This is a genomic window from Pseudoxanthomonas sp. PXM01 (assembly GCF_014851815.1).
Classification (GTDB): domain Bacteria; phylum Pseudomonadota; class Gammaproteobacteria; order Xanthomonadales; family Xanthomonadaceae; genus Pseudoxanthomonas_A.
This window is the reverse complement of the sequence record NZ_JACVAJ010000003.1, coordinates 114417-170056: the sequence shown is the minus strand read 5'-3', so window position 1 is coordinate 170056 and position 55640 is coordinate 114417. Positions and strand designations below refer to the sequence as shown.

Below are 55640 nucleotides of genomic sequence, written 5' to 3'. Positions count from 1 at the left end.
GTGATGATGGAGATCGCCCGCAGCGAATGGAACGAGTTGCAGCGGGCGCAGGCCCAGAAGACGCTCGAACAGGCCATGGCGCTCGCGCAACAATCGGGCAACCGCGTCGCGCAGGCGGAACTCCACCGGCAGCGCGGCTCGTGGCACGCCCGCCTGCGCCACATCCGCGACGCGGAGAGTGACATGAAGCAGGCCATCGCCCTGGCTGGCGCGAGCGCTCCGCTGGTCGCCAACGAGGCGCGCCATTCGCTGGCTGGCTTGCTGCTGCTGGAGGAACGCGCGACCGAGGCGGTACAGGTGGCGCGTGTGCAGTTGGAAGAGGCGCGCAAGCGGCTCGGTGAAGCGCATCCGCTCGTCGGCCGCGCATGGTGGCGCCTGGCCAATGCGCAGTGCGTCAACGCGCAGCTGGACGCGTGCGCGACCTCCATCGGACGCGCCGACGTGGTCGTGCGCCAGTCGCTAGGCGAGTCGCATCCGGATTATGCGGACGTGCTCCGCATCCGGTCGCAGCTGGCCGCATGGCGGCAGCCCGAGTCCGACGCGGACATTCCGCTGCTGCGGCGCGCGTACGCCATCATGCGGGCGTGGTATCCCCGCGGCAACGAACATACCCAGAAGATGCAGACCGAACTGGGCAGCCGCCTGCTCGCGGTACGTCCCGCGAGTCCGCAGGCACGCACGCGCAACCTCGACGAAGCGCTCGCCCTGCTGGAGGCACCTCTGGCGCGGCAGAGCGCGACGGGGGTGCCGCTGCGGCCGAACCACCGGTCCACGCTGGCGCAGGCGCTGCTGACGCGGGATGCCCCCGGCGATCGCGCGCGCGTGCGCGCCCTGCTCGCGGAAAACCTGCGCGTGATGGCACCTTATCCGCAAGGCTACAGCGCGCGCTTCAGCGACGGGCTGTGCGAGGCGCAGTTGCTGCTCCGCGAAGGCGATGCCGCGGGTGCGGAGGCGCGGGTACTCGCCCTGCTGCCCGGGCTCGCACGCCACCAGGCCGTCACCAGCAACCGCTTCTCCCTGCGCGATGCCTGGCTGCTGCGCGCCGAGATCGCCGCCGGACGCGGCGACCGGAGGCAGGCGCGGGTGTTCCTGGTCGACGCCCTGCGGCACACGAAGGCGTCGTTCGGCCCACGACACCCGGCGGCGCGAAGACTGGAAGACCTGCTGTCCGCATTCGATCGCACCGGTCGCCTGGCGCACTCCCACTCCCTCTCTACCCGACCGGCATGAGCCCGGCATTCGCCCGTGCATTGGCGCTGTTCGACGACTGCGTGGCGATGTCGCCCGCAGAGCGCGCCACCCTGCTGGCCGGACTCCTGGAACGCGACCCGGATACCCACCGTGCGCTGGCAGCGCTGCTGGCGTCGGACAAAGCCCTGGAAGCGGGCGAACACGATTCATTGCCGCGGATCGCCCTGGACGCGCTGTCCCCAGGATCGTCTGCGCTGATGATCAGCGACGCGGCGGACGCTCGGGTCGGCAGCCGGCTGGGGCCGTGGCGGATAGAACGCGTGCTGGCATCCGGCGGCATGGGCACGGTGTACGAGGCCTGGCGCGACGACGGCCAGTACCAGCAGCGCGTCGCGCTGAAGTGCATCCGCGGCGAACTGACATCGCCGCGGCTGGTCGAGAGCTTCCGCCGTGAGCGCGAAGCGCTCGCGGCGTTGGACCATCCCGGCATCGCCACGCTGTTCGACGGCGGCGTCGAGCCCGACGGACAGCCCTGGTTCGCGATGCGCTACGTGCACGGCGCACAGATCGACGCCTGGTGCGACGCCCGCGGCGCCGGGCTGCGCCGGCGCGTGGAACTGCTGGTGCAGGCCTGCGACGCCCTCGCCTACGCCCACGAACGGCTGGTGCTGCACCAGGACATCAAGCCCTCCAACCTGATGGTCAACGACACCGGCCAGGTGCAGATGCTGGATTTCGGCCTGACCGTCTCGCTCGCGAGCCCTGAAGCCGTGCCACGGCTCGCGGCTTCCGATGGCTACACCGCGCCCGAAGCGCTGGCCGGCGCCCTCCCCGCCGTCACCATGGACGTGTGGTCGATGGGGATCCTGATGTACCGCCTGCTAGGCGGCGTATTGCCGCATGCGTCCACGCGCCTGTTGTCGACCGTGTTGATGCAGCACGAGCATCGTCCTTCGCTGATGTCGCATCTCGCGGCGCAGGGAGCCTCATCCACCGCGCTGGCCCGCGGCTTCGACACGTCGGGCGAGCTGGCGCGTGCGCTGTCGGGCGATCTGGATGCCATCGCCGCGCGCTGCATCGCGCGCGACCCCGGGCAGCGTTACCCGTCCATCGCCGCCCTGCGCGACGATCTGGCGGCATGGCTGCAGCAACGCCCCGTGCAGGCGCGCGCCGGAGGCATGGCTTATCGCACGGGGCGGCTTCTGCAGCGCCACCGGCTGACCGCGTCGCTGGTCGCGCTGGCCTTGCTGGTGATGGCGGGCAGCCTGGGCGTGATCGCCTGGCGGGAACGCAGCGCGGCCGACGAGACCCGGTCCAGCCTCGCGCTGTCGCAGGTATTCGAACAGATGCTGGGCCATGCCACCGTGTCGGGCCTCGGCGATACGCCGCTGTCGTCGCGCGCGCTGCTGCAGGACACCGAACGCCGGGTCCGCGCCTTGCCGCTGCAGGAGCATCCGGTCGTGCTGGCGCGCGGGCTGTCGATGCTGGCGCGCAACTACAGCGTGCTCGGCGACTATCCGCGTGCGGTCCGGCTTGCGCAGGAAGCTGCACGGCTGCAGGGCGACGATCCCGCGGCCCGGGCCACGGCACAGGCCACGCTGGCCGCGCTGCTCAACCTGCACGGCAAGCCGCGCGAAGCGCAGGCCGCCGCTCGGGAAGGGCTGGCCGTGCCCGACGGTGCCGACAACGCGACGGCCCACCTGCAACTGCTGACCGAACTGGCGCGCAGCCATTGGGACCTGGCCGAACCGGACGCGGCACGCCGCGCCCTGGACGAGGCGCTGGCACTGGCCGGGCAGCACGGACGGGCGTCCTCGCAGGCGGAACTGCTGATCCTGCGCGGCTACTGGAGCACGCGCCTGGCCCGGTTCGCGGAGGCCGATGCCGACCTGCAGCGCGCGATCGCCCTGGCCGAAAGGGATTTCCCGCTGGTCGCCAACGACGCGCGTCGCATCCGCGCGCAGAACCTGCTGCTGCAGGACCGCGTGGAGGAGGGCCAGACGATCGCCGACGACCTGCTTTCCGATTATCGGCGCCGCCTGGGCGACGCGCACCCGCTGGTGGGCCGCGCCTGGCGCGTGGTGGCGAACCTGCAGTGCGCCGGTGGCCAGCTCGAGACGTGCGCGGCCTCCATCGAACACGCCGAGCGGATCGTCCGGCAGCACTATGGGGAGCAGCATCCGGAGTTCGCCGACGTGCTGCGCGTGCGCTCGCTGCTGGGCATCTTCGGCCGTGCCAACGAGAGCGACGGCGTCGCACTGCTGCGCCGTGCCGAGGCCTTGCTGACCGCCACCTACCCAGAACGGCACGAGACCGTACTGCGCGTCCGCAACATGCTCGCCCGACGCCTGATCCTGTCGAACGACATCGCCTCGCGCGCCGCCACGCTGGACGAAGCCATCGCGCTGATGGAGCGGGTACACGACGCGCATGAACGCAGCCACCTCCCGCTGCAACCCCTGTACCGGATCACGCTGGCCCAGGGTCTCATGCTGCGCGCGGGCGACGGCGACAGGGCACGCGCCCAGCGGTTGCTGGAACTGAACGAGTGCGCGCTCAAAGCCTATCCGCCGGCGTACAGCATGGGGTTCTACAACCACTACCTGCTCGCGCGGGTCGCCTACGACGAGGGAGATCACACGCACGCCGACGCGCTGCTGGCCGACCTCGTCGCGCCGCTGCGCCAGCACCTGACCACCATCAACAACCGGTTCGTGCTGCGCAACGCGCTGATGCTGCGCGCGATGATCGCGCTCCGAGCCGACGACCGCGACCACGCCCGCGCATTGCTGGCAGATGCCCTCGCCCACGTGGAAGCCACCTTCGAACCCGGGCACCAGGCCATCCAGCGCACGCGCGCACAGGTGCAGGCACTCGACCGGACCGGCACCTTCGCGTTGCTGGACTAGGCACGCCGGCACGCGCCGAAGCGCTCAGCGATGCTCGCCGTCGAGGTAGTACCAGCGGCCGTCGATGCGCACGAAGCGGCTCGACTCCTGCATCCGCACCGCGCTGCCGCCGCCGATGCGGTAGCGCGCGACGAACTCGACTTCGGCCGTCTCCGGCCCGGTGGCGCGGTGCGATTTCACTGACAGCCCCAGCCACGTAGTCTTCGCTGCACCCGCCGCATCCAGCCCCAGTTCGGCCGGGCGCGTATCGGGATGCCAGCTGGCGCGCAGGTAGTCCGCATCGCCGAGCACGAAGGCGCTGTAGCGCGAGCGCATCAGTGACTCGGCATCGGGCGCAGGCTCGCCTGCGTGGTAGCGGCCGCAACAGGCGGCGTAGTCGCGGCCGGTACCGCAGGGGCAGAGGGTCATGGCAGGGCTGGCTGTTTGTGGGAGCGACGTAAGTCGCGAAGGGGCCTCCGCGGCGATTCATCGCGACTTACGTCGCTCCCACACCCACCCCTCCACCTGGATCGGACATCGGCACCCGTCAACGGCGGTTGTGACCCGTCTCGATGAACCGCAGGAACTCCGCGCGCGTGCGCGCATCCTCGCGGAACGTGCCCAGCATCTTGCTGGTCACCATGCTGACGCCGCGCTTGTGCACGCCGCGCGTGGTCATGCATTCGTGCGCGCCGTCGACCACGACGGCCACGCCGCGCGGCTGCAGCACGTCCTGGATGCATTGCGCGATCTGCGCGGTCATCTTCTCCTGCACCTGGAAGCGGCGCGCATACACGTCCACCACGCGCGCCAGCTTGCTGATGCCGACCACCTTGCCGTCCGGCAGGTAGCCCACGTGCGCGCGGCCGATGATCGGGGCCATGTGGTGCTCGCAGTGGCTTTCGAACTCGATGTCGCGCAGCACGATCATCTCGTCGTACCCGGCGACTTCCTCGAAGGTGCGCGCCAGGTACTCGCGCGGATCCATCTGGTAGCCGCTGAACCAATCCCGGTACGCCTTGGCGACGCGCTTGGGCGTATCCAGCAGGCCTTCGCGCGTGGGGTCCTCGCCCGCCCACTCCAGCAGCACGCGCACGGCGTCTTCGGCCTGCGCCTGGCTCACCTTGCCGGGTTTGTCGTCGGACTGACTCATCGGATGGATTCCTGCGGGGGGCGTGGAGGATACCGCATCCGTCCTTCCGGCCCTGTCCACCGGTGGCGCCACGGCGTGCGCTTTGCCCATCGCGGCGGATCGACCGGGGCACTCCCCAACCGGCGTGGACTGGCGCACGCTATGCGCCGGTCCACCACCGTGACGGGCGATCCCGTCGTACTTCCCGCTGTCCGTTCCGGAGCCTCTCCATGCTGCGTACGCTGTTGCTCTCCTCCGCCATCGCCGTCGCCCTGTCCGCTTGCGGCGACCGCCCCGCTGCCGAATCCGCCATGCCCGCCACCGCCACCACGCCCGCCGAAAGCGCGAATCCCCTGCTCACCGCCAGCGCGCTGCCGTTCCAGGCGCCGCCGTTCGACAAGATCAAGGACGCCGACTACCAGCCGGCGATCGAGGAAGGCATGCGCCAGCACCTCGCCGAGGTGCGCACCATCGCCGACAACGCCGAGCCAGCCACCTTCGCCAACACCTTCGAGGCGCTGGAGCGCAGCGGCACGCTGCTGACCCGCGCGACCACCGTGTTCTTCGCGATGACCGGCGCCAACACCAATCCCGCGCTGCAGGCCGCCGAAGAAGCGCTGGCGCCGAAGCTGGCCGAACACAGCGACAGCATCCACCTGGATCCGAAGCTCTTCGCCCGCGTGAAGTCGGTCTACGACCAGCGCGACACGCTCGGCCTGACGCCTGAGCAGAAGACCGTGGTCGAGCACACCTACGACGGCTTCGTCCGCGCCGGCGCGCAGCTGTCCGACGCCGACAAGGCCGAACTGCGCACGCTCAACAGCGAGGAGTCCTCGCTGACCACCGCGTTCGGCACCAAGCTGCTGGCGGCCGGCAATGCGGGCGGCGTGTTCGTGACCGACAAGGTGAAGCTCGACGGCATGGACGAAGGCGCCATCGCTGCTGCGGCCGATGCCGCCAAGGCGGCCGGCAAGGACGGCCAGTGGCTGCTGAGCCTGCAGAACACCACGCAGCAGCCGTCGCTCGGGTCGCTGAAGGATCGCGCGCTGCGCGAGCAGCTGATGGCCGCCTCGCTGGGCCGCGCCGAGAAGGGCGACGGCAACGACACCCGTGCAACGATCCAGCGCCTGGCCGAACTGCGTGCGCGCAAGGCGCAGCTGCTCGGCTTTCCGAACTACGCCGCCTACAGCATCGCCGACCAGATGGCCGGCACGCCCGAAGTCGCGCTGAAGCTGCTGACCGACACCGTGCCCGCCGCCACCGCGCGTGCGCGCGCCGAGCTGGCCAAGATCCAGGGCGTGGTCGACGCGCAGAAGGGCGGCTTCACCGCTGGCGCGGCCGACTGGGACTTCTATGCCGAACAGGTGCGCAAGGCCGAGTTCGACCTGGACGAATCGCAGATCAAGCCGTACTTCGAGCTGGACCGCGTGCTGAAGGACGGCGTGTTCTTCGCCGCGCACGAGCTGTACGGGATCACCGCGAAGGAGCGCAAGGACATCCCGGTCTACCACCCGGACGTGCGCGTGTTCGACATCATGGACGCCGACGGCAAGCAGCTGGCGCTGTTCTACCTGGATCCGTTCAAGCGCGAGAGCAAGCAGGGCGGCGCGTGGATGGGCAACTTCGTCGAGCAGAATGGCCTGACCGGCGACATCCCGGTGGTCTACAACGTGGAGAACTTCACCAAGCCTGCCGCCGGCCAGCCCGCGCTGCTGAGCTTCGACGACGTCACCACGCTGTTCCACGAGTTCGGCCATGCGCTGCACGGCTTCTTCTCGAAGACGCAGTACCCGAGCGTGGCCGGCACCAACGTGCCGCGCGACTTCGTCGAGTTCCCGTCGCAGTTCAACGAGCACTGGGCGCTGGACCCGAAGGTGTTCGCCAACTACGCCAAGCACCACCAGACCGGCGAGGCGATGCCGCAGGCGCTGGTCGACAAGATCGTCAAGGCACGCACGTTCAACCAGGGCTACGCGACCACGGAATACCTGTCGGCCGCGCTGCTGGATCTGGCGTGGCATCTGCAGCCGGCCGGCGCCGGCAAGCAGGACGTCGACGCGTTCGAGAAGCAGGCGCTGGCCAAGTACAAGGTGGACATCGCCGCGGTGCCGCCGCGCTACCGCACCAGCTACTTCAGCCACATCTGGGGCGGTGGTTATGCGGCCGGTTACTACGCCTACTTCGGCGCGGAAGTGCTCGACCACGACGCCTTCCAGTGGTTCCGCGAGAACGGCGGCCTGACCCGCCAGAACGGCCAGACGTTCCGCGACAAGGTGCTGTCGATCGGCCACTCGCGCGATCTCGCGACCGCCTACCGCGAGTTCCGCGGCAAGGATCCCAGCGTCGAACCGCTGCTGGAGCACCGCGGCCTGAAGTAAGGCAGCGTGGTGTACGCAACACGGACGAAGGCCCGCACAAGCGGGCCTTCTTCTTTCCGCCGTACATGTGCGCGGATGAAGACCGCTGGTTTGTCCTACACGTATGTACGCCCTAGAGTCGGGTGGCATCGGGCAACAGGGCCCGCCAGAGGATCACGCGCGATGACACACCGCTCTCTCCTGCCACTCGGCGTGCTGGTCATCCTGCTGACGTCCGTCACCGCCTGCGCAGGCGCGCTACTGGAACCGCACTATTCCCGCAACGCCGTGCAGCCGGTCATCGTGCAGGCGGGCGATGACGGCAACGTGCGGATCCGCTTCGTCTCGCCGCCGGAAAGTCTTTACTACGCTGCCGGCGTGTCTTACCGGACGATGGGTGATGCGTTGCAGGTGGTGATTGACCGCTGCCCCATCCGCGGCGACTGCACGACAATGGTGAAGGGCACGCGCCTGGATGATGCGCGTACGGTGGAAGTCAGCCTGCCGTTCCGGAGCAAGCGCCTGGTGATGATCCACGCCGACGGCACGCAGCCACTCCTTCCCTGAGGTCCCGGCCCACCTGCCGCTTCACTGCACGGCGATCCCGCGTGCGTATCCTCCCCGCATGAAGCTGCTGATCATCACGTACGGCACCGAGGGCGACACACGCCCGCTGGCCGCGCTGGGCCATGCGCTGATGCAGGCCGGGCACGAGGTCGAGCTGCTCGGCGACGCCAGCACGCTCGGCATCGCGCAGGCGCTCGGCGTGCCGGCACGGGCGCTGGCCGGCGATATCCGCGCGACCATCGCCGCCGACGGTGCGATGCGCGACATCACCCGCAATCTGTCCCGCCTCACCATCGCACACAGCCGCGACTGGTTGCACCAGGCGATCGAAGCCGGTCGCGGCTGCGATGCCATCATCGTCTCCGGCCTGGCCGCCTTCGTCGGCCTGTCGGCCGCCGAAGCACTGCGCGTGCCGGCGATCGGCGCGATGCTGATCCCGATCTCGCCGACCTCGACCTTCGCGTCGCCGTTCCTGCCATTCACGCCGCCGCGCCTGTTCAACCACACCAGCCACACGCTGTTCGGCCGGTTGAGCTGGCAGGTGTTCCGCAAGGCCACCAACGAAGCGCGTGCGCAAACGGGATTGCCGCCCCGACTCGCGCTGTGGACCGACCACCCGATGCTCTACGGCGTGTCGCCCGCGCTGGTGCCGCGCCCCGACGACTGGCCGGACAACGCGCATGTCTGCGGGCAATGGATACCGCCCCTGGCGTCGGCGTTCATGCCTTCGGTCGATCTGCGCGCGTTCCTCGACGAAGGCGACCCGCCGGTCTACGTCGGCTTCGGCAGCATGGCCGGCTTCGACAATGCGAGGCTCGTGGATGCCGTGGTCGGCGCACTAGGGTCGCGGCGCACGCTGTTCAACGCGGGCTGGAGCGGCATCGACACGACACGGCTGCCGGCGAACTTCCATGCCATCGGCCACGTGCCGCACGACTGGCTGCTGCCACGCTGCGCACTGGCGATCCATCATGGCGGCTCAGGCACCACACACTCCACGTGTCGCGCCGGCATCCCGTCGGTCATCGTGCCGTTCGCCGGCGATCAGTTCTTCTGGAATGCGCGCCTGCGCGATGCCGGGGTGATGGCCCACACACTGAAGGGCGCTTCGATCACGGCCGGCAAACTCCGTGAAGCGGTCGTCTTTGCAGGCAGCGACAGCGCACGCCGCCGAGCCGCGGACCTCGGTAGCCGGATGCGCAGCGAAGACGGCTGCGCTGCAGCCGTCGCATATGTGGAACGTTACGCCCGCCGGTGACGAGGGCGCGTCGGCTCACTCCGCCGCGACCGGCGCGCCCATGTTGCCCTTGCTGTACATGCCGGAGCGGTCGAAGCAGCACGCGCGGCGCTTGCCGGACGCGAGCATGTCGCAGCCGCTGGCGATGCGCTTCACCCGCGTCTCGGCCTTCTTGCCGGAGGTCATCCAGTGGATCCAGTCGCGACGCGCGACCGGCGTGAGGCTGGCCCAGACGGCTTCCGCTTCCGGTGCGGCGGCCAGCGCCTTGCGGATATCGGCGGGCACGGTGGGCTCGGGCTCGTCCTTCACCGGCGCGATCACCAGGTCGACCTTGTCGCCAGCGGCGACACCGGCCGCCTCGCGCAATGCCTTCTCGACCTTCAACCAATGACTGCCTTCGCCATCCGGCTCCAGCGTGGCGTGGAACGGCTGGCCCGCGAACGTGCCCTCCACCGTCGTCATGCTGCGCGCCGGCAGCTTCGCGCTGGCGGCCTGCGGTAGTACCAGGAAGGTCCACGTGGCGCCCTTGGGTTCGGCCGGGCGGTGCAGCGGGGCGGTGAATCGGATGGCGGCGGAGGTGCTCATGCGCCGATGGTAGCGCTGTCGTGGTCGCCGCGTTGTCCACGGTTCCGGCTTGTGAATACCGTGCATCGGCGCTCGTCACGCCATGTTTCGGCCCGCTTGCCTAGAAGGGATGCCTCCCCCGACGAACCGAGGAGCCGGCCATGCCCCAGATCCAACGGTACGACGAACTGCCGCGTCATGTGGTCGATGTGGTCGCGGTCGATCCCGCGCTGCTGAACTTTGGCATCGATGTGTTCCAGGCGGTGATGAACGGCGCGATGCCGGTCGGCGAGTACGACGGCGACGATCTCGCCTGCACCGGCATGAACGTCATCGCGCGCCAGATCGGCGGGCATGGCCTGACGCTGGAAGAGGAAGCCTCGCTGGTGCTGCGCGTGGTCGCGTTCGGCGACCTGATCAGCCAGGCCGAAGGCGACAGCCGCACGGCCAGCCACATCGGCGTGTCCGCGGACGGCTACCAGATCACCCCGGCGTTCCTGCACGCCGCGGCGAGCGCCGACATCGTGCGTCGCCTCGACGGCGGCTTCGGTTACGACCTCGACAGCGTGGCGGCGCGCTTGGTGCACTGACGCGCATGCGGTCTTCACGCGGGGACGGACACCATGTTCCTACCCCCACGTCCGCAGGCCAGGTGTCCTGATGAGTTCGCGCGCACGGATCGCAAGCCGCTTCCTCGCTCTCTCCGCTCTCGCTTCCACCGGCGCCTTCGCCGCCGACCAGTGCGACCGCCGCACCGACCTGCCGCCCACCGTCAACTTCCGCGTCGACAACGACCTGTTCGGCAACCAGGACCAGGGCTACAGCAACGGCGTGCAGCTCACGCTGGTCTCGCCCAACCTGACCGACTACACCGACGACCCCTGCCTGCCGCGGCTGGCGCGCTGGGTGAACGGCTATCTCAACGCGCTGACGCCGGAAGGGTTCGAGCAGCAGAACATGGTGGCGACCTTCGCGCACGCCATCTTCACCCCCACCGACTTCACCCGCAGCGACCTGATCGTCGACGATCGGCCGTATGCGGCGGCACTGCTGGTCGGCTTGGGTTACAACGCGCGCAGCGGCGACCACCTGCGCACCACGCAGCTGCAGTTCGGCATCGTCGGTCCGTCCGCGCGCGGGGAGCAGGTGCAGAACGAAGTGCACAAGATGCTCGGCGACGAACCCTTCCAGGGCTGGGACAACCAGCTGCGCGACGAGCCGGTGTTCCGCATCGTGCACGAGCGCATGCGCCGCTTCTCGCCGGAAGAGAAGGGCACCTGGGGCTGGGACGCGATCACCCACTATGGCGGCAGCCTCGGCAACCTGGCGACCTACGCGAACGCCGGCGCCGAGCTGCGCTTCGGCCGCCATCTTCCCGACGACTTCGGCAGCACACCGCTGCGCCCGGCCGGCGAGAACACCGCGCCCACGCGCAGCCGCTCGCCCGGCGGGCCGGTCGGCTTCCATCTGTTCCTGACCACCGATGCGCGCTGGGTACTGCGCGACATCACCCTGGACGGCAATACATGGAAGGACAGCCACAGCGTGGACAAGAAGGCCTTTGTCGGCGAAGTCGGCGCGGGCCTGGCGATCACCAAGGGCCGCTGGAAGTTCGCGCTGGCGCGCTACTACCGCAGCCGCGAGTTCGAAGGCCAGCAGGAAGCGCCGGTGTTCGGCAGCTTCACGATCAGCCGGGCGCTGTAGGGCGGAACGTCCGTCATGCGGGCGATCCCGGATCAGGCATAGATGTCGAGGTAGAGATGCGCGCCCAACGCGGCGCAGCGCGCCATCAGGTCGGGATCGAGGGCGACATGCGTGTTCGGCGCGCTGACGAAATACCCGACGAACAGCTGCAACCCTCCTCCCGTGGCGCCCAGCTCGTGGAAGAATGCCGCATGAGGCTCCAGGCGCGACACGATCTCTTGCAGGAATGAGGTGAGGTTGTCGTCTCCCTCGCCGAAGCTGTGCAGCCAGTAGGACTGTTCGCGCACCCCCGGGACGACGGTGCCATGCCGGTCGCGCAGTGGCTCCCCCACCGCCCACGCCACCTTGGGCTCCATCGCCAATGCGGCGGTCACGAAAACAGGATGCATCGAGGGATGCTCGATCTTCAGCGAGACTTCGTACCCATACGGCCTGTCGTCTTCCATGGCGCTCGCTCCTGCATCATCTGGCGATGCGCATCATCCGGCAGGCGAGTGCTGGACACCAGTACTGCCACCATCGCGACGTCCCTCGGCTGGACAGGTCTGCATCGACGGTGGCATGGTCGCGCGGTCCGCCTGACGGGAGCCGCCATGAAGACCCTGTCTACCCTGCTGCTGACGGCTCTGTTGCTGCACGCCGTCCCCGTGTTCGCCGCCTCGCCGCTGGTTGGTCGCTGGGCGCTCGATATCGCATCGCTGCCGATGCCGCCGGACGCGCGCCCGAAGAGCGTGACGCTGACGTTCGCGCAACCCGACGCCGGTACGTGGAAGACCGACATCGAGATCATCGCGCCCGACGGCGGCAAGATGGATTCGGCCGCCACGTTGGCGCTGGATGGCACGCCGGGCAGGGTCACCGGTAGTTACTGGGCCGACGTCGGCACCGCAAAGATGCCGGCCTCGAACGTGGTGGTGGTGCAGCTGGCCTACCAGGGCACGCCCTCGTCCACGCGCATCTATTCGGTGAGCGCCGACGGCGCCACGCTGACCGAGACCAAGGCCTTCTTCAGCAAGGATGGCCAGCCGATGTCGCAGACGACGATGTTCAAGCGGCTGCCTTGAAGGACAGTTGGCGACGTCGCGTCATCCCCCATCAATCCGCCACGCAAAGGACTGCACTCATGATGTTTCGTCACGCCACCTCCTTGGCGATCGCCATACTGTTGCTGTTCGTCGCGACGCCGCTGCGGGCCGCCGACGCTATCCTCGATGACGATGGTGTGCTGGAAACCTTCCAGGGACGCCACGACGAACGGCAAGTCGTCAATGTCGACGGCGGCCTGCTGCGGATGGGCGACAGTGTGTTCCCGCGCGTGGACCTGCCGGTACTGGTGCGCAAACCACCTCAAGTGGCGATCATCCTGGGAACGGGCACGATGAGTTCCGGTGAGATCCTTGCACTCGGCTTCAAGGGCCAAAGCAACGTGCGCTTCTTCGGCCAACCCACGCGCGGCCTGACGACGGCGAACCAGACGATCCGGCTGGCGAACGGCGGCATGGTCGGGCTTACCACCGCGTACATCCTTGATCGCAAGGGAGCGGTGCATCATGGCGCCGTGTTGCCTGACGAGGTCACGGACCAGCCACTGCAGGCCGCGCGCGCATGGCTGGTGCGGCAATGCGCGAAGCGCTGACCGAGTAACGTTGGTAGACGGGCCTCGCCTCCATGTTCAGCGCCAGGCCACCCTACTTCCCCGCATCCAGATCCAACTGCGTCAGATACAACCGCAGATCGAACTCCAGCTGGTGGTAGTCCGCTTCCATGTGCGTGCACAGCTGGTAGAAGGCCTTGTTGTGGTCGGCTTCCTTCAGGTGCGCGAGTTCGTGCACGGCGATCATCTTCAGGAACTCGGCCGGGGCGTCGCGGAACACCGTGGCGATGCGGATCTCGCGGCTGGCTTTCAGCCGGCTGCCCTGCACGCGCGACACCGTGGTGTGCGTTCCCAGCGCGTGCTTCATCACCTGCAGCGTGCTGTCGTACACCACCTTGCCCAGCGGCACCGAGCGGCGCAGGTATTGCTCCTTCAGCGCCTGCACGTAGTCGTACAGCTGGCCGTCGCTGCGCACCGTGTGCGGCTGGGCGTACTTCTTCACCAGCATGGGGCCCAGCCGGTCCTCGGCGATCAGCGCGCGCACGCGGGCCTGCAGGTCCTGCGGGTAACCAGCGAGGTACTTCAGCGGATCCATCGGGGCGGGCGTCGACGGCGTGGCGGGCGGGTATGATGCCGCGAAATCACCACGAAGCACGTACGCCATGGCAAAGGGAAATCCGCTTCAGGAGCAGCTGCTGAAGGCCGGACTGGTCAAGAAGTCCAAGCTGGCCGAGGTCGCGCGCGAGCAGAACAAGGCGCGCCACGGCAAGGGACCCGCCGCGCCGAACGAGATCCAGCGCGATGCCGAACGCGCGCGTGCCGAGAAGGCCGAGCGCGACCGCGCGCTGGAGGCCGAGCGCAAGGCGCAGGCGCGCACTGCCGAACTGCGCGCGCAGGCGCGCCAGATCATCAGCGACCGCAAGGTGCCGCGCACCGGCGAGGTGGAGTACCGATTCACCGCCGACGGCGCCATCCGCACCGTGCTGGTCAACGACGAGCTGAAGAAGAAGCTGGTGGCCGGTGCCCTGGTCATCGTCCATCTCAACGACCGCTACGAACTGCTGCCGCGCGTGGCCGCCGACAAGGTGCGCGAACGCGATGCCAGCCTGATCGTGCTCGACCACGGCCAGCCGGCGGATGCCGCGGCCAGCACCTCCGAGGACGACGACTACTACGCACAGTTCAAGGTACCCGACGACCTGATGTGGTGACGCCGGGCGTCCGCGCCGGGCTTGACGAGCCGTGTAGGGTGGAATGAGACCCCTGCGGAGACCGCCATGCAGCAGCACGAACTCGATGCCCTCTTCGACCAGCAGGCCGCCGGCTACGACGCGCGCTGGGTGCGCATGGCGCCGATCCGCGACAGCCTGCTGTTCCTGATGGAGACCGTGTTCGCCGGATTGCCGGAAGACGCGCACGTGCTGTGCGTTGGCGCAGGCACAGGCGCCGAGATCGCGCACTTCGCGCGGCGCTTCCCGCGCTGGACCTTCCTCGCGCTGGACCCGTCGACGAAGATGATCGACGCCTGCCGCGAGCGCGCCGAGCGTGAAGGCTTCGCGGACCGCTGCGCCTTCCACGCCGACCTGGTCGACACGCTGCCGGACGTAGCGACGTTCGACGGTGCCACCTGCCTGCTGGTCTCGCAGTTCCTGCTCGATCCCGCCGTGCGCACCGCGTTCTTCGCGTCCATCGCGCGTCGCCTGCGCGCCGGCGGCACCCTGGCCTGGGCCGATCTCGCCTGGAACACGGAGGCCGCCGACTATCCGGCGATGCTGAAGCTGTGGATGGAAACCATGTCCGGCGCCGGCCTCGACGACGAGGCGCTCGCGCAGATCCGCGCCAACTACGCGCGCGATGTCGCCATCCTGCCGCCCGACCGCGTCGCCGCGCTGGCGGAAGCCGGCGGCTTCCTGCCGCCGCTGCGCTTCCACCAGGCCGGGATGATCCACGGATGGTGCGCACGCACCTCGCGGTAGGCTTGCCCACTGACTGCCCTCGCGGCATCGCTCTCACGGAGATTCCATGCGCCTGACCTGCCTGTCGTTCGCGTTGTACTTCGCCGTGTCGTCCGCGTTCGCGCAGGAAGCCTCAACTGCGGTATCGCCGCCGGTGGAAGACACCGGCACGCTGGCCGGGGCGCCGTACCGCATCGACATCCCGGCCGACTGGAACGGCGAACTGGTGGTGCTGGCGCATGGCTTCGAACCGGTCGGCGTGCCGCGCGAGACGCCCTGGCCGGCCGATCCGGCGACCCCGATGTTCACCTCCGGCGGTTACGCGGTGGCGCAGAGCGGCTATGCCACGCAGGGCTGGGCGGTGCGCGATGGCGTTGCCGACAGCGAGCGCCTGCGCGCGCATTTCGTGCAGCGGCATGGTCAGCCCAAGCGTACCTGGTTCGTCGGCATGTCGATGGGCGGTGGCATCGCCATCGCCACGATCGAGCAGCAGGCTGCGCACTACGACGGCGCGCTGTCGCTGTGCGGCGCCAACCTGCCGGGCGACGTGCTGGCGAACGAGCTGTTCACCTCGCTGGCCGCCTTCGATGCGTTGTTCCCCCCAAGCGACGGTGCCACGACGCATCGCCTGTCGGATCCCGCCTCGCCCACGCTCGGACAGGGCGAGGTGATGGACATCGTCTTCGCGGCGCTGCCGCGCGATGCCGACGCAGCGAAGTCACTCGCCGCCAAGCTGGAAGTCCCCGCCAACGCGTTACCCGGCATCATCGGCCTGCACTACCTGGTATTCCGCGACATGGTGACGCGTGCCGGCGGCATGCCGGTGGACAACCGGGCGGTGCGCTATACCGGCTTCGGCGACGATGCCGCGTTCAACGCCGCCGTGCCGCGCTACGCGGGCGATGCGAAGGCGATGGACTACGCGATCTCGGCGCCCGCACTGACCGGCCGCCTGCAGAAGCCGCTGGTGATGCTGGACAATGCCGACGACCCGACCATCGCCCCGCGCTTCCGCCCGGTCTATGCGCAGCGCGCGCAGGGTGCGGCCGTGCCTCCGCTGACCTTGCCGGCGGCGCCCGGCGGGCACTGCAACTTCTCTGGCGAGCAGGTGCGCGATGCGTTCCGTGTGCTGACCGGGTGGGTGGAGACCGGGAAGCAGCCAAGCCGCTAGCCAGTCAACGACCTACCCGCTATAGGCTGGATGCCGCGAACCGGAATCCCGGCATCTCCACCTCATGCGTGGCAGAGAAAAGGCGGCCGTCCATCGCCAGCGCTCTGCCGGGCCTGTCGACCCCGCCTACGGGCTGCAACTCGCCACGGCCCGCGCGAGCGTGGCGGCCGTCACGCCGTATCCCGCGTAGTGCGCGCAGCCTCCTCCGATGTCGCCGCCGCAGCGGTGCAGCTCGCAAGCCTGCATGACAGCGTCGCGCTGATCCTCCAGGACCTTGTCCGCGCACACGCGGGAAGCCCCTGTGAATGCGTTGAGCTGGCGCGCCAACGCCCTGGCGGTCTGCGCGTTGATCTCCTGGGTGCTCGGCGTGTGGCGCGGGTCCTGGCCAAGCGTCGCCTCCATCGCACCACGGCAGCGCGCCATGTCTTCCATGGCCAGATCGCGTGCCCGCGCCTCCTCCGCCTCCCTCGCTTCCTGGATACCGCGATCGGCAGCGCACTGCGCATCTCCCTCCGCGCAGTACCGGATCGACAGCAGCCTGCTGATGTTTCCGTGTCCGTCGGGACCTGGCGTACTGCCGAACACGGCACTCACCTCGTCGCCCACCGCCACGCGGTCCAGCTGCGCCAGCGCCCCAGGAGCGCCCACGAAGCTTATCGATACCGTCGACGAACGCGTGCGGAGTTCAAGCCTGCGCTCGGAGACTTCGACCAGCCGTCCCACGTACACGCGCTCCTCATCGTCCACGGACGGATCCTCCGCTTCACCGCGCGACACCGAGGGCATGCAGCCGCACAGGGCGGCGAGCAACAGCAGGAGCACGGCCCGTGGAAGCCACCGGGCACGCGACGCCGTCCGAGGATCAGGCGCCACGTTCGGCATCGGCCTCAGCCCGCGCCTGGCGCAGCTTCTGCACATGCCGCTGATGCGCCTTCTCCGTCCTGAAGCTGAAAAAGTAGTAGGCAGCCACGGCGCCCACGATGAGGGCCGGTCCGACATTGCGTCCGAAAGCGTAGCCCAGCTCATAGGGCGGCAGCCCGGCCCCCCACGCCAGGGATACGTTCCAGGCGACAAAGAGGGCTGCCAGCCCCAGGTAGATGCCCGCGCCATTGACGGTCAACCGCCCACGCATCGCGTTGATCGCCTTGGCGATCCCCATGCAGACGAGAAAAACGATGATGAATCCGACAAGTTCCATGCACTCCCCCTCGTGATGTCCTGTGTCCCGATCACCGGAGATGGATCCGGTGTGCGGCACGCCCATCGCATGCCCCCGGTACGTCGTCCCCACGACGCCGTCCGATCTTAGGTTCGGGCGCGACGGCCCACAAGCCGCACCCCCTCCCATCCCGCGGCGGCACCCGGCCGCAGCGGAATCCCGGCAGCCACGGCAGCGGACGACCTTCATGCGCGCTGGCTTCATCAGCCTCGCCGGCGGACCCGCACGGCCGAACGGCCTGTCCTGGAGAATCCTCCACCAGAGGGAGGCCGCCGGCGCGTCATCGACCGTTTTTGTCCAACGCCGGAAGTATTTCGGGGAACGTCGACGCTTAGTGCGAAGAACGGGTGTTTTCAGGCCAACGCTGTCAGTTTTCGTCCGTCGTTGGACCTTTACGTGGGAAGAGCGCGTCCACAGGTCCCGTCCGCGCCATACCGCGGCGCTACTCCGCCACCAGCACCAACGCGACCGGCTTGCCCGCGCGCAGCACGACCAGCGCCACCTTGTCGCCGGGCTTCACCTTGCCCATGTCGCCGAAGAACTTGCGCGCGGAGCTGCCGACCAGCGGTCTGCCGTTGAGCTGCTGCACCACGTCGCCGACCTGCAGGCCCGCCCGCGACGCCGGCGACGCGGGTGCGACCACGGTCACCTCGACGTGCTTGATGTCGGCATCCAGCACCTTGCGGTCGAACTTCGCGTCGACGGTGAAGCCGAGCTTGCCCTGGGCGGCGTGGGCCGAGAGGGACATCAGTCCGAACAGCAGGATGGCAACAATGCGAAAACGGGGCGGCATAAGCGGTCTCGTATGTCCGTCGGCAGGATCGGAAAACTCAGCGCAGGGAATGCGTGGCGGGTGCCGGGTTGCCGGCCGACAGCACCTCGCTCTGAAGGGCGGCCTGGTGGGTTACGGTTGGCTTGAATCACAATGCGGACACCCGAATGAAGAGGCTCGTCTTCGGGTTCCGCACGACAGAACGCCGGTACGGGATCGCGGAAACGGCAGACCTCATGCTTGGCGGCACCCGAATCGATGTCGTTCTCTTTGAGGAACGACACGCGAGATACGTTGCGTACGTCGAACCCGACCGAGATGCTTTGCAGCCTCCAGATGCAGGCGCTGTAGCCGCGCCTGACCACCGTGGGCGCGTAGTGGTCACCGTATGCCGTCGACACGAACGATCCGTCACCCACCCGCTCGACGGCAATCCCGTGCTGCAGCGCTATCTCCGGCTTCGTCCCACCAATGGCCTTGCTGTAATCCACAGGAAGGCATCGGTCGTCCTCCACCAGATAGTGCGCGATGGCCGAGACCTTTCCTTCTGGCGGCAGCCCGGTCGTGAGGATGGTGACGTGTACCGCATCGCTTGGCGCATCGTTGACGACGGGAGGTCGACGCTCACATGCCAGCAGCAGCAGACAAAGCAGTACCACCAGGAACCTTCGCATGTTCAAGCACCATCCTTGAGCCTTCACCCGACAAGGAGACGTTCTGGACGACGCGCAGTCAAGCGCTTGGTGGACCCGTGCCCGTTCGCGGGCTTCACCTCCCGCAACGCCAGCCCCGACGATGATCCTGTCGAGCGGCGACATGGACGCCACGACCCTGGAGTAGACGCATGACGGATCGAAAGGCACGGGTGACGGTACGGCGGGCGACGCGGCAGGATGCAGACCTGCTGTCGATGATCGGTACGGCAGCCTACGCGGCCACGTATGCGGACATCTGGGAGGATGCGGCCGGACTGGTCGACAAGCTGGCGACGTTCCGTGCCGACGCATTTGCGGACTGCCTGCAGTCGGCCAATGCGCATACCTGGATCGCGGCCCTCGACGGCGCACCGGTGGGCTTCCTGACGCTGGTGACGGGCGTGCCCAGTCCGGCATCGAAGCGCGAGGGCGGGGCGGAGATCACGCGCTTCTACCTGCTGGGGCCGGCCAGCGGCCAGGGCATCGGCGGTGCGTTGTTCGAGGCCGCGCTGGCGGAGGCCACGACTGCCGGTACGCGCTATCTGTGGCTCGACCTGATGGCGCACGCGGACTGGGCGGTGAAGGCGTACACCCGACTCGGGTTCCGCGTCACCGGCAGGACCGAGATGACTGCCGCGGTGCGCATGGACAGGCGCGCGAAGCTGGTGATGGAGCGGGAGGTGGGGTGAGCCGCTCGCTAGGTGGGCATTACGTACGGCGCAGGCGCTGGTTCACCCCAGGTCGAGCCAGGTGACGTCCAGCGCCTTGAACGGACCGACTGAATTCTCTGGCTGGGTCTCACGCGGCTCGAACGTGGCTTGCAGTCGATGAACTGGCGCTACGCGCGAGTCGAGGAAGTCTTTAATCCGGTCCTCGATCTCGTCGTAGCGCGCATTCTGTCCGCGATGACCGGGATGCGTCTCTGCCGGAACTTCCCCTGCCCGGAAGCACCGTTCCCACGCGCAAAAGAGCATCCATTGTTCGGCGGCCAACGCCATCATCGGCTCATCCACGGGCCAGAGTTCAAAGACGTCGGTGTGCTCGCCCTCCTCTTCGTCGAAACCACATTCGAAGTAATGCGGCTGTCCTTGATACTGCGCGATGCCGGACCGGACGCCGTCGTAGAAGTCCCACACCATCAGCACCGGTTCCTTCACCTACGCTCTCCATCTCGACACGATGACATTTTCAGTACACCGCATACAGATGACATCAGGACTGGACCAGCGTCTGCGCCGCACCATTGCTGGCGCCGATCTCCCCGATCGTGGTGAGGTCGAGACCGTCGATGCAGGCGAGGTTGTAGCCGTACTCGGTAGGCACGCTGCGGCGCTGGTGATGGGTGTAGATGCCGCACACGCTGCAGAACCAGTGTTTCGCGATCTTCGTGTTCCACTGGTAGAGGCTCAGTTTGTCCTCGCCGCGGGTGATGCGCAGGCGGTCGAGGGTGACGCCGGCCATGATGGCGCCGCGGCGGCTGCACATCGAGCAGTTGCAGCGGCGGATGTTCTGGTGGCCGTCGATCAGGTCGACCTCGAACTCGACGGCCTTGCAGTGGCAGGTGCCCCTTACCGTATGCATGGGGTGTTCCCGGCTGTGTCGGCGAGAGAAAGCGTGTAGCGGCGGCCCATGGGCTCGGCTATTTCTTCAGGCCTGCAACGACTTCGCGCACGCTGAGGCCCAGTTCGAGCTGGAGGCGAACGTACTCGCGCTCCTTGCGCGACAGGGCGCGACCCATCTCGATGCGCACGTCCTCGGCTTCCAGGATGCGCAGGATCCTCGGCATCGCCGAGCCGACGGCGTCCGGCCCGTAGCCCGCCTCGCGGAGGACGGAACTCAACATGGCTTCAATATCCATCGGTGCACCGGGATCTGTTCAAGGCGCTGCATTGTGCACCAGCAGGATGAGGACAGGGGCGGAGCGTCTCGAATGCTCGTCAGTCGCTCGCCGGTGCGCAGCGCGCGAACGCCGGGTGCAGCGTGTTGCGGGCAGTCACCAAGGCGGCTCTCTCCATTGCGGTGCTGCTGGACAAACAGACCTCGCCCTCGTCACCCAGCGCGATGAACCTGAAGCTGCCTCCATCCTCCAGCAGCGCATCCGCGTCCTCCGGTTCCAGCCAGTAGCCCTGCTTTGCGGCGGCGGACGCATTGCCGACGACGAACACGACCTGCAGCGCTTCCGCATCCAGCGTATTGAGGACCGCCATCTGCTTGCGGAACTCCGGAGTCCGGTCGTCGTGCGTGACGATCAGGAAAAGGGTCGGACGCACTCCCGGATAGCGCTGCGCCATCTCGGCCCGGTAATCGTGTGTGGTGTATTCCCGCCCGCCGGCATCGAAGAAGGACATGCCGACATGCCGGTCCTCCGCGCGCGTATCGCAGACCGCCAGCAACGCGATGGCCACGACACCCGTCAATGCGTAGTTCTTCATGCCCATCCCTTGTCGATGCCTGCCGTCGTGCTGCGCTTACTTCGCCTGCGTGCCCGGCGGCGCATCCAGCCGGGACAACGCAGCCGCCGCCTTCCCGTCTCCCAGCGCCTGTGCCTTCTGCAGCCACGTGATCGCCGCCGCGCGGTCGCCCGCCTCGGCGTGCATGAGGCCTGCGTTGTAGGCGCCGATGGCGTTGCCCATGTCGCCCGCCCGCTCGAACGCAGCGAGGGCGCTCGGCTGGCACAGCATGAAGACGTCGTAGCCCAGGCCCGCGCGCACCACGCCGATGGCATTGCCCTCCTCGGCGAAGCGCTCCTCGAACTGGGCCGCCCACCCGGGCACCAACGCCGTCAGCACCTCGGCGCCACGCTCCACGGCATACGGCCCGGTCTTCCAGACCGAGAACGCCTGGTGCGTTGTGCGCAGCTCGCCGGTGGCGCTCATCCACAGGAAACCGTCGCTGCCGTCGACCGGAAAGCCGTCCAGCGCGCTCGACAGGCGCTGCGCTAGCGTCGCGGCGCTACCGTCCGGCATGGCCGCCGTCCACGAACCGGCAAGATAGACCCCGCGATCCGTGTCGGTCCGCTTCGCGCGGATCAGTGCCGCCACCTCGTCCACGGTCAGGATGCGGTCTTCGGCGTCGTACATGCGCCAGGGACTGGTCTGCAGGGAGATGGTGAATACGTCCGCAATGTCGAACGCGGTGCCGGCCTGGTACAGGGCCTCGCCACCCGGGATGCATCCCTTCGTGGAGGTTGCCGGATCGCATTGCGGAATGGACAGCACGCCTTCCAGCCGCGTCGCCTGGTCGCAGGCGATGGCGACGCCCGGCACCATCGCCAGGATCATCGCCAACGCGCGCGCCGTTCTCCACTTACCGCGACAGGATGTCACCGACCGCGCTCGAAACGCATGTTCCATGTGGCCCCCTTTCCCCGTGGCGCACCTTAACGCGATCCACGCGTACGCGAACAGCGGGGGTGGCGCCGCGACGGCACGCGCGAGGCCGGCGGAGGGTCTGCTGCACGTCGGAGAAAGCGGACCCGCGGCGTGGTGTTCCGCAACGCGTGCCATCGATGCCGTGCCGACGAACGGCAGGGCGATCGTGGGTCAGGCGCCGGGTGCCTGTTCGGACACCGCACGGATCAGCGCCGTCTGGCGCTCCAGCATCCAGCGCGTCGCCCAGCCCGTGCCTGCGTCGAGTGAGCGCACCGCCACCTGGTCCTGGCGAACGCCCTTGCCGCTGATCAGGATGCGGGCGATCCACCCTTGCCGTTCCGGGCCGATCTCCACGATGGGGCGGCCGCGACAGACCAGCGTCCTGCGCCGGTCGCCAACGTCCCACGAGAATCCTTCGGGCAACGGTGCTGGAGTACGTGTGCTCACGGCGAAACCCCACGAAGACGGACCTCACCCTCACACACGCGCCGTGCTCGTCGTGTGACGGAGGCTGCGATGTTTCGTGTGTTTTCGCGCGATGTCGCTTATCGCTTAACACGATTCACGCAGATGACCATCACGCGACGAAGACCCGCACACTGCACTCACGCGGCAGGGCGCAGCGTGGCCACACCTCGGCATGTGGTCGAGCTGGAGGAACACCGATGGGCAACGATACGAACCCGCAGAATCAGCAGAATCCGCAGCAGCAGAAGCGCAATCCGCAGCAGGACCAGGATCCGCAGAAGCAGCAGACCCAGACGAAGGATCCCGGCCAGCAGAACGACCAGGATCGTCAGCGCGATCCGCAGCAGGATCAGAACCGCAACCAGGACCAGAAGCACTGATCCGCGTCATCGCCTGAGGAACGAGAGCCCCGCGAGGGGCTCTCTTCGTTTGCAGGATCGTCCGCGCGAAGCATGCCCGCGCGAAGCCGTCGCTCAGCGCCAGTTCGCCTTGCGCGACGGCGGCGGTGGCGCGGGGTTGGCATCGAGGGTGGGCACCAGCAGCGCCAAGCGCGTCTTGGCGTAGTCGCCGCTGCCGTCCACATCCAGCTTGCCCGCGCTGTTGGCATTGATGAGTGCGGTATCCAGGAACACTTCTTCGCCCACCGCCACGCGGTGGCGCGCACTGCACAGCTTCACCGGCACCTGCAGCACGCTGATGCCGTCACGCTGCCACTTGGTCTCCGGCACCAGCCGCCGGACGATGGAGCCGTCCACCCACACGTCCACCGAATCCGATTGCACCGACCGGCACTTGCCGATCCCGACATCAAACGTCATGCGTCCTCCTGGAAGACAGGGAAACCAATGGCACGCCAGGCGCCAGCCTTGCACACGGCACGGCATTCCACGATGGAAGGGAGAGAGCGGAGACTTGCAGCATGGCCACACACACCTCGTCGGCACGCGAGTGATCGCGTCGGTAAGCCGAGAGGGAGGGGATCGGCCGGCGGAAGCGGCGGAGAGGACTGCCAGTCAGCAGTAGCAGGTATACGCCCTTGGCGGCGGGACCGCAAACATGCGGCCCGCATAAGCTCATGCAGACGACGACCGCCCGCTATTCCAGCGTGTTGGTGGGCAGCGGAATGTCGCGCTCGAGGTCCGGCAGCAGCCGGTACAGCAGTTCGGGGCGCGTCCTGAGACCGGCACCGTCGAGGTAGGTCCACGTGCCGCCCCCCTTGGGCCGGATGGCGACCATGTAGCCGATGCTCTTCATCTGCCTGCCCTGCAACGCCATCACCGAGATGCGCGGCACGAAGCAGACTTCCTCTTTACCGGCCGCATAGACCTGCGTCGGCGCTCCGATCTCCTGACTGACGAACGTCAAACCCATCGCACCGAGTTGGACGACGGCATTGCGCGTCATCGCCGCGAACGCCTCGTCTCCACCCACCATCGCCTTGAGCGACGGATGCGTGCGCTGGATCATCGGTTCGGCATCGCCGCGCTCGAAGGCCTCGGTCATCGCCTGGATATCCGAATGCAGCGTATCGATGTCCCGCTGTCCCAGCGTCGTCGCTCCACCGGCGTGGCCCGCCAGGGCGACCAGCATCAACAAGACGAAGCGCATTGCCTGACGGAAGCGGTGATGAAGCTCCGGGGCAATCTTCCGGTCCGCACGAAGGCGGCTCACGGTCCGCCGCCCAAACGCCAGCCCAGCCCCGACCACCGGCTCGCATGCCGCGACAGGGCTTCGCGGATCACCGCGTCGCTGCCGGCGATGTGCAGTTCACGGCGGGCACGGGTGATGCCGGTGTAGACCAGCTCGCGCGCCAGCACGCGGTTGCCGCGCGCGGGCAACAGCAGCCACACGCTGTCGAACTCCGAACCCTGCGCCTTGTGCACCGTCATGGCGAAGGCGGATTCGTGCGCGGGCAGCGCCGCAGGATGGAAGGCACGAGGCTGCGAGGGTTCCTCGCCGGGGAACCAGGCGATCAATGCGCCGCGGTCGTCGCGCAGGCAGATCCCGATGTCGCCGTTGAACAGACGGTGGCGGTAGCTGTTCTCGGTGACGATCAGCAGTTGGCCGTGGAAATGGCCCGGTCCGCCACGCGCGAAGCCGGCACCGGTGTCCATCAGCAGGCGCTCGATGCGCGCGTTGAGCGTGCGCGCGCCCTGCGGGCCCTCGCGCACGGCGGTAAGCAGGCGCAGCCGCGCGGACTGCGCCAGCGCCTCGACCGGCGTGGCGGCGTGGGCGAGCGAGCGCCAGTGGGCGAGCAATGCATCGCGCTGCGTCTCGAGCGGGTCGGTAAGCCCTTCATGGAAGTGCACGTTCGACAGCGTGTCGCGGCGCAGCAGGTCGAGGGCGGTATCGGCGGCGCCTTCACGCACGGCCGCGGCCAGCGGTGCGAGCTGCAGCGCCTCGCTCTGGCGCCATCCGCGCTGCAGGTGGACGCGAACGCCCTGGAATGTCGTGTCGTCGCTTGCGCACGGGCCGGCATCTCCTGCGATACCGGACGGCGTTGGATCCCCACCTTCGCGGAGATGACGGTCCGCGGCGTCGCCCATCAGCGGACGCAACGCTTCAGCCTCTTCCGATGCGAGACCGTCGCCTTCACCCGCAGCCCCGAGGATGGCGGCCAGCACGTCGCCGGCTTCCACCGACGGCAGCTGGTCGGGGTCGCCGAGCAACACCAGACGCGTGCCGTCGGCTACCGCGTCGACCAGCTTCGCCATCAGCGGCAGGTCGATCATCGAGGCCTCGTCGACCACCACCACGTCGACCGGCAGCGGATTGTCATGGTCGTGGCGGAAGCGCGGCGAATCGGGAATCGTGCCAAGCAGGCGATGCAGGGTGGTACCGGTGACCGGGAGTGCGGCCAGCAGGCCGGCGTCGACGCCGACGCCGACGGCGGCAAGCGCCTGCACGGCATGGCGCACGCTTTCCGCCATGCGTTCGGCGGCACGGCCGGTGGGCGCGGCCAGTGCGATGCGCGGCGATGCGCGGCCGGCGAGCTGCGCCTGCGCCGCCAGCAACACCAGCAGGCGTGCGGTCGTGGTGGTCTTGCCGGTACCGGGGCCGCCGGTGACCAGCAGCAGCGCGTGCCGCAGGGCCAGCGCGGCGGCGCGTGCCTGGTGATGGTCGTGCAAGGCCGGCGGGAACAGCGTGGCGAACAGCGGTGCGAGCGATGCGAGGTCGTCCGCCGGCAGCGTGCGGCGTGCGATGCGCTGCAGACCGAGCGCCAGCGCGCGTTCGTACTCGCGGTAGCGGCGCAGGTAAAGCAGGTCGCCTTCCAGCACCAGCGGCGCGTGCGGATCGGCTTCGTCGATGGCGTTGCGCGGCGTGGCGACCCAGCGCGACGCGCCAAGCTGTCCGCGCCAGTCGTCGCCATCGGGCCAAGGAAGAGCGGCGTCCGCATCGAGCAACAGGTGCGGCGACGCCAGCGCCACGCCGGCATGGCCCTTGGCGACGGCCAGCGAGGCGAGGGCGGCGGCGGCGAGCACGCTGTCGGGCGTGTCGCGGTCCAGCCGGCGCAGGCTCTGCGCCAGCGCGTGGTCCAGCGTGCGCAGGTGGCCGCCGCGATAGAGCGCATCGAGCAGGCTCATGCGCTGCCTCCTTCCGCTGCGCCAGCGAACAAGGCGTCGAGCGCATGGACCAGTCCAGGCGCGTAGCGCTGCGCGTGCACGCCGGGCGAGGCCTCGCGCGCCAGGTCCAGGCCGCGGCAGAACAGGTAACGGATGCCGCCGAAGTCGCGTGCGTAGTCGTAGGTATCGCCCAGGCGGAACCGCAACCAGCGATGCAGGGCCAAGGTATAGATCAGCGCCTGCAGGTCGTATTCGCTGTGCGCCATCGCCTGCTGCATGGCGGCGGCGTTGTAAGCGGGCAGCTGGTTGGACTTGTAGTCGAGCACGTACCAGCGTCCGTCGTGCTGGTACGTCAAGTCGATCAGGCCGGTCATCAGGCCCTCCAGCCGCAGCCGCGCACCGAAGGCGGTGCGATGACGCAGCAGGCCGTGGCGGTGCAGCAATGCAAGCAGGGCCGGCACGCCGGTGGGCTGCATGGCGAAGTGGAACTCGATTTCCGCGCGGCGGTGGTCGGCCGGCACATCCGTCAGGCGCACGCCTTCGGGCAGGACCGTACCCAGTGTGTGGCCGACCAGCGGCACCAGCACGTCCAGGCCGTCGACGACGTCGGTTTCCGCGTAACCACCCTCGCGCAGGGCATCGGCGATGACGAGATCCTGTCCGTCGGGTGCACCATCGCCGGGTCGCCAGTCGCGCCACGCGGTGAAGTCGGCGTGTTCCAGCGCGCCGTGCATCACCACGCCGAAGCGGCTGCCGGCGAAGCGCGGATCCACGAGGGCAGGCATGGCAGCGTCGCGCGGTGCTTCATCGATGTCCGACGCCGGCGCTTCATCCCCGCCACCGGGATCGGCCTCGGTGGACGCGGCCAGCGGATCGGCGCCGCCCTCGGCATGCGCCAGCTGGGTGAAGCTGTAGACCCACCAGTCCGATGCGATGCGGCGCGTGGCGATACGCGCGGGTGCGACGACGGCGTCGCGCTCTGGTGGCAGGCGCGGCGGAGGCGGTTCGGCAGGCCCTTCGACGATGAGTACGTCGGCATGCGTGCCGAGCAGGTCGAGATCGGCAATCAGCGGTGCGAGCCGGCTCTTGCCGAGGTCGGCGACGTCGCCGGCGGCGATCCACAGCGCGTGTTCGGCGCGGGTCAGGCCGACATAGAGCAGGCGTGCGTCTTCGGCGATGGCCTCGCGGCGCGCGGCATCGCCGGCAGCCTTCCAGGCGGGATCGTCCTTGTCGAGCTTCCACTGCAGCACGCGTTGCATGCCGTCGTGCACCACGCGATGGCGGCCGCTGTCGGGACGCGACGTGCCCAGGCCGGCGAATGGCAGGTAGACCAGCGGATACTCCAGGCCCTTGCTCTTGTGCAGGGTGACGATCTGCACGCGCAGCGCGTCGGATTCCAGCCGCAACAGCTGCGTCTCGTCGTCCGCGTCGGCCTCTGCCATGCGTGCCTGCAGCCAGTCGAGCAGGCCGTGCAGGCCCAGCGTGCGGGCGGCGGCTTCCTGCAGCTGCTCGCCGAGCTGCAGGTAGTTGGTCAGGCGGCGCTCGCCATCGAGCAGGCCGAGCACGCGTTCGGCCTGTGCGGCGCACAGCTCGGACACCAGCGCGAACGGGCCACCGCGCTGCCAGCGGTCCCGCCAGTGAAGCAGGCGCGCCTGGTGCAGGCTCTGCGCCTCGCCGTGCTCGTCCAGCGCGGCGAGGTCGGCCGCGTCTTCGCCCAGCAGTACGGTGGCGAGCGCGGTACGCAGCCGGCCGCTGTCGGCGGGGTGCAGCAGCGCCAGCAACAGCGTGCGCAGTTCTGCTGCCTCGGTACTGGCGAACAGGCTTTGCTTGCCGGCAGCGACCGCAGGCACGCCGACGCGGGCGAGCGCCTGCTGCACGCGCGTGGCCTCCTTGTGGTTGCGCACCAGCACCGCGATATCGCCGGGCCGCACGGGATAACCATCGATGTGCGCACGGCCAGCGCGCGCGTCGGTGAGTACGCGGTGGATGTCGGCCACGCACGCCGCCGTGGCCGCCTCGCGCGAGCCGTCGGCATCGAGCGGGCCGCCGGCGTCGTTGCGCAGCAGGCGCAGGGTCAGCGCTGGCGCGGCGGTATCGTCGTGGCGATAGTCGTCGTCGCCGCGCTTGCCACCGGGTTCGACCGGTTCGAAGCGGATGTCGGGATGCGCGAAGGCGTCTTGGCCGGCGGCGGACGCCCCTTCGTACAGCGCGCGCACCGCGCGCAGCACGGAAGGTCGCGAGCGGAAGTTGTGCGCCAGCCGCGGGGCCTCATCCGCCACGCCACGCGCGAGCAGATAGGTGGCGACATCGCCGCCGCGGAAACCGTAGATGGCCTGCTTGGGATCGCCGATCAGGAACAGCGCCGGCGTCTCGCCCAGTGTGCCGACTTCATCGGAGTCGCCGAACACGCGCGCGAAGATCCGCCACTGGCGCTCGTCGGTGTCCTGGAACTCGTCCACCAGCGCGACGCGGTACTGCGCACGCAACACGGCGACCAGCGCCTGCCGGCGCGGACCGTCGAGCGCGACCGCGACGCGTTCGATCAGGTCGTCGTAGGTCTGCACGCGGCGCGTGCGCTTGAGATCGTCCAGCCGGCGGCGGGCATCGTCGCGCAGGCGGTGCAGCAGGCCGGCACGCAAGCGCAGCTGCAACTGCTGCCAGGCGTCGTCGGCCTCACACCAGTCGCGCCACGTGTCGAACAGCGGCGACACAGGCACACGGCTGTCGTCCGCATCCTTGCAGAACCCGCGCAGCGCGTCCGGCAGCAGCTTCTGCACATGCGTCTTGTCGGTGCGTGGCCAGTCGGCGAGCGCCGCACCGGCCTTCAGCTCCTCGAATGCCTTGTCGAAGCTGGGACGGCGCACGCGACGGCCATCGAAGACCTTCTGGTCGAACGCGACGGCGATGGCCGCCTGCGCATCGGTCAGGTGCAGTCGGAGCGCATCGATCAGATGCGCGGCGCGGCCCGCGCGCGTGGCCTGCACGGCGACCAGGCGTTCGCCATCGTCGTCGGCTGGAGCGGCAGGCAACAACGGCAAGGGACCGCACAGCGCCGGCAGATCGCCCGCCAATGCCTCGGGTCCGTTCCACAAACCGGTCAATGCGTCGACCGTCGCCGTATCGGCGGCGTACGTGCGCCACAGGTCGGCGGCGAGCTCGGCGTAGAGCGTGCTCGCGTTGCCGAGCAGTTCGCCGGCCTCGAAGCCCTGCCCCGCCTCCAGGGCGTGCTCGCGCAACACGCGTGCGCAGAAGCCATGGATGGTGAAGATGGCGGCGAGATCGGTTTCCTCGGCGGCGTTGCGCAGGCGGCGCGCCAGCTGGGCCGGCGTTTCCTCGCCGAGCGCGAGATGACGGTCGATGACGAACCGCGTCAACATGGCCTCGTGCGGCTCATCGTCCAGCCGCGGCGTGCCGACCAGGTCGGCGGCCAGCGCCAGGCGCTCACGGATGCGCTTGCGCAGTTCCTGCGTCGCCGCCTCGGTATAGGTCACCGCCAGTACGTCGCCCATGCGCAGGCGCCGTTCGACGATCAGGCGCGTGAACAGTGTGGCCAGCGTATAGGTCTTGCCGGTGCCGGCGCTGGCCTCGATCAGCTGCACGCCATCGAGCGCACGCGCCAGGTAGGGCTCGCGGGCGGAATCGAACGCGCTCATGCTGCGTCCTCCCCGCGCGAACCGCGCAATGCGCCGTAGATCCGCAGGCTGGTATCGATGAAGGTCGCGAGGCCGTCGGCATCGGCCAGCGGATCGCGGCCACGGAACGCGAGCTGGATCGCTTCCCCGGTGCTTTCGCCCCAGCGATAGTCGCCCGGATACCACGCATCGCGTGCCGCGGCCTCGCGCAACACCGGCTCGGCGGTGTGGATGGCCCAGCCGGTACCCGGTGCGAAGGGGAGCGGCGCGCGCAGGCCGTCGCGGCGCAGCGCCAGCAAGGTGCGCAAGGCGTCCTGCGCCTCGTCGACCTGACGCGCCGGGGTGACGTAGGCGCGGATGCCTTCGTCGCCCTCGTGGATCTGCACCAGCGGGATAGACAGGCCCGCCGCATTGAGCAGCAGCGCGTCCAGCCCGTGGCGGATGACGGCGGCACCGTTGAGCGCACCGATGTGCACGCGCACCAGACCATGCGGATACACGTCGGCGATGCGGCCATGCACACGCACACCGTCGACCGTGGTTTCGACGCGTGGCGCGCCAAGATCATCGGCCGCGACCAGTCCGCGCCATTCGATCTGCTCGCGCCACTGCGGCTGCAGGCGTGCGTACTGTTCGGCTTCGTGCACCAGCAGCATCAGGCGGCGCAGTTCGGCGTCCGGTCCTGCTGCACGTCCGTCACCGCGTTGCCACGGAAACAGCCGGTGCTCGGCCAGCCGCGTACGCAACGTGGCAGCATCGATGGCTTCGCCCGCCAGCACCGCGGCGAGCACCGCCTGGCCATCCGGCTCGGTCAGCGCGTCGTGTTGCCGATGGCGGCGATCGTGGCTGATCCAGTCGGCGAAAGCCTGTGCGTAAGGCTCCACCTCGGCGAGCACGTGCTCCGCCGCCTGTTCGCCCAACGGGCCGGTCGGCAGCTGGCCGCGCGCGCGCAGCCGGGTGTAGAGCGCGGACGGCGTGCGGGCGTGCTGGGGATGCGCGACGTCGAGCAGCCAGTCGAACACCTCGCGCCGCAAGCGGGCGCGATCGCGGCCGCGCACCGGCGCGACCAGCGGCTCGGTGTCCTCGGCGATGTCGATCGGGTCGGGCAGGCGCAGGCCGAGGCGGTGCGCGAGGAAGGCGCCGGCCGGATCGAGCAGGAAGCGCCGCAGCGTCTCGAGCGGAAGATCATGTTCGTTTTCCGCTGCGGGCAACGGCCCGTCCACCCACGGCGTGAGCACGCCACGTGCGGCATCCACGCGATCGGCGGCCGGGCGCCAGGCGGCGCGATAGCTGAAACGGCGCGGCTCGTCGGCGCTGCCGAACGCCGCCGGCGCGAACGGCTGCAGCGTGTGGCGGACGACGAAGCGTTTCTTCGCCTCGGGGTCGGCGTGGTAGCGGGCGGCCACATCGAGCAGTTCGCTGACCAGCACCGAGGGCTCGCGCACGCTGCCGTCGCGCGGATCGGCACCGAGGTAGCTGACGTAGAACACGTCCTGGGCGGCGACGAACAGTTGCAGGAACAGGAAACGGTCGTCCTCGCGGGTGGAGCGGTCGCCGGGCTTGCGGCGACCGGCATGCAGGTCGCCGGTGAGCTTGTTGAGGCCGGCAGCGGGATCGCGGCGCGGGAAGTCGCCGTCGTTCATGCCGAGCAGACAGATCGCGCGGAACGGCAGCAGGCGCATCGGCACCATGCGGCCTACGCTGATGCCGCCGGTCAGCAGCGGCGCGCGCGTGTCGGCCTGCGAGAGCTGGTCGTTGAAATGCGCGCGCACGACCTCGGGCGGCACGACACCGGCGTAGCCTGCCGTCTCCGCATCGCGCGCGAAGCGGTCGACCAGCGTGCGCAGGCGGTCCAGGGTGCGCTGCGCGCGCGGCGCGGCGGGCTGTTCCGGCAGCAACACGGCAAGCAGGTGCAGCAGGCGTTCGCGCCACTGCGCCGGCGTGGCCGCCTCGCTCAACGCGCGGCGCTGGCGCGCGAGTTCGCGCAGCAGCCGCACCAGCGTGTCGAGTGCGTCGAGCGCGCCGCCTTCCAGGTCCGGCCACGGCGCGACGTCGGCAATCATCTCGTCCGCGCCACTGGCATGGCCCAGCAACAGGCGATCGAGGGCGAACTGCCACGTGTAGGCATCGTCGGCGGGCGCGTCGCTCGCCGCACGGTGGCTGGCATCCAGGCCCCAGCGCGCGCCGGCCTCGCGAAGCCAGCCGTGCAGGCGATCGATGGCGTCGGTGTCGAGCCCCGCCGCTTCGGCCACCGGCGCGCTGGCCAACAGATCCAACACCTCGTCCAAACCAAAGCGGGACAGCGGCAGGTCGAGCAGGCGCAGGAACACCTCGGCCAGTGGCTCGCTCGCCAGCGGGCTGGTGTCGGCCAGCGCCCAGGGCAGGGCGTCGTCGTGACCACCGCCGCCGAACACCGCGTCGAGGTAGGGCACGTACGGATCGATGTCCGGCGCGAGCACCGCGATCTCGCGCGGCTGCAACGGCGGGTCGAAGCGGGGATCGTCCAGCAGCGCACGCAGCTGGTCGTGCAACACCTGCAGTTCGCGCAGACGCGTGTGGCAGGCATGCACCTGCAGGCTGGGATCGGCCAGGTCGAGCGTGCGGCGCACCGGCGGCGATGCGGGCGGACGGCGGTGGAACAGGTCCGATTGCAGCCGGTGCAGCAGCGCGTCCGGGCTCTCGTCGGTGAGCGGATCGGCGTAGACGTCGATCTCGGCGCGCGGATGCACCACTTCGTAATCGCCGAGCAGCGCCATGAAGTCGCGGCCGGCCGCGCCCCAGGCCTGCAGCAGCGGGTTCTCCTGCACGTCGTCGGCGAACAGCTCGACCTGACCCTCGCGGCGGCGCTCGCGTAACGTCTGCAGGTCCCCCCAGTAGCCGCGTGCCGGCGTGGGCAGGTAGAAATGCAGCGTGCCGATGCGCGCCTGCGTGGCGAGCACGCGCAGCACGTCGGGCGAGATGTTGAGCGTGGCGAAGACCAGCAGGCGCGTGGGCAGGCCTTGCGGCAGCGGGCCGTCGTCGCGGCCGAAGCGCGCGAGGTAGGCGTCGATGCGGCGCGCACGGTAATCGCGGCCGGCGGCGACGGCGCGCCACAGCCGCGCCTGCGGATCGTCGCGGTCGGCGCCCGCGTCCCAGCGCAGCAGCCAGTCGCGCCGCCACGCCTGGTACTTCTCGTACACGCCCGCCAGTTCACCGGCCAGCTGCCAAGGCTTGAGCGGATCGCCATCGGCCAGCCAGCCGTCGAGCGTGGCCAGCGCGGGATCGCGGCGCAAGGCGGGTTCATCGAGCGCGGCATACAGACGCCACTGCAGCGAGGCGGCGTCGAGATCGTCCTCGCCGGCCGGCCCGAGGTTGGCGTCGAGCGCGCGAGCGACGAATTCGCCGGGGGTCAGAAATTCCAGGTTCGCGGCGATGCCGTATTCGGCCGCCAGCGTAGCCTGAAGCCAGCGGCGCATGGCGACCTGCGGGATCAGCACGATGTCCGGCGCCAGCAGCGCCTGTCCCGGCACCGGCCGGCGCAGTTCGTCCGCCAGCAGTGCGGCCAGCAACTCGAGCGTGTTGGACGGATACAGGCGGAAGTCGGGCGTGGCGGAGGTCGTCATCGTCGGCCGCATTGTGCCGGATAGCGGTCGCAGTCCCCGAGACGCGGCCGTTTGGGCCACAGCATCCCGCACGAAATCCGCACGCGGATACGACATGGCCGCGACATGGATGCCACAATAATCAAACTGCGCGGTACGGTTTATGTTCAGCCGCTGGCCGCGAAGCTACACCGTTGTTTTTCCGTTAACTCCCTGCTGGTCCGCCGACGACGCCCATGACGCCTGCCGACGCCCCTGCCGTGCACCTGTCCGGCCTCCGCCTCGATCGCGGTGGCCGCACCATCCTGCGCGGCATCGACCTGACCGTGCCCCGTGGCAGCATCGCCGCCGTGCTCGGTCCTTCCGGCAGCGGCAAGTCGACGATGCTGGCCGCACTGACGGGCGAGCTGCCGCCGGCGGCAGGCACGGTGGACGTGTTCGGCCAGCCGGTGCCGCACCGAAGCCGTGCGCTGCTGGAGATGCGCAAGGGCGTGGGCGTGCTGCTGCAGGGCAACGGCCTGCTGACCGACCTGACGGTCGCCGAGAACGTCGCGCTGCCGCTGCGCACGCATACGAAGCTCCCGGACGCGCTGATCCGCCGGCTGGTGGAATTCAAGTTGAATGCGGTCGGCCTGCGTGCCGCCGCCGAGGCCTATCCGCGCGAACTGTCCGGCGGCATGGCGCGCCGCGTCGCGCTGGCCCGCGCGCTGGCGCTGGACCCGCCGCTGATGATCTACGACGAGCCGCTGACCGGGCTGGACCCGATCGCCTCGGGCGTGATCATGAGCCTGATCCAGCGCCTCAACGACACGCTGGGCCTGACCAGCATCATCGTGACCCACCACGTGCACGAGACGCTGCCGATTGCCGACCAGGCGGTGGTCATCGCCAATGGCGGCCTGGTGTTCTCCGGCACGCCGGCGGAACTGGAAGCCTCGTCGGACCCGCTGGTGCAGCAGTTCCTGCGCGGCGAGCCGGATGGCCCGATCGCCTTCGACACGGTCAAGCGCGGGGAGGCCGCCTGATGCCCTTCGTCGCCGCTACCCGCTCGCTGGGCCGTGCCGGGCTGTTCTCGCTGTCGGTGCTGCGCGCCTCGGCGCCGACCCGCGACTTCTTCGCCGAACTGACCCGCGAGATCTACAAGATCGGCGGGCGCTCGCTGCCGATCATCGCCGTCGGCGGTGCGTTCGTGGGCCTGGTGCTGACGCTGCAGGGCTACCGCACGCTGACCACGTTCGGTGCCAGTGATGCGCTGTCGACGCTGCTGGGCCTGTCGCTGTACCGCGAGCTGGGCCCGGTGCTGACCGCGCTGCTGTTCATCGGCCGCGCCGGCAGCTCCATCGCCGCCGAGCTCGGCCTGATGCGCGCCACCGACCAGATCAAGGCGCTGGAACTGATGGCGATCGACCCGGTCGCCAAGGCCGTGGCGCCGCGCTTCTGGGCGGCGGTGCTGACGGTGCCGCTGCTGACCGGCTTCTTCTGCTCGCTGGCGATCAGCGCGAGCTACTTCGAGGCCGTGCACGTGCTCGGCCTCGACAACGGCACGTTCTGGTCGGCGCTGCAGAACAGCGTCGACTTCTGGGACGACTTCGGCGTCGCGCTGCTGAAGTCGGCCGTGTTCGGCGGCACCAGTGCGCTGGTGGCGGCCTATGTGGGCTTCCACGCCGAGCCGACCATCGAGGGCACTTCGGTGGCCACCACCCGCGCGGTGGTGAATGCCTCGCTGCTGGTGCTGATGTTCAATTTCGTCATGTCTGCATTGCTGTTCAGGAGCTGACCCCATGTCCGTCCGTGGACCCCGTCTTGAGTTCGCCGTCGGCGCCTTCCTGCTGCTGGCCCTGGCCTCGCTGCTGGTGCTGGCGCTGGCCTCCACCAACAAGCGCTTCGGCGTGGGCGGCGGCAGCTACGAGCTGACCGCGCGCTTCTCCAACCTCGGCCAGCTGCGCAAGCAGGCGCCGGTGAAGATCGGCGGCGTGGTGATCGGACAGGTGTCCGACATCCGGCTGGACCCGGTGAAGTTCGACTCGCTGGTCACCCTGTCCATCGACAGCCAGTACAAGGACCTGCCGGCCGACACCGCGGCCGGCATCTTCACCAGCGGCCTGCTGGGCGAGAACTACGTCGGGCTGTCGCCGGGCGGCGATCCCGAGGTACTGAAGCCGGGCGAAGAGATCGCCTTCACCCAGCCGGCGGTGGACCTGCTGCAGCTGGCCGGCAAGTACATGTTCAGCGGCGGCGCCAACAATGCCGACGCAGGCTCCGGGGAGACCCCGGCCAGCGGCGAGACCGCCGCTCCCCCCGCTACGGAAGAACCCACGCCATGAAGACGCTCAAGCCCTCCCTCCTCTCCGTCGTGCTGTCGGCCGCCCTGCTGGCCTCTGCGCCGGTCGTCGTGTTCGCGCAGGCCGCGGCGCCGGCGGCCGCCGCCAAGCAGAACACCGCCAGCCAGGTCGTGCTGAGCAGCAGCACGCGCATCCTGACCACGCTCGACCAGCGCCGCGCCGAGTTCAAGTCGAACCCGGCCGCGCTGCGCCAGTTCGTCACCAGCGAGTTCAACACGCTGTTCGACGGCGACTACGCCGCGCGCCTGGTGCTGGGTGTGCACGGCCGCGGCGCCTCCGATGCCGACGTGAAGCTGTTCGGTCAGGCCCTGACCGAGCGCCTGCTGTCCGCCTACGGTGCGCGCCTGGCGGACTTCAACGCGCGCCTGAAGGTGCGGGTGAAGTCCGAGACCCCGCTGCCCGGCGGCCGTGGCGTGAAGGTCGATACCGAGTTCGTGCAGACGGACCAGACCGTCACGCCGATCACCTTCTATGCGCGCAACGTGGGCGGCCAGTGGAAGGTGTTCGATGTGCTGCCGGAAGGCGTGTCCTTCGTGCAGACGTTCAAGACCCAGTTCGACACGCCGCTGCGGCAGAAGTCCATCGCCCAGGTGGCGGCGGACCTGAAGTCCGGCAAGCTGCAGGTCAACGGCAGTGCCGGCAACTGACGCCAGCCTTCGCCGCGACGGCGACGCGCTCGTGTTCACGGGCGCGCTGGACCGCGCGGCCGCGGCCGCACTGTGGCCGCAGGCGTCGGCGCAGCTGGCGGGCGTGAAACGCATCGTGCTGACCAACGTCACTACCGTCGACAGTGCCGGGCTGGCACTGTTGGCGGAGCTGGCCGCGCGCCTGCGCACCCGCGGTACCGCTCCCCGCATCGAAGGACAGCCTGCGGGTCTCGCCGACCTGCAGGCCGCCTACCGTTTGACGCCGGAACTGGATTTTCCGGCGTAACCCCCACCCCCCGCCGTTTCCCAGGAATCAGGATGAATCTGTTCCGCCTCAGCACCGTGCTCCTGCTGGCCGCCCTGGCGACCGCATGCGCCTCGGCGCCCACGCCGTCGGCGAATGCGCCGGCCGAATCGGTGGTGATCGACAGCACCGCCGCCGCCGCTCCGTTGCCTCCCGAACCCCCGATCGACCCGGCGAGCATTGATGCCCCCGCTTCGGCCACGGACGTCGCAACGGCATCGGAAAGCGAGGACGACTTCGCCGCGATCTATGGCCAGGGCGCTTACGACCCGGTCGCCGATCCGACCCTCCCCGCACCGGCGCAGTCGCCCATCGCCTACGACCCCTGGGAGAAGTTCAACCGCAAGGTGCACGCCTTCAACAATGCGGTCGACCGTGCCGTCGCGCGGCCGTTGGCACGTGCCTATGTGGCGGTGGTGCCGCGGCCGGTGCGGCTGGGCGTGGGCAACTTCTTCGACAACCTGCGCCAGCCGCTGACGATGGTGAACCAGCTGTTGCAGGGACGTCCGCGCGATGCGACGCAGACCTTCGGCCGCTTCCTGCTGAATTCGACGGTGGGCATCGGCGGCATCTTCGATCCCGCCAGCGACCTGAAGATGAAGCGCCGCAGCGAGGACTTCGGACAGACGCTGGGCACGTGGGGCTGGAAACGCTCGCGTTACGTGGAGCTGCCGTTCTTCGGCCCGCGCACGGTGCGCGACGTGCTCGGACTGGCCGGCGACATGCCACTCAGTCCGACCCGTTACGTAGAGGACGACAAGGCGCGCATCTTCCTGCAGGGCCTGAACCTGGTGGATACGCGCGCCCAGCTGCTGTCGCTGGACAGCCTGCGCGAAGGCGCGGTGGACGACTACGCGCTGGTCCGTGACTCCTGGCTGCAGCGCCGCAACTACCAGATCGAAAGCCATCGCACGCAGAAGCAGACCGAAGCGGAACTGCCGGAGTACCTGCAGGACGAGAACAACCCGACCGTCCCGGCCGATGCCATGCCGATGCCGGAGATCAGCGGCGGCGGTTGAGCCACCGGAACGCGGGAAAAGAAAAGCCGGCGCATGCGCCGGCTTTTTCTTTGGCTGACGACGGGCGATCAGGCCAGTGCGCGTTCGATCGCCTCGCGCAGGCGCGCATCGTCGGGGGTGACGTCCGGTGCGAAGCGCGCGAGCACCTGGCCATCGCGGCCGACCAGGAACTTCTCGAAGTTCCACAGGATGCCGGGGGCCGGATTCGGCGACAGGCCAAGCCCGGCCAGCTTTTCGCGCAACGGACCCTCACCGGTGGCGGCCGGCTGCGCGTCGATTAGCGCCCGGTAGAGCGGGTGCGTGCTTTCGCCGGTGACGGCGATCTTGGCGAACATCGGGAACGTCACGTCATAGGTCAGCGAGCAGAACTGGCGGATCTCGTCCTCGCTGCCCGGCTCCTGGCCCATGAAATCGTTGGCCGGGAAACCCAGCACCTCCAGCCCGGCGTCGCGCTGTTCGCGATAGAGCTTCTCCAGGCCTTCGTATTGCGGCGTCAGGCCGCACTTGGAGGCCACGTTGACCACCAGCAGTACCTTGCCGGCATGGTCGGCCAGCGATGAAGGCTGGCCTTCGAGGGTGGAAACAGGAATGTCGTGGATGGTCTGGCTCATGCGGCTCTCGTAGCAGGCAAGCGGGCGCCGCGTCGCAGCACCCTGGGAAGGATCAGTCGACGCAGATGGTGCCTTCGGCCACGCCACCATCGATACGCTGGCGGCAGCCGAAGTTCTGGCTCACGTCGCGCTGGCACACGCCGGTGGCTTTTGCACCCGGCACCAGTTCCTCGTCGCCACTGGCCAGACACTGGCCGCTGCAATCCGACTTGCTGCTGCAGGACTTGCCGGCGTCGGCGTAGGCCACCACGCACTGCTCACGCTGCAGACGGCCCAGCGTCTGGACCCGGCCACCGGAGGCGGCGCACTGAGCAGCATCGACGGCAGAGGGATCGGTCGCAGGTGTGGTGGTGCAGCCGGCGAGCACCAGCAACGTCGACAAGATCAGGGTAAGGCGCATACGGGGGTTCCTGGGGGAAGACTGAAGGAAAGATGGTAGGCCACCACCGTGGACACGACACCCCTATTCGGCGTCGGTGTCCGTCTCGTCTTCATCGCCGCCATCCAGCCCGATATCGCCGAGCAGCTGCCGGGTCTGTTCGCCTCCCAGCGACTCCACCCCGCGCAGCCGCCGCTCGATGGTGCGGGTCTTGCGGCTGGCTTCGCCCAGGCTGCGGCCGACGGTGCTGATCTGCTTCTCGGCCTTTTCCAGGATGCCGGCGAACTTGCCGAACTCGCTCTTCACAGCGCCCAGCAACACCCAGACTTCGCTGGAGCGCCGTTCGATCGCCAGGGTGCGGAACCCCATCTGCAGGCTGTTGAGCAGCGCGGTGACCGTGGTTGGACCCGCGACGACCACGCGGTGCTCGCGCTGCAGCAGGTCGACCAGCCCGGGACGACGGATCACCTCGGCATACAGGCCTTCGGTAGGCAGGAACATCACTGCGAAGTCGGTGGTATGCGGCGGCACCACGTACTTGTCGCTGATCGACTTGGCCTGGGTGCGGATCGCGCGCTCCAGCTGCGCGCCCTGCTGGCGCACGCCCTCGGCGTCGCCCTGCTCCTGCGCATCGATCAGGCGTTCGTAGTCCTCGCTGGGGAACTTGGAATCGATCGGCAGCCAGACCGGCACGTCATCGGGACTGCGGCCGGGCAGGCGCACTGCGAAATCCACCATCTCGCCACTGTCCGGGCGCACCTTCACGCTGCGGCCGTACTGCTCCTGGGTCAGGGTCTGCTCGAGGATGCTTTCCAGCTGCACTTCGCCCCAGCCGCCACGGTTCTTGACGTTGGTCAGCACGCGCTTGAGGTCGCCGACGCCGGTGGCGAGCTGCTGCATCTCTCCCAAGCCGCGCTGCACCTGTTCCAACCGCTCGGACACCAGCTTGAACGACGCACCCAGCCGCGCTTCCAGCGTAGTCTGCAACTTCTCGTCCACGGTGGCGCGCATCTGTTCCAGCTTCTGCGCGTTGTCGGCCTGCAGCTCCTTCAGGCGGCCTTCCAGCGTGGTGCGCATCTCGCCGATGCGTTGTTCATTGCGCTGGGTCAGCTCGCTGAGCCGCTGGCCGAGTGTGTCGGCGAAGCGTTGCTGCGATTCGGACGCCTCCAGCCGGCCCTTGCGTGCGTCCTCGCTCAGCGTGTCGCGCAGCACATCCAGGCGCTGGTCGGTGCGCGTGCTCAGGTCGGCGAGATTGCGGGCGAAGCCGTCGATGCGTACTTCCTGCGCGCGCGACAGGCCTTCCAGCTGCTCGCGCAACTCGCTACGGCCCTCGCGCTGTTCGTCGCGCAGCGCGCGTTCCAGCAGGTCGCCGATACGTGCCTCCGGGCGGCGCAGCACCAGCACCGCCAGCAGGACGACGGCCACGGCCACGAGGACCAGCAGGAGGATGAGCAGGGTCTGGGAATCCATGCGGACAGTGTAGCCGTTGCCGTCTCATGGCCTGCGCCGGCGACAGCGCGAACGGCCTCGCAGCGGAAGCGCGCGCGGCGTCACGGATGCGCATATGCGCCTTGACCCTCGGCTTCTGTCCGGCGCACAGTCGCGGCGCACTGACCGCCTGGGGAAGCCGGCTTGCTGCAACGTCTCCGCACGCTGATGGGCGCCGCGCCCGATCCGCTGCCCGCGCTCGCGGCCGCGCGTGCGGCGGCGTTGCGCGATGCGCTGGGCGAACCCTTCCGCGTCGACCACGACGACGACCGTCTCCACCGCGTGGATGTCCATGTCTATGCCCGCACCTTTCCCGGCGACGACAGGCCGGGTTACGTGCTGGCGACCTGCGGCATGAGCGACCGGCTGATGACCTTGCCGCGTGGTTACGACGGCGACGAATCGGCGGCACGAGAACTGTTCTGGTACGTGCGCGAACCGCATCCGGCCTTCATCGAACGGCTGCGCTGGCTGGCGAAGCTGCCCTTCGCCGAGGACAGCTGGCTGGGCTACGGCCATACCGTGCCGATGTCCACGCCACCGCTGGACGCCTCGCCGTTCTCGACCTTCCTGCTGCTGCCGCCGTCGCTTGCCGGCGACCGGCACCTGTTCGACAACCTGCACCTGCAGGGCCATGGGGTGGAAGCGCTGGTGGTGCACCTGCTGTCGGATGCCGAGTACGACCTGGTGCGTTCGGACGAAGGACTGGACGTGTTCCTCGACCTGCTCGACGTGCACCGCTACCCGCCGGTGTTCGACCCCGCGCGACCGTCGTATCTCTGAGCCTCGCGGCCCGCGCGTGGTGCGCCGCCGATTGCCAGCGCCGGCCCGGGCCGCTTAGGCTGCGGGCGGTCGCGGGCGACACGCCGCGGACCTTTTCCCCCATCCCGTTAGCGCTGGCACACCGCCCGCGCGCTGTTCCGTTGACGCACCCCGAGGAGTTTCCATGACCTGGCTACGGCGCAAATCCATCGACCGGATCACCGAGCACGAAGAAGGCCGGCGACTGGTTCCCACGCTGAGCTGGCCACACCTGGTGGCGCTGGGCATCGGCGCCATCGTCGGCACCGGCATCTACACGCTGATCGGCGTGGGCGCCGAGAAGGCCGGGCCCGCGGTGCTGATCTCCTTCGTGGTCGCTGGCGTGGTCTGTGCCTGCGCGGCGCTGGCCTACGCCGAGCTGTCGACGATGATGCCGGCCGCCGGCAGCGCGTATACCTACAGCTACGGCGTACTGGGTGAATCCATTGCCTGGATCGTGGGCTGGAGCCTGATCCTCGAATACTCGCTGGTGGTCAGCACGGTGGCCGTGGGGTGGTCGGGCTACTTCGTCGGCTTCCTCGAATGGGTGCAGCAGAATTTCGGCTGGAACGTGACCCTGCCCGCGGCGCTGTCCGCCGGACCGCATGCGGGCGGCGTCATCAACCTGCCCGCCATCGTCATCACCTTCGCCGTCGCCGGCCTGCTGATCGCCGGCACGCGCGAGAGCGCCACGCTCAACGCGATCCTGGTGGTGTTCAAGCTGATCGCGCTGGCGGTGTTCATCGCGGTCGCGCTGCCGGCGTTCAACCCGGACAACCTGCAGCCGTTCATGCCGTACGGCTTCCCGAAGTCGATCGGGCCGGACGGCGTCGAACGCGGCGTGATGGCGGCGGCGGCGATCATCTTCTTCGCCTTCTATGGCTTCGATGCGATTTCGACCGCCGCCGAAGAGACCAAGAATCCCGGCCGCGACCTGTCCATCGGCATCATCGGTTCGATGGTCGGCTGCACGCTGATCTACCTGGTGGTCGCGGTCGCCGCGGTCGGCGCGCTGAGCTACACCGTCTTCGGCCAGAGCGCCGAGCCGCTGGCGTTGATCATGCGCGAACTCGGCCACGGCACCGCCGCGCTGGTGATCGGCATCGTGGCGATCGTTGCGCTGCCGACGGTGCTGCTGGCGTTCTTCTACGGTCAGAGCCGCATCTTCTTCGTGATGTCGCGCGACGGCCTGCTGCCGCGCGGCCTGTCGAAGGTCAATGCGCGTACCGGCACGCCGGTGGCGATCACCGTGTTCACCGCGGTGCTGGTCGCCGCGCTGGCCGGCGTGGCGCGACTGGACGAGATTGCTGCGCTCGCCAATGCCGGCACGCTGGCGGCGTTCGTCGCCGTCGGCGTCTGCCTGCTGGTGCTGCGCACACGCGAACCCAATCGTCCGCGCGTGTTCCGCACGCCGCTGGCGTGGGTGGTCGGTCCGGTCGCGATCCTCGGCTGCCTGTACCTGTTCTGGAGCCTGCCGCACCGCACCCAGCTGTGGTTCCTGATCTGGAACGTGGTCGGCATCGTCGTCTACCTGGCCTACAGCCGTCGCAACAGCATGCTGGCCAAGGGCGGCGACGCGTAACCGCGTTGCCATCCGCGTATCAAAGAAGCGGGCTTCGGCCCGCTTTTTCTTTGTCCGCGCATCGAGGATCCGCGCTCGCCATACGCAGGCGTGTGCAGCCCTGACGCTTCAATCCCGGCGCCCGCGGCACTAAGATGCCGCGCAGGCACACCATCCCCCGGGTTACGACGTTGATCATCCATCCCAAAGTCCGCGGCTTCATCTGCACCACCACCCATCCGCTCGGCTGCGAGCTCAACGTGCGCGACCAGATCGCGGCGACGCGCGCGCAGGGCATGCGCAACGACGGACCGAAGAAGGTGCTGGTGATCGGTGCGTCCAGCGGTTACGGCTTGGCAGCGCGCATCAGCGCGGCGTTCGGGTTCGGCGCGGACACGTTGGGCGTGTTCTTCGAGAAGCCCGGCAACGAGAAGAAGGCGGGCACCGCCGGCTGGTACAACTCCGCCGCCTTCGACAAGGCCGCGAAGGAAGCGGGCCTGTACAGTCGCTCGATCAACGGGGACGCCTTCTCCGATGAGGCGCGCGCCAAGGTCATCGAGCTGATCAAGGAAGAGATGGGCGGCCAGGTCGACCTGGTGATCTATTCGCTGGCCTCGCCGGTGCGCAAGCTGCCCTCGACCGGCGAAGTGAAGCGCTCCGCGCTGAAGCCGATCGGCGCGCCGTATACGTCCACCGCCGTCGACACCAACAAGGACGTCATCACCCACGCGACGATCGAACCGGCCACCGATCAGGAGATCGAAGACACGGTCACCGTGATGGGCGGACAGGACTGGGAACTGTGGATCGATGCGCTGGCCACCGCCGGCGTGCTGGCCGACGGCGCACGCACGGTGGCCTTCAGCTACATCGGCACCGACATCACCTGGCCGATCTACTGGCACGGCGCGCTCGGCCGCGCCAAGGTCGACCTGGACCAGACCGCGCAGCGCCTGGACAAGCGACTGAGGAAGACCGGCGGCACCGCCAACGTCGCCGTGCTGAAGTCGGTGGTGACGCAGGCCAGCTCGGCGATCCCGGTGATGCCGCTGTACATCAGCATCGTGTTCAAGGTGATGAAGGAGCTCGGCCTGCACGAAGGCACCATCGAGCAGCTCGACCGCCTGTATCGCGACCGCATGTACCGCGCCGACGGCGCACCGGCCGAGACCGACGACGAGAACCGCCTGCGCCTGGACGACTGGGAACTGAAGCCCGAAGTGCAGGACCAGGCCAAGGCGCTGTGGCCCCAGGTCACCAGCGAGAACCTGTTCCAGTTGACCGACTACGCCAACTACAAGCACGAGTTCCTGAAGCTGTTCGGCTTCGAGCGCAGCGATGTGGACTACGACGCCGACGTGAACCCCGACGTGCAGTTCGACTGCATCGAGCTGTCGCCGGAAGGCTAAGCGCCTCGCGTCGTAAGTGAAAAAGGCGGGCCTCGGCCCGCCTTTTTCGTGGGTCTTTCCTGTGGGAGCGACGCAAGTCGCGATGGCAGATCGCTGCACAGGGTCATCGCGACTTACGTCGCTCCCACAGCAGAACCTACGAGCAGTTCGGGTCCAGCGCGCGGATACGCATGTTGCGTACGTGCGCCGCGTTGCCATGGTCCTGCAAGCCGAGATGCCCGCGACGCGCCTTGGCGAACTCCGTCTGCCCGGCGAACTTGCTGGCGGCCACGCGCCGACGCCAGTCATCGCTCTCCGTGTCGTACGCAGCGATGCGGACGCCATTGAGCCAGTGCTCCACGCGCGGGCCGCAGGCGACGATGCGCGCCTGGTTGTACTCGCCGATGGGACGCAGCACATCGCGTGCAGGTGCGATGAGATCGTACACGGCACCGGCACGGTGGCTCGGCACGATACGGTCTTCGGCCTCGCGGTCGTCGAGCAGCTGGTATTCCACCGCACGCGCCCAGATGGGCGAGGCATCGACCGCGCGATACAACAGGCCGCTGTTGCCACCGGCCGGCAGCCGCCATTCCAGTTCCAGCTCGAAATCGCCGTACGTGCCGACGCTGAGGATGTCGCCGCCACCGGCTTCGGTCAGCGCGAGTTCGCCGTCGCGGACTTGCCAGCGCGGATCCAGCGCGACTCCGCCGACACTGCGCCATTGGGATGCGTCGACGAGCGATTGCCAGGGCGTGGCCGGTGTGGATGCACAACCGGCCAGCAGCGCGGCAAGCAGGACCGGAACGATCCGCAGGCCGCGCGCATGCTGCATCGTCAGTCGACCACGCGGCAGAACACCGCCTTCAGGTAGCGCGATTCCTGCACGTGCGCCATGAACGGATGGTCCGGACCGGCACCGGCGACCTTGAGGATCTGGATGGTGCGACCGGAGAAGTAGGCGGCGCGGCGCAGCATGTCGAGGAACTGCTCCTCGCTGACCAGGCCGGTGCACGAGAATGTCGCGAACAGGCCGCCCGGCTTCACCACGCCCAGCGCCAGCTTGTTCATGTCGAGGTACTTCTTCAGCGCGGCGATCACCTGCTCACGGTCGCGCGTCATCTTGGCGGGGTCGAGGATCACCACGTCGTACTGCTCGCCGCGGTTCGCCGCGTCGCGCAGGTACGGGAAGATGTCCGCCTGCACGAACTTCGGTCGCGCATTGTTGAGCTTGGCGTTGCCCTTGGCGATCTGGATGACGTCCTGGTCGATATCCACGCCGATGACCTCGGACGCGCCGCGCGCCGCCGCGTACACCGCAAAGCCGCCGGTGTTGCAGCACAGGTCGAGCACGGTCTTGCCCTCGACCTGCTGGCTGAGCCATTCGCGGTTCTCGCGCTGGTCGGCGAAGAAGCCGGTCTTGTGCGCGCCAGCCGGGTCGGCGCGGAACTTCACGCCGTACTCGGTGATGACCGCCGCTTCAGTGGTGGTGTTGCCGTGGAACTCGAAGCTTTCCTGCTTCTGCACGTGTTCGTCGGCGAAGCTGTGGAAACGGCAGCCGGGGAACTGCTCGCGCAGTGCCTCGTAGATCCATTCGCGGTGGCGGAACATGCCGGCGGCGAAGAACTCGACCACGATCAGGTCGCCGTAGCGGTCCACGACCAGGCCGGACAGGCCGTCACCCTCGGCATGCACCACGCGCCAAGCATCGGTGATCGCGTCCAACTTCAGCACGTCGCGGCGCAGCGACACGGCGTCGGCGATCTTGCGCGAGAACCAGCCGGCGTCGACCGGGATGTCGGGATGCGTCTCCAGGATGCGCACGGCAATGCGCGAATGGCCGTTGTAGAAGCCGCGGCCGATCCACTCCCCGTCCACCCCGACCACCTCGACGAGGCTGCCGGGCTTGGGCTTCTGGGCGGGCTTCTCGACCAGTTTCTGGAAGATCCACGGGTGGCTGGAACGCCAGGCGTTCTTCAGGCGTACGGTCGGGTTGGGCGTGTTCATGAACGCATTTTACCCGCGCGGTTGACCGTGCCGGGCGCCATCCGGACAATTCACCGCAGAAGGGGAGTAGCTCCCAACGTGCCGGCCGTCATTTCGAGCAGCAATGCTCCGGTCCCACGGCAGCCCACCGGGCTGTGAGCGAGACCTTCGCCGCGATGGCGAAGGCATACCCTGGATCCCCGTTTCCCGGTTCCCGAGATGTCCGCGCCCGCGGCCGTCCTCCACTTTTTTCGGGAATCTCATGGAAACGATTGGTAACCCCTGGTTGTGGGCCGGCTTCGGCGGTCTGGTCGTGGTCGCGCTGCTGGTCGACCTGGTGCTGATGCGCCACGGCGGGCCGCACAAGGTCACGTTCAAGGAAGCGATGTGGTGGAGCCTGGGCTGGGTCGCGCTGGCGATGGCCTTCAACGGCGGCCTGTGGTGGTACGTCAATGAAACCGCCGGCCTGGTCGAGGCCAACCGCGTGGGTCTGGAGTTCCTGACCGGCTACCTGGTCGAGAAGGCGCTGGCGGTCGACAACATCTTCGTGTTCCTGATGGTGATGACCTACTTCGCCGTGCCCGATGAGCAGCGCCAGCGCGTGCTGGTGATCGGCATCCTGGGCGCGATCGTCCTGCGCAGCATCCTGATCTTCGCCGGCGCGGCGCTGCTGGCGAAGTTCCACTGGCTGCTCTACCTCTTCGGTGCGTTCCTGCTGTTGACCGGCATCAAGATGTGGTTCGCCGCCGGCAAGGAACCGGACCTGGAGAAGAACCCCGCACTGCGCTGGATGCGCGGCCACCTGAAGCTGACCGATGGCTATCGCGGTGCGGCGCTCAGCGTGCGCGAGAACGGCGTGCGCTGGTTCACCCCGCTGTTCGTGGTGCTGGTGCTGATCGGCGTGACCGACGTGATCTTCGCGGTGGACAGCATCCCGGCGATCTTCGCGATCACCTCGGACCCGTTCATCGTGCTGACCTCGAACGTGTTCGCGGTGCTGGGCCTGCGGGCGATGTTCTTCCTGCTGGCCGGCATGGCTGACCGCTTCCATCTGCTGCCCTATGGCTTGGCGGTGGTGCTGGGCTTCATCGGCACCAAGATGCTGCTGATCGACATCTACAAGATCCCGGTCCCGTGGGCACTGGGTACGGTGGCGGCGATCCTGGCGGTGACCGTGGCGCTGAGCCTGGCGCGGCCGCAGAAGGCCGAACCGACGGCCTGACGCGGCACCGGCAGACCATCCCGCCCGCGGGATGGTCTGTCCATCCTGGCCCGGCCTTGCAATCGCCGGGGCCGCCGCCAGAACTGGACCATGGACCTGCATCCCGACGACCCGGCGTTCGATCCGGAATCCCAGCAGCGCTACGACCGCAAGCGCCTCCTGCGTGCGCTCAACCTGAGCCTGGCCTTCGTACTGGTGCTGGCGATGGTGTACTCGGCGCAGAACAGCTTCGACGTGCGCGCGTTCACCATCCAGCCCCTGTCCGTCGAGGGGCTGCTGGGCATCCTGACCGCACCATTGCTGCACGGATCGCTGGAGCACATCGCCGCGAACGCGTCGGCGCTGTTGATCCTCGGCACGCTGGCGGGTGCGGTCTATCCACGCGCGACCCTGTGGGCGATCCCGCTGGTGTGGCTGGGTTCCGGCCTGGGCCCGTGGCTGTTGGCCGATCCGGGCACGCATACGCTGGGCGCCAGCGGCCTGACCCACGGCCTGATGTTCATGATCTTCATGCTGGGCCTGCTGCGCCGCGACCGCGCGGCGATCGCGGCCGGCATGATCGCGTTCCTGTTCTACGGCGGCATGGTGCTGACCATCCTGCCGCGCGAGGCAGGCGTGTCGTGGCAGGCGCACCTGGGCGGCGCGGTGGCGGGACTGATCGCCGCGTTCCTGTTCCGCCGCCTCGACCCCGAACTGCCACGCAAGAAGTACAGCTGGGAAATCGAGGAAGAGGAAGCCGCCGCGCGAGGCGATGACGAACTCGAACTGCCTGCGCCGCGCGAAGTCCCGTTGCTGTGGGTGCGCCCGGAGCATCCGGAAGAAGAGCAGCGCGGCGTGGTGCTGCACTTCACCCGTCGCCCGCCGGAAGAAGGTCCGCCGCGCAAGACGGAGTGAACGCGCGGCTATAGTGACGGCCCCGCCCGCGTGGCGACGACCGTGGAGTGCCCGTGCCCCGCTTCGCCCTCTGCCTGCTGGCACTGATCGCGCTGTCGCCGTTCGCGAGCCTTGCCGAAACACCGGCGCATCGCCCCATCGTGATCGGCTACGTGATGGACGGTGCGACACTGCCGCCCATCGAGGCGCGCAAGCTGGATGCGATCAATTTCGCGTTTGCGCACGTCAATGACGCCCATGAAATCTTCCTGCGCAGCGACACCGCAACCACCGCGCTCGTCGGCCTCAATGCGCTGAAGACGGACAATCCCGATCTCAAGCTGTTGCTATCGGTAGGTGGCTGGGGATCGGGCAACTTCTCGGAAGCCGCGGCGAGCGATGCCGCACGTACCGCATTCGCCGAAAGCGCCGTGCGGCTGGTCGTGCAGCACCGGCTGGACGGCATCGACATCGACTGGGAGTACCCCACCCTGCCCGGCCCCGGCATCAGCCACAGCCCCGCGGATCGCGACAATTTCACGCGGATGCTGCAGGCCGTGCGCGACCGGCTCGATGCCCTGGGCAAGGCCGATGGCCGCCATTACCTCCTGACCATCGCTGCAGCGGATGGCGAGGCGGCGCGCGGCCTCGACCTGCCGCGCATCGTGCCGCTGCTGGACTGGATCAACCTGATGACCTACGACTTCTTCGGCAGCCTGACGCCGGTCACGGGTCATCACGCGGCGCTCGGGAAATCCGCATCGGCACCGGGGGATGCGCGTACCACGATCAAGGCGGTCGACGAGTTCCTGGGCGGCGGCGTGCCGCCGGCCAAGCTCAACGTCGGCGCGGCGTTCTACGGTCGCAAGTTCGTGCGCGTACAGCGCGCGGACCACGGCCTGTACCAGGCTTACGGCGAGCATGCGGCGTTCCTGTCGTGGCGCGATCTCAAAGCCGACTACATCGATCGCAACGGCTACGTGCGTCATTGGGACAAGGACGCGCAGGCGGCATGGTTGTGGAACCAGACTGACGCAAGCTTCGTCACCTACGAGGACCCGCAGGCGCTGCGCGCCAAAGCGGCCTACGTGCGCGAGCGTGGCCTGGGAGGCGTGATGTACTGGGAACACCGCCAGGACGACGGCACCCTGCTCGATGCGCTGCGCGAGGGCTTGTACGGTCCATGACGAAAAAAGGCGCCACCCGCGAGGATGGCGCCTTTCGTCGTTGCCTGGCTTCCGTGGACGGGAGCCGCTGGATCAGAACTTCGCGCTGAACTCCACGCCCACCGTGCGCGGCTCGTTGAGGAAGCCGGTCAGGTTGTTGAAGTCGATGCCGCCGACGATGCGCGTCTGGTCGGTGATGTTGCGGCCGTACAGCGCCACTTCGTAGTTGCCGTAGTCCCAGCCATAGCCGACGCGCAGGCCGCCTTCCAGCGACGACTTGCCGGTGAACTCCCGCGACTCGTACAGGAAGAAGTTCACTTCGCTGCGGTAGGCCCAGTCGGTGTAGACGTACAGTTCGCTGCCGTCGCCCAGGCCGATGCTGTAGCGCGCGGTCAGGTTGTGCACCCATTCCGGCGCCTGCGGCAGACGGTTGCCGTTGATCAGCGCCTTGCCGCTGGCATCCAGCGGATCGGTCACGGTGCACTGCGCGCACACCGACACGGCCAGGTCGCGGTCCTTGATCTCGGTGTCGTTGTAGCTGCTGCCCAGCGTCAGCAGCAGGTTGTCCAGCACGTACGCCTGGAAGTCCAGCTCGAAACCCTGGCCCGTGCTTTTCTCGGCATTGAGCAGGATGTTGGAGTTGTTGGCGCCGCCGACCGCGGTCAGCTGCTGGTCCTTCACTTCGTAATAGAAGACGTTGGCGCTCAGGCGCGCGCGCTTGTCCCAGAAGTCGGTCTTGATGCCGGCCTCGAACGCAGTGGACGTTTCCGGACCGGCCACGGTCTTGTCGTTGAAGTCGCCAGCGGACTGGATGCTGCTGCCCCGGTAGCCGGTGGCGACGCGCGCGAACAGGTTGGTGTCGTCGTTGAGCTTGTAGACCGCGGACAGGTCCCAGCTCAGCTTCTTGTCTTCCGGCGAGGCCGTCAGGAACGGATCGGCAGCGTCGCCGGCAGCGAAGGCCGCCTGCTGCGCGGCCAACAGGCCGGTCAGGTCGCCCTTGGTGCCGTTGTAGGCTTCGACGCTCAGCTCCTTCTTGTCCACGGTATAGCGAAGGCCGCCACGCAGCTCGAGCTTGTCGGTGGCCTGCCAGGTGGCGGCACCGAACGCGGCCCAGGAATCGTTCGTCTGGCGGACGCGCTGGTAACCGCTCTGCGCGCCGTTGCTGAAGATGGAGTCGTAGCTGAAGCTTTCGACGCGATAGTCCTCGTCGAAGTAGAACAGGCCCGCCTGCCAGTTCCACGGACCCGCGTAGGCCGACTCGATGCGGAACTCCTGCGTCCACTGCGCGTGCTTGGGAATGCCGTCGGCGGTTTCCGACGAGAACGGAATGAAGCCCGGGCCGTACTGGCCATCCGGCGCATACGGCGCACCGAAGCCGCCGTCGATGTCGCCGCGGTTCATGGTCTCGACGCTTTCGTAGCCGGTGATCGAGTACAGCTTGTACTCGCCGATGTCCCAGCTCAGGCGTGCGCTGGCGCCCTGCGATTCCAGCTCGGAATAGTTCAGGCCATCCTGGGTGACCTCGTCGCGGTCGAAGCCCGGTACCAGGTTGTTGGTGCCCGGCTGGATGATGTTGGCGCGGAACAGGCGCGCGGTGCCGTTGAGCTTGCGCGCGTGCGCATTGAGCAGCGCCTCGAAGCCCTCGCCTTCGTACAGGAACTGCACGCGGCCGGCGGACTCGTCGTACCCCTCGTAGCCGTCGCTCGGACCCGGGTAGGTGTTCTTCACCGAATCGTCGCGGCGCTGGAACAGCACCGAGGCGCGTGCCGACCAGTTCGGGCTCAGGGCACCCCCGATGGCGCCTTCGAGGTTCCACATGTCGTCGGTACCGTAGCCGACCTTGCCGTAACCACTGGTTTCCTGCGACGGCCGGACCGAAGCGAACTTCACCACACCGGCGGGGCTGTTGCGCCCGAACAGCGAACCCTGCGGACCACGCAGCACTTCCACCTGCTCCAGGTCGAACAGCGGGAAGCCCTTCAGGATCGGGTTTTCCTGCACCACATCGTCGTACACCAGCGAGACCGGCTGCGAGGTGTTGAGACGGAAGTCGGTGTTGCCGTAGCCGCGGATGTAGAAGCGCGGGAACGCACGACCGAACGAAGACTCGATGTTGAGGCTGGGCACGCGGCCCGACAGGAAGCGGAGGTCGGTGCCGCCGGAGGCCAGCACGCCAAGCTGCTCGGCGTTGACGGTGCTGATGGAGACCGGCACGTCCTGGATGTTCTCGACCTTGCGCTGTGCAGTCACTTCGATGGCGTCGAGGGTCGTCGCACTCTGCGGCGCCGGCGCGGCGGGAGATGCTTCCTGGGCGAACGCGGTGCCGAAGGGCAGCAGCGCGGCGATGGCAAAGGCGAGGCGTTGCGGCCGGAGGGCGGCCGGGCGGACTGGGGACATGGCGGTGGCTTTCCGAGTGGGTGGGGTTCGGGGCGCTCGAGGGCGCTAGCACGCGAATGTTGCATTACAGCAACAAGGGGGGCAATGGCCGGAAGTCCCGCTTCCGACGAAGGTAACGGCGGTTGCCCATCGGGGGTCGGCTCTCCGTACGCAGGCCGCCGCTCGGGTACGTTCAGGCACGTCGGCACGAGCGCCGGCAGGTCCGGGGACCGAGCGCCATCCTGCGGCACCCCGGGCGCAGCACCGTCGTCTGACGCGGACCGGAGGGGACGCTATCCTCCGCCCGGTCGACCCCGGGGGATCCGCATGCCGCCTTCCACACTGCACGCACGCCTGAACGCCCTGCTGCACCCGGCTTTCGTATCGGCCCTGGTGGTGTTGGTCGTCAACGACCACCTGCTCAAGGCGGCATTCCACAACGCGGTGACAGGCAAGCTGTCGGATTTTGCAGGCGTGTTCACCTTCGCCTACTTTCTCGGCGTGCTGGCGGGCCGACGGCTGGTCCTCGTCCATCTGGCCGTCGCGCTGGCATTCGCATGGTGGAAATCACCGGCCTCGCAGCCTTTCATCGACGCATGGAACACCGGCCCCTGGTTCGACATCACGCGTGTGGTGGATCCGACCGATCTGCTGGCACTGCTCGTATTGCCGGCCTCACTGACCCTCCTGCGGCGGGCCTGGCGGATGGGCACCGCAGCCCGTCGAGCCTGGGTGCGATGGACGGTGGCGCTGGTCGCCCTGCTGGCGTTCACCGCCACCAGCCGCGTGTCGCGGCGCGACGTCGACCTGACCTATCTGTCGCCCGTTCCCGCCGACGCTCTGGTCGCCACGGTGCTTGCCCAGGAGGGCGATGCCGATGCCAGCAATGGGGAACTGATGCTCTTCTTCGAGATGGAAAGTTGTGGACAAGCGTGGGCGCGTTTCGAGATCCAGGCAGCCGGAGACCTGACCCTGCTGCGGCTTCGGCGCATCGAGTCCCACCAGTGCGACATCGAGGGCTTCGGTTGGGAGCAGCTCTTCAACGACATGCGGCCGGCGTTGTCCCTGGTGCAGGCGCGGCTGCTCAGGCCGCATCCGATCACCGACACGGCGACGACGGCCACTTGCCCGGAAACCTGATCCGCTGCGCCAGTCCAGCGCCATTTGGGTAAACCTACGTATCCTTCCCGCCTCTCCCCTGCCCTGCCTGCCATGACGCACTCCCTTCCTGCCCGCGTGCTGTCCCTCGCCGCACTGCTCGTGCTGGCCGCATGCGGCGGCGACAACGTCAAGCCGACACCCCCGCCCGTCCCCGTCGCGACGGTACCGCCCGCACCGAAGCCGAAGGTCGGCATCGCGCTGGGTGGCGGTGCGGCCAAGGGCTTCGCGCACATCGGCGTGATCAAGATGCTGGAAGCCAACGGCATCGAACCGCAGATCGTCTCGGGCACCAGCGCCGGCAGCGTGGTCGGCGCGCTGTACGCCAGCGGCATGGACCCGTTCCAGATGCAGAAGCAGGCGTTCGCACTGGACGAGGCGAAGATCCGCGACGTGCGCCTGTTCTCCGGCGGGCTTGTGCAGGGCCAGAAGCTGCAGGACTACGTCAACGATCTGGTCGGCAAGCGCACGATCCAGCAATTGAAGAAGCCGTTCGCCGCCGTGTCCACCCAACTGGAGACCGGCGAGCGCACGGTGTTCGTGCGCGGCAACACCGGCCAGGCCGTGCGCGCGTCCAGCAGCATCCCCGGCGTGTTCGAGCCGGTGGTGATCGGCAAGGCCAGCTACGTGGACGGCGGCGTGGTCAGCCCGGTCCCCGTGGACGCCGCGCGCCAGCTGGGCGCGGACTTCGTCATCGCGGTGGACATCTCCACCAAGGCGCCCGGCACCAAGCCCGGCAGCATGCTGGGCATCGTCAACCAGTCGATCGGCATCATGGGCCAACGCCTGGGCGAGCAGGAACTGGCCCGCGCGGACATCGTCATCCGCCCGAAGGTCAACGACATCGGCCCGGCCGACTTCGAGCAGAAGAACAACGCCATCCTCGAAGGCGAGCGCGCCGCGCTGGCGGCGATGCCGCAGATCAAGGCGAAGCTCGCCGAACTTCAGCGTACCCGCACGGCAGCACACGCTGCGAAGCATGCGCCGCCGAAACCGGACCCGCGTTGCCTGGAAGAACCTTCGCGACTGGGCAAGCTTTTCGGCCGCGACGTGAAGTGCGATGCCACCGGCCAGCCGGTGAAACCGTAAGCGATCAGGAGGTCACGCGACGCAGGTTGTCGCGCGCCCTCGCCTCCAGCGCAGCGTGGAAATGCGGCGTGCTGTAGATCGCCGGACGCTCCATGAAGCCGAGCAGGATCTCCTTGCGCTTCCGCCGGAACAGGAAGCCCGGCACGTAGCTGTATTCCTTGCGGATCTGCTGCTCGTATTCGTCGAAGCGGGTGCGTTCAGCGCCGAGGATCGACAGGTCGATGTCGACCAGCAGTTGTTCGTCCCTGCCCTGCGGCACGGCGGTATGCCGCGTCGCCATCACCAGATCGTGGACATGCTGCGCCGATTCGCTGCCGACGCCGGCCGCGAGTAGCGCATCGCGCGCCCAGTCGGCACTGCGCTGTTCGTTGTCATGGCCTTTGACGTCGTAGATGGCGTCGTGGAACCACAGCGCCATCTCGACCGCATGCGGATGCTCGGCCGACCCTTGCGCTCCATCGAAGGCCGCCAGGCATTCACCGAGGTGCTGGAGCGTGTGGTAATGGCGCTGCGGTTCCGCGTACGCGGTTTTCAGCTGCTCGAACAGCGCACTGCCCTCGCCCGCCGCGCCGATGCCGGTCCATGCGCGCTGCCAGGAGGCGAGGAAGAGATCCATGACGCAGTCTAGGACGAAATCCGCGGGTACGCCGACGTTGATGTGGGAGCGACGTAAGTCGCGATGACGGCACCGCAGCGGTTCATCGCGACTTACGTCGCTCCCACATCAGTGTTCCGTGCGTTTACCGTGAGGACGGCAATCCCTGCCCGCCCACCGGCACCGTTTCGACATGGCTGTCGAAGCCGGCGATCAGTGGGCGCGCCTTCGCGATGGCCTGCTGCACGACGGGCAGCGACAACGAAGCCTTGTGGCTGGCGGCATCGGTCCAGACTTCGGTGATCCAGATCGCGTCCGCATCGGCCGGATCCTGCGCGATGACATAGCTCAGGCAGCCCGGCATGGCCTCGGTGCCCTCCAGCAGGATCGCGAGCACTGCGTCGCGCTGCCCGGGCGTGGCGCGCATCTTGCCGATCAGTCCGTACATGGCGGTTCCTCCGAAAGTGGCGAGCGCGTTGTAGCACGCGACGCGGACAGGCGATGTCCTCGATCAGACCTTCGGCAACGGCAGGCCGGCGTCGGTCTTCACCGCGCGCAGCACGAAGCTGGAGTTCACGTCGGCGACGCCGCTGGCGTTGAGCAGCCCGTCGAGCAGGAAACGCGAGAAGTGCTCCAGGTCCTGCACCACCACGTGCAACAGGTAGTCCATGTCGCCGGTCAACGCATAGCAGGCCACCACTTCGTCCCTCGCCCGTACGCCGTCGCCGAACAACTGGACGCTGGCGGGGTCGTGCCGCTCGAGCTGGACGCGCACGAACGCCTGGAGGCCGAGGCCCACCGCCTTGGGATCGACGCGCGCGCCGTACCCGGCGATCACGCCTGTCACCTCCAGCCGCTGGATGCGACGGAGACACGCCGACGGCGACAGGTTCACCTGAGCGGCGATGTCGGCATTGGTCGCCCGGCCATCCCGCTGAAGCAGGGCCAGCAGGCGCAGGTCGGTCCGGTCGAGG

At 68.4% G+C, this 55640-nt stretch carries 56 protein-coding genes and 1 pseudogene (2 of these 57 cut by a window edge); 28 read left to right on the top strand and 29 right to left on the bottom strand.

Annotation, left to right across the window (positions count from 1 at the left end):
• Together IB230_RS17370 and IB230_RS17365 are read left to right on the top strand one after the other, a co-directional pair.
• On the top strand, positions 1 to 1230 hold the 3' portion of the coding sequence (locus tag IB230_RS17370) for a hypothetical protein (RefSeq protein ID WP_192274127.1). Its footprint begins 243 nt before the window's first position; only the last 1230 of its 1473 coding nucleotides appear in the window; the start codon falls outside the window, past its left edge; the stop codon is at positions 1228 to 1230.
• A complete protein-coding gene (locus IB230_RS17365) occupies positions 1227 to 4100 on the top strand; it encodes a serine/threonine-protein kinase (protein ID WP_192274126.1) in 2874 nt (957 codons plus the stop codon). The genes IB230_RS17370 and IB230_RS17365 overlap by 4 nt, the downstream gene beginning before the upstream one ends.
• 24 nt (positions 4101 to 4124) lie before the next feature.
• Here the strand turns inward: IB230_RS17365 and IB230_RS17360 are convergent, their stop codons facing one another.
• Both IB230_RS17360 and folE read right to left on the bottom strand, forming a co-directional pair.
• Positions 4125 to 4508, bottom strand: coding sequence for a YchJ family metal-binding protein (locus tag IB230_RS17360; RefSeq protein ID WP_192274125.1), 384 nt, complete (start codon positions 4506 to 4508; stop codon positions 4125 to 4127).
• Between the two features lie 118 nt (positions 4509 to 4626).
• Positions 4627 to 5232, bottom strand: coding sequence for a GTP cyclohydrolase I FolE (gene folE / locus IB230_RS17355; RefSeq protein WP_192274124.1), 606 nt, complete (start codon positions 5230 to 5232; stop codon positions 4627 to 4629).
• A 209-nt stretch (positions 5233 to 5441) separates the two neighbouring features.
• Between folE and dcp the strand changes: the two genes are divergently transcribed.
• The 3 genes from dcp (at position 5442) to IB230_RS17340 (ending at position 9393) form a co-directional block, all read left to right on the top strand.
• On the top strand, positions 5442 to 7589 hold the full coding sequence (gene dcp / locus IB230_RS17350) for a peptidyl-dipeptidase Dcp (RefSeq protein WP_192274123.1): 2148 nt from the start codon (positions 5442 to 5444) through the stop codon (positions 7587 to 7589).
• A 162-nt stretch (positions 7590 to 7751) separates the two neighbouring features.
• Positions 7752 to 8135, top strand: coding sequence for a hypothetical protein (locus IB230_RS17345; protein WP_192274122.1), 384 nt, complete (start codon positions 7752 to 7754; stop codon positions 8133 to 8135).
• A 58-nt stretch (positions 8136 to 8193) separates the two neighbouring features.
• Positions 8194 to 9393, top strand: coding sequence for a glycosyltransferase (locus IB230_RS17340; RefSeq protein WP_192274121.1), 1200 nt, complete (start codon positions 8194 to 8196; stop codon positions 9391 to 9393).
• Between the two features lie 15 nt (positions 9394 to 9408).
• Here the strand turns inward: IB230_RS17340 and IB230_RS17335 are convergent, their stop codons facing one another.
• On the bottom strand, positions 9409 to 9957 hold the full coding sequence (locus IB230_RS17335) for a YdeI/OmpD-associated family protein (RefSeq protein ID WP_192274120.1): 549 nt from the start codon (positions 9955 to 9957) through the stop codon (positions 9409 to 9411).
• A gap of 140 nt (positions 9958 to 10097) precedes the next feature.
• Here IB230_RS17335 and IB230_RS17330 point away from each other — a divergent pair, with 140 nt between their 5' ends.
• A complete protein-coding gene (locus tag IB230_RS17330) occupies positions 10098 to 10526 on the top strand; it encodes a hypothetical protein (RefSeq protein WP_192274119.1) in 429 nt (142 codons plus the stop codon).
• Between the two features lie 67 nt (positions 10527 to 10593).
• On the top strand, positions 10594 to 11640 hold the full coding sequence (locus IB230_RS17325; protein WP_192274438.1) for a lipid A deacylase LpxR family protein: 1047 nt from the start codon (positions 10594 to 10596) through the stop codon (positions 11638 to 11640).
• 32 nt (positions 11641 to 11672) lie between these two features.
• Here IB230_RS17325 and IB230_RS17320 read toward each other — a convergent pair whose 3' ends face one another.
• Complete coding sequence (locus IB230_RS17320) at positions 11673 to 12086, bottom strand: DUF4279 domain-containing protein (RefSeq protein WP_192274118.1); 414 nt, start codon at positions 12084 to 12086, stop codon at positions 11673 to 11675.
• 171 nt (positions 12087 to 12257) lie between these two features.
• Between IB230_RS17320 and IB230_RS17315 the strand changes: the two genes are divergently transcribed.
• Both IB230_RS17315 and IB230_RS17310 read left to right on the top strand, forming a co-directional pair.
• Entirely contained in the window at positions 12258 to 12704 is a 447-nt protein-coding gene (locus IB230_RS17315; protein ID WP_192274437.1) for a LuxR family transcriptional regulator, read from the top strand.
• Between the two features lie 59 nt (positions 12705 to 12763).
• On the top strand, positions 12764 to 13276 hold the full coding sequence (locus IB230_RS17310) for a S41 family peptidase (protein WP_192274117.1): 513 nt from the start codon (positions 12764 to 12766) through the stop codon (positions 13274 to 13276).
• Positions 13277 to 13328: 52 nt separating this feature from the next.
• On the opposite strand, the gene IB230_RS17305 is transcribed toward IB230_RS17310, so the two are convergent.
• Positions 13329 to 13829, bottom strand: coding sequence for a M48 family metallopeptidase (locus IB230_RS17305; RefSeq protein ID WP_192274436.1), 501 nt, complete (start codon positions 13827 to 13829; stop codon positions 13329 to 13331).
• Positions 13830 to 13896: 67 nt separating this feature from the next.
• Here IB230_RS17305 and IB230_RS17300 point away from each other — a divergent pair, with 67 nt between their 5' ends.
• The 3 genes from IB230_RS17300 (at position 13897) to IB230_RS17290 (ending at position 16360) form a co-directional block, all read left to right on the top strand.
• Complete coding sequence (locus tag IB230_RS17300; protein ID WP_192274116.1) at positions 13897 to 14445, top strand: DUF2058 domain-containing protein; 549 nt, start codon at positions 13897 to 13899, stop codon at positions 14443 to 14445.
• Positions 14446 to 14511: 66 nt separating this feature from the next.
• Complete coding sequence (locus IB230_RS17295) at positions 14512 to 15210, top strand: class I SAM-dependent methyltransferase (protein WP_192274115.1); 699 nt, start codon at positions 14512 to 14514, stop codon at positions 15208 to 15210.
• 46 nt (positions 15211 to 15256) lie between these two features.
• On the top strand, positions 15257 to 16360 hold the full coding sequence (locus tag IB230_RS17290) for a hypothetical protein (RefSeq protein WP_192274114.1): 1104 nt from the start codon (positions 15257 to 15259) through the stop codon (positions 16358 to 16360).
• Between the two features lie 126 nt (positions 16361 to 16486).
• On the opposite strand, the gene IB230_RS17285 is transcribed toward IB230_RS17290, so the two are convergent.
• The 4 genes from IB230_RS17285 to IB230_RS17270 form a co-directional block, all read right to left on the bottom strand.
• Positions 16487 to 17182, bottom strand: coding sequence for a hypothetical protein (locus IB230_RS17285; RefSeq protein WP_192274113.1), 696 nt, complete (start codon positions 17180 to 17182; stop codon positions 16487 to 16489).
• A gap of 40 nt (positions 17183 to 17222) precedes the next feature.
• Positions 17223 to 17558 carry a hypothetical protein gene (locus IB230_RS17280; RefSeq protein ID WP_192274112.1) on the bottom strand — a complete coding sequence of 112 codons (336 nt, stop codon included), beginning with the start codon at positions 17556 to 17558 and terminating at the stop codon, positions 17223 to 17225.
• 463 nt (positions 17559 to 18021) lie between these two features.
• Positions 18022 to 18327, bottom strand: coding sequence for a PDZ domain-containing protein (locus IB230_RS17275; protein WP_192274111.1), 306 nt, complete (start codon positions 18325 to 18327; stop codon positions 18022 to 18024).
• Entirely contained in the window at positions 18327 to 19025 is a 699-nt protein-coding gene (locus IB230_RS17270; protein ID WP_192274110.1) for a hypothetical protein, read from the bottom strand. Before IB230_RS17270 ends, IB230_RS17275 begins: the two co-directional genes overlap by 1 nt.
• A gap of 170 nt (positions 19026 to 19195) precedes the next feature.
• Between IB230_RS17270 and IB230_RS17265 the strand changes: the two genes are divergently transcribed.
• Positions 19196 to 19735, top strand: coding sequence for a GNAT family N-acetyltransferase (locus IB230_RS17265; protein WP_192274109.1), 540 nt, complete (start codon positions 19196 to 19198; stop codon positions 19733 to 19735).
• 42 nt (positions 19736 to 19777) lie between these two features.
• Here the strand turns inward: IB230_RS17265 and IB230_RS17260 are convergent, their stop codons facing one another.
• From IB230_RS17260 to IB230_RS17235, 6 genes are all read right to left on the bottom strand, one after another.
• Positions 19778 to 20203 carry a hypothetical protein gene (locus IB230_RS17260; protein ID WP_192274108.1) on the bottom strand — a complete coding sequence of 142 codons (426 nt, stop codon included), beginning with the start codon at positions 20201 to 20203 and terminating at the stop codon, positions 19778 to 19780.
• 55 nt (positions 20204 to 20258) lie between these two features.
• The gene (locus tag IB230_RS17255) at positions 20259 to 20627 is read right to left on the bottom strand and encodes a GFA family protein (RefSeq protein WP_192274107.1); all 369 of its coding nucleotides are present in this window, start codon (positions 20625 to 20627) and stop codon (positions 20259 to 20261) included.
• 58 nt (positions 20628 to 20685) lie between these two features.
• Positions 20686 to 20889, bottom strand: a complete 204-nt coding sequence (locus IB230_RS17250; RefSeq protein ID WP_225589650.1) for a polyprenyl synthetase — start codon at positions 20887 to 20889, stop codon at positions 20686 to 20688.
• 94 nt (positions 20890 to 20983) lie between these two features.
• A complete protein-coding gene (locus IB230_RS17245; protein WP_192274105.1) occupies positions 20984 to 21478 on the bottom strand; it encodes a hypothetical protein in 495 nt (164 codons plus the stop codon).
• Positions 21479 to 21514: 36 nt separating this feature from the next.
• On the bottom strand, positions 21515 to 22333 hold the full coding sequence (locus tag IB230_RS17240; RefSeq protein ID WP_192274104.1) for a hypothetical protein: 819 nt from the start codon (positions 22331 to 22333) through the stop codon (positions 21515 to 21517).
• A gap of 255 nt (positions 22334 to 22588) precedes the next feature.
• Entirely contained in the window at positions 22589 to 22864 is a 276-nt protein-coding gene (locus IB230_RS17235; RefSeq protein WP_192274103.1) for a hypothetical protein, read from the bottom strand.
• Positions 22865 to 23082: 218 nt separating this feature from the next.
• Here IB230_RS17235 and IB230_RS17230 point away from each other — a divergent pair, with 218 nt between their 5' ends.
• On the top strand, positions 23083 to 23265 hold the full coding sequence (locus IB230_RS17230) for a hypothetical protein (RefSeq protein WP_192274102.1): 183 nt from the start codon (positions 23083 to 23085) through the stop codon (positions 23263 to 23265).
• A 93-nt stretch (positions 23266 to 23358) separates the two neighbouring features.
• Here the strand turns inward: IB230_RS17230 and IB230_RS17225 are convergent, their stop codons facing one another.
• The 5 genes and pseudogenes from IB230_RS17225 to recC all read right to left on the bottom strand — a co-directional run.
• Entirely contained in the window at positions 23359 to 23703 is a 345-nt protein-coding gene (locus IB230_RS17225; protein WP_192274101.1) for a hypothetical protein, read from the bottom strand.
• A gap of 277 nt (positions 23704 to 23980) precedes the next feature.
• The gene (locus IB230_RS17220; protein WP_192274100.1) at positions 23981 to 24493 is read right to left on the bottom strand and encodes a hypothetical protein; all 513 of its coding nucleotides are present in this window, start codon (positions 24491 to 24493) and stop codon (positions 23981 to 23983) included.
• A gap of 59 nt (positions 24494 to 24552) precedes the next feature.
• Entirely contained in the window at positions 24553 to 26469 is a 1917-nt protein-coding gene (gene recD / locus IB230_RS17215) for an exodeoxyribonuclease V subunit alpha (RefSeq protein ID WP_192274099.1), read from the bottom strand.
• Positions 26466 to 30101 (bottom strand): exodeoxyribonuclease V subunit beta, encoded by a 3636-nt coding sequence (locus IB230_RS17210; protein WP_192274098.1) that lies wholly within the window; start codon positions 30099 to 30101, stop codon positions 26466 to 26468. The genes recD and IB230_RS17210 overlap by 4 nt, the downstream gene beginning before the upstream one ends.
• A gap of 212 nt (positions 30102 to 30313) precedes the next feature.
• Positions 30314 to 33682 (bottom strand): annotated as a pseudogene (gene recC, locus IB230_RS17205) (exodeoxyribonuclease V subunit gamma); the annotation flags it as partial.
• A gap of 215 nt (positions 33683 to 33897) precedes the next feature.
• Here recC and IB230_RS17200 point away from each other — a divergent pair.
• Genes IB230_RS17200 through IB230_RS17175 form a run of 6 tightly spaced genes read left to right on the top strand, consistent with a single transcriptional unit; the run spans position 33898 to position 37973 of the window.
• On the top strand, positions 33898 to 34686 hold the full coding sequence (locus IB230_RS17200) for an ATP-binding cassette domain-containing protein (RefSeq protein WP_192274096.1): 789 nt from the start codon (positions 33898 to 33900) through the stop codon (positions 34684 to 34686).
• Positions 34686 to 35438 carry an MlaE family lipid ABC transporter permease subunit gene (locus IB230_RS17195; RefSeq protein WP_192274095.1) on the top strand — a complete coding sequence of 251 codons (753 nt, stop codon included), beginning with the start codon at positions 34686 to 34688 and terminating at the stop codon, positions 35436 to 35438. Before IB230_RS17200 ends, IB230_RS17195 begins: the two co-directional genes overlap by 1 nt.
• 4 nt (positions 35439 to 35442) lie before the next feature.
• Positions 35443 to 35985 carry an outer membrane lipid asymmetry maintenance protein MlaD gene (gene mlaD / locus IB230_RS17190; RefSeq protein WP_192274094.1) on the top strand — a complete coding sequence of 181 codons (543 nt, stop codon included), beginning with the start codon at positions 35443 to 35445 and terminating at the stop codon, positions 35983 to 35985.
• Complete coding sequence (locus IB230_RS17185) at positions 35982 to 36650, top strand: ABC transporter substrate-binding protein (RefSeq protein WP_192274093.1); 669 nt, start codon at positions 35982 to 35984, stop codon at positions 36648 to 36650. Before mlaD ends, IB230_RS17185 begins: the two co-directional genes overlap by 4 nt.
• A complete protein-coding gene (locus IB230_RS17180) occupies positions 36637 to 36936 on the top strand; it encodes an STAS domain-containing protein (RefSeq protein WP_192274092.1) in 300 nt (99 codons plus the stop codon). The genes IB230_RS17185 and IB230_RS17180 overlap by 14 nt, the downstream gene beginning before the upstream one ends.
• Before the next feature lie 32 nt (positions 36937 to 36968).
• A complete protein-coding gene (locus tag IB230_RS17175) occupies positions 36969 to 37973 on the top strand; it encodes a VacJ family lipoprotein (protein WP_192274091.1) in 1005 nt (334 codons plus the stop codon).
• 68 nt (positions 37974 to 38041) lie between these two features.
• Here IB230_RS17175 and IB230_RS17170 read toward each other — a convergent pair whose 3' ends face one another.
• From IB230_RS17170 to IB230_RS17160, 3 genes are all read right to left on the bottom strand, one after another.
• Positions 38042 to 38584 carry a glutathione peroxidase gene (locus IB230_RS17170; protein ID WP_192274090.1) on the bottom strand — a complete coding sequence of 181 codons (543 nt, stop codon included), beginning with the start codon at positions 38582 to 38584 and terminating at the stop codon, positions 38042 to 38044.
• A gap of 52 nt (positions 38585 to 38636) precedes the next feature.
• Positions 38637 to 38984, bottom strand: a complete 348-nt coding sequence (locus tag IB230_RS17165; protein ID WP_192274089.1) for a hypothetical protein — start codon at positions 38982 to 38984, stop codon at positions 38637 to 38639.
• Between the two features lie 63 nt (positions 38985 to 39047).
• Positions 39048 to 40433: a DNA recombination protein RmuC gene (locus tag IB230_RS17160; RefSeq protein ID WP_192274088.1), complete on the bottom strand. Its 1386-nt coding sequence runs from the start codon at positions 40431 to 40433 to the stop codon at positions 39048 to 39050.
• A gap of 162 nt (positions 40434 to 40595) precedes the next feature.
• Here IB230_RS17160 and IB230_RS17155 point away from each other — a divergent pair, with 162 nt between their 5' ends.
• The 3 genes from IB230_RS17155 (at position 40596) to fabV (ending at position 44222) form a co-directional block, all read left to right on the top strand.
• The gene (locus IB230_RS17155) at positions 40596 to 41234 is read left to right on the top strand and encodes a suppressor of fused domain protein (RefSeq protein ID WP_192274087.1); all 639 of its coding nucleotides are present in this window, start codon (positions 40596 to 40598) and stop codon (positions 41232 to 41234) included.
• 163 nt (positions 41235 to 41397) lie between these two features.
• Positions 41398 to 42834: an amino acid permease gene (locus tag IB230_RS17150; RefSeq protein WP_192274086.1), complete on the top strand. Its 1437-nt coding sequence runs from the start codon at positions 41398 to 41400 to the stop codon at positions 42832 to 42834.
• A 170-nt stretch (positions 42835 to 43004) separates the two neighbouring features.
• Complete coding sequence (fabV, locus tag IB230_RS17145) at positions 43005 to 44222, top strand: enoyl-ACP reductase FabV (protein WP_192274085.1); 1218 nt, start codon at positions 43005 to 43007, stop codon at positions 44220 to 44222.
• A gap of 136 nt (positions 44223 to 44358) precedes the next feature.
• On the opposite strand, the gene IB230_RS17140 is transcribed toward fabV, so the two are convergent.
• Both IB230_RS17140 and IB230_RS17135 read right to left on the bottom strand, forming a co-directional pair.
• Positions 44359 to 45036, bottom strand: coding sequence for a DUF1080 domain-containing protein (locus IB230_RS17140; protein WP_192274084.1), 678 nt, complete (start codon positions 45034 to 45036; stop codon positions 44359 to 44361).
• Positions 45037 to 45038: 2 nt separating this feature from the next.
• Positions 45039 to 46208 (bottom strand): class I SAM-dependent rRNA methyltransferase, encoded by a 1170-nt coding sequence (locus IB230_RS17135; RefSeq protein ID WP_192274083.1) that lies wholly within the window; start codon positions 46206 to 46208, stop codon positions 45039 to 45041.
• 241 nt (positions 46209 to 46449) lie between these two features.
• Here IB230_RS17135 and IB230_RS17130 point away from each other — a divergent pair, with 241 nt between their 5' ends.
• The 3 genes from IB230_RS17130 (at position 46450) to IB230_RS17120 (ending at position 49469) form a co-directional block, all read left to right on the top strand.
• Positions 46450 to 47409 (top strand): TerC family protein, encoded by a 960-nt coding sequence (locus tag IB230_RS17130; protein ID WP_192274082.1) that lies wholly within the window; start codon positions 46450 to 46452, stop codon positions 47407 to 47409.
• A gap of 90 nt (positions 47410 to 47499) precedes the next feature.
• Positions 47500 to 48303, top strand: coding sequence for a rhomboid family intramembrane serine protease (locus tag IB230_RS17125; RefSeq protein WP_192274081.1), 804 nt, complete (start codon positions 47500 to 47502; stop codon positions 48301 to 48303).
• Positions 48304 to 48356: 53 nt separating this feature from the next.
• Complete coding sequence (locus tag IB230_RS17120; RefSeq protein ID WP_192274080.1) at positions 48357 to 49469, top strand: glycoside hydrolase family 18 protein; 1113 nt, start codon at positions 48357 to 48359, stop codon at positions 49467 to 49469.
• Positions 49470 to 49541: 72 nt separating this feature from the next.
• Here IB230_RS17120 and IB230_RS17115 read toward each other — a convergent pair whose 3' ends face one another.
• Positions 49542 to 51845, bottom strand: a complete 2304-nt coding sequence (locus tag IB230_RS17115) for a TonB-dependent receptor (RefSeq protein ID WP_192274079.1) — start codon at positions 51843 to 51845, stop codon at positions 49542 to 49544.
• Between the two features lie 306 nt (positions 51846 to 52151).
• On the opposite strand from IB230_RS17115, the gene IB230_RS17110 reads away from it, so the two are divergent.
• Both IB230_RS17110 and IB230_RS17105 read left to right on the top strand, forming a co-directional pair.
• Positions 52152 to 52964: a hypothetical protein gene (locus tag IB230_RS17110; RefSeq protein WP_192274078.1), complete on the top strand. Its 813-nt coding sequence runs from the start codon at positions 52152 to 52154 to the stop codon at positions 52962 to 52964.
• Between the two features lie 72 nt (positions 52965 to 53036).
• Positions 53037 to 54071 carry a patatin-like phospholipase family protein gene (locus tag IB230_RS17105; protein WP_192274077.1) on the top strand — a complete coding sequence of 345 codons (1035 nt, stop codon included), beginning with the start codon at positions 53037 to 53039 and terminating at the stop codon, positions 54069 to 54071.
• 4 nt (positions 54072 to 54075) lie between these two features.
• Here the strand turns inward: IB230_RS17105 and IB230_RS17100 are convergent, their stop codons facing one another.
• The 3 genes from IB230_RS17100 to IB230_RS17090 form a co-directional block, all read right to left on the bottom strand.
• Positions 54076 to 54687 (bottom strand): N-methyl-D-aspartate receptor NMDAR2C subunit, encoded by a 612-nt coding sequence (locus tag IB230_RS17100; RefSeq protein ID WP_192274076.1) that lies wholly within the window; start codon positions 54685 to 54687, stop codon positions 54076 to 54078.
• Positions 54688 to 54811: 124 nt separating this feature from the next.
• Positions 54812 to 55114 carry a putative quinol monooxygenase gene (locus IB230_RS17095; RefSeq protein ID WP_192274075.1) on the bottom strand — a complete coding sequence of 101 codons (303 nt, stop codon included), beginning with the start codon at positions 55112 to 55114 and terminating at the stop codon, positions 54812 to 54814.
• Between the two features lie 63 nt (positions 55115 to 55177).
• Positions 55178 to 55640: the 3' portion of an Lrp/AsnC family transcriptional regulator gene (locus IB230_RS17090; protein ID WP_192274074.1), read on the bottom strand. The gene runs 17 nt beyond the window's last position; only the last 463 of its 480 coding nucleotides appear in the window; its start codon lies beyond the right edge, outside the window — the gene reads right to left on this strand; the stop codon is at positions 55178 to 55180.

Bases quoted from the DNA above. Each gene is read 5' to 3' on its own strand.
- IB230_RS17245 (WP_192274105.1), bottom strand. From the start codon at position 21,478: ATGAAGAACTACGCATTGACGGGTGTCGTGGCCATCGCGTTGCTGGCG.
- IB230_RS17310 (WP_192274117.1), top strand. From the start codon at position 12,764: ATGATGTTTCGTCACGCCACCTCCTTGGCGATCGCCATACTGTTGCTG.
- IB230_RS17115 (WP_192274079.1), bottom strand. From the start codon at position 51,845: ATGTCCCCAGTCCGCCCGGCCGCCCTCCGGCCGCAACGCCTCGCCTTT.
- IB230_RS17305 (WP_192274436.1), bottom strand. From the start codon at position 13,829: ATGGATCCGCTGAAGTACCTCGCTGGTTACCCGCAGGACCTGCAGGCC.
- IB230_RS17195 (WP_192274095.1), top strand. From the start codon at position 34,686: ATGCCCTTCGTCGCCGCTACCCGCTCGCTGGGCCGTGCCGGGCTGTTC.
- IB230_RS17255 (WP_192274107.1), bottom strand. From the start codon at position 20,627: ATGCATACGGTAAGGGGCACCTGCCACTGCAAGGCCGTCGAGTTCGAG.
- IB230_RS17125 (WP_192274081.1), top strand. From the start codon at position 47,500: ATGGACCTGCATCCCGACGACCCGGCGTTCGATCCGGAATCCCAGCAG.
- IB230_RS17140 (WP_192274084.1), bottom strand. From the start codon at position 45,036: ATGCAGCATGCGCGCGGCCTGCGGATCGTTCCGGTCCTGCTTGCCGCG.
- IB230_RS17210 (WP_192274098.1), bottom strand. From the start codon at position 30,101: ATGAGCGCGTTCGATTCCGCCCGCGAGCCCTACCTGGCGCGTGCGCTC.
- IB230_RS17340 (WP_192274121.1), top strand. From the start codon at position 8,194: ATGAAGCTGCTGATCATCACGTACGGCACCGAGGGCGACACACGCCCG.
- IB230_RS17110 (WP_192274078.1), top strand. From the start codon at position 52,152: ATGCCGCCTTCCACACTGCACGCACGCCTGAACGCCCTGCTGCACCCG.
- IB230_RS17095 (WP_192274075.1), bottom strand. From the start codon at position 55,114: ATGTACGGACTGATCGGCAAGATGCGCGCCACGCCCGGGCAGCGCGAC.
- IB230_RS17230 (WP_192274102.1), top strand. From the start codon at position 23,083: ATGGGCAACGATACGAACCCGCAGAATCAGCAGAATCCGCAGCAGCAG.
- IB230_RS17135 (WP_192274083.1), bottom strand. From the start codon at position 46,208: ATGAACACGCCCAACCCGACCGTACGCCTGAAGAACGCCTGGCGTTCC.
- IB230_RS17345 (WP_192274122.1), top strand. From the start codon at position 7,752: ATGACACACCGCTCTCTCCTGCCACTCGGCGTGCTGGTCATCCTGCTG.
- IB230_RS17250 (WP_225589650.1), bottom strand. From the start codon at position 20,889: ATGTTGAGTTCCGTCCTCCGCGAGGCGGGCTACGGGCCGGACGCCGTC.
- IB230_RS17280 (WP_192274112.1), bottom strand. From the start codon at position 17,558: ATGGAACTTGTCGGATTCATCATCGTTTTTCTCGTCTGCATGGGGATC.
- IB230_RS17265 (WP_192274109.1), top strand. From the start codon at position 19,196: ATGACGGATCGAAAGGCACGGGTGACGGTACGGCGGGCGACGCGGCAG.
- IB230_RS17320 (WP_192274118.1), bottom strand. From the start codon at position 12,086: ATGGAAGACGACAGGCCGTATGGGTACGAAGTCTCGCTGAAGATCGAG.
- IB230_RS17200 (WP_192274096.1), top strand. From the start codon at position 33,898: ATGACGCCTGCCGACGCCCCTGCCGTGCACCTGTCCGGCCTCCGCCTC.
- IB230_RS17160 (WP_192274088.1), bottom strand. From the start codon at position 40,433: ATGGATTCCCAGACCCTGCTCATCCTCCTGCTGGTCCTCGTGGCCGTG.
- IB230_RS17165 (WP_192274089.1), bottom strand. From the start codon at position 38,984: ATGCGCCTTACCCTGATCTTGTCGACGTTGCTGGTGCTCGCCGGCTGC.
- IB230_RS17130 (WP_192274082.1), top strand. From the start codon at position 46,450: ATGGAAACGATTGGTAACCCCTGGTTGTGGGCCGGCTTCGGCGGTCTG.
- IB230_RS17295 (WP_192274115.1), top strand. From the start codon at position 14,512: ATGCAGCAGCACGAACTCGATGCCCTCTTCGACCAGCAGGCCGCCGGC.
- IB230_RS17220 (WP_192274100.1), bottom strand. From the start codon at position 24,493: ATGCGCTTCGTCTTGTTGATGCTGGTCGCCCTGGCGGGCCACGCCGGT.
- IB230_RS17290 (WP_192274114.1), top strand. From the start codon at position 15,257: ATGCGCCTGACCTGCCTGTCGTTCGCGTTGTACTTCGCCGTGTCGTCC.
- mlaD (WP_192274094.1), top strand. From the start codon at position 35,443: ATGTCCGTCCGTGGACCCCGTCTTGAGTTCGCCGTCGGCGCCTTCCTG.
- IB230_RS17360 (WP_192274125.1), bottom strand. From the start codon at position 4,508: ATGACCCTCTGCCCCTGCGGTACCGGCCGCGACTACGCCGCCTGTTGC.
- IB230_RS17185 (WP_192274093.1), top strand. From the start codon at position 35,982: ATGAAGACGCTCAAGCCCTCCCTCCTCTCCGTCGTGCTGTCGGCCGCC.
- folE (WP_192274124.1), bottom strand. From the start codon at position 5,232: ATGAGTCAGTCCGACGACAAACCCGGCAAGGTGAGCCAGGCGCAGGCC.
- IB230_RS17150 (WP_192274086.1), top strand. From the start codon at position 41,398: ATGACCTGGCTACGGCGCAAATCCATCGACCGGATCACCGAGCACGAA.
- IB230_RS17275 (WP_192274111.1), bottom strand. From the start codon at position 18,327: ATGTCCCTCTCGGCCCACGCCGCCCAGGGCAAGCTCGGCTTCACCGTC.
- IB230_RS17175 (WP_192274091.1), top strand. From the start codon at position 36,969: ATGAATCTGTTCCGCCTCAGCACCGTGCTCCTGCTGGCCGCCCTGGCG.
- IB230_RS17335 (WP_192274120.1), bottom strand. From the start codon at position 9,957: ATGAGCACCTCCGCCGCCATCCGATTCACCGCCCCGCTGCACCGCCCG.
- dcp (WP_192274123.1), top strand. From the start codon at position 5,442: ATGCTGCGTACGCTGTTGCTCTCCTCCGCCATCGCCGTCGCCCTGTCC.
- IB230_RS17170 (WP_192274090.1), bottom strand. From the start codon at position 38,584: ATGAGCCAGACCATCCACGACATTCCTGTTTCCACCCTCGAAGGCCAG.
- IB230_RS17225 (WP_192274101.1), bottom strand. From the start codon at position 23,703: ATGACGTTTGATGTCGGGATCGGCAAGTGCCGGTCGGTGCAATCGGAT.
- IB230_RS17105 (WP_192274077.1), top strand. From the start codon at position 53,037: ATGACGCACTCCCTTCCTGCCCGCGTGCTGTCCCTCGCCGCACTGCTC.
- IB230_RS17100 (WP_192274076.1), bottom strand. From the start codon at position 54,687: ATGGATCTCTTCCTCGCCTCCTGGCAGCGCGCATGGACCGGCATCGGC.
- IB230_RS17330 (WP_192274119.1), top strand. From the start codon at position 10,098: ATGCCCCAGATCCAACGGTACGACGAACTGCCGCGTCATGTGGTCGAT.
- IB230_RS17270 (WP_192274110.1), bottom strand. From the start codon at position 19,025: ATGCGAAGGTTCCTGGTGGTACTGCTTTGTCTGCTGCTGCTGGCATGT.
- recD (WP_192274099.1), bottom strand. From the start codon at position 26,469: ATGAGCCTGCTCGATGCGCTCTATCGCGGCGGCCACCTGCGCACGCTG.
- IB230_RS17300 (WP_192274116.1), top strand. From the start codon at position 13,897: ATGGCAAAGGGAAATCCGCTTCAGGAGCAGCTGCTGAAGGCCGGACTG.
- IB230_RS17365 (WP_192274126.1), top strand. From the start codon at position 1,227: ATGAGCCCGGCATTCGCCCGTGCATTGGCGCTGTTCGACGACTGCGTG.